The 46417-nt window shown below is 68.9% G+C and carries 31 protein-coding genes and 2 pseudogenes; 20 read left to right on the plus strand and 13 right to left on the minus strand.

The window, feature by feature from the left end; all coding sequences use genetic code 11:
• Together H7I41_RS16555 and H7I41_RS16560 are read left to right on the plus strand one after the other, a co-directional pair.
• A pseudogene (locus tag H7I41_RS16555) lies at positions 1-11088 on the plus strand (amino acid adenylation domain-containing protein); the annotation flags it as partial.
• Between the two features lie 72 nt (positions 11089-11160).
• Positions 11161-11925: pseudogene (locus tag H7I41_RS16560) on the plus strand (thioesterase domain-containing protein); the annotation flags it as partial.
• Positions 11926-11931: 6 nt separating this feature from the next.
• Here H7I41_RS16560 and H7I41_RS16565 read toward each other — a convergent pair.
• Positions 11932-12651, minus strand: coding sequence for a methyltransferase family protein (locus H7I41_RS16565; RefSeq protein ID WP_264013691.1), 720 nt, complete (start codon positions 12649-12651; stop codon positions 11932-11934).
• A gap of 570 nt (positions 12652-13221) precedes the next feature.
• Between H7I41_RS16565 and H7I41_RS16570 the strand changes: the two genes are divergently transcribed.
• Complete coding sequence (locus H7I41_RS16570) at positions 13222-15405, plus strand: acyltransferase family protein (RefSeq protein WP_264013692.1); 2184 nt, start codon at positions 13222-13224, stop codon at positions 15403-15405.
• Positions 15406-15412: 7 nt separating this feature from the next.
• On the opposite strand, the gene H7I41_RS16575 is transcribed toward H7I41_RS16570, so the two are convergent.
• Both H7I41_RS16575 and pks2 read right to left on the minus strand, forming a co-directional pair.
• On the minus strand, positions 15413-16234 hold the full coding sequence (locus H7I41_RS16575; protein WP_264013693.1) for a GAP family protein: 822 nt from the start codon (positions 16232-16234) through the stop codon (positions 15413-15415).
• A gap of 121 nt (positions 16235-16355) precedes the next feature.
• Positions 16356-22700, minus strand: a complete 6345-nt coding sequence (gene pks2 / locus H7I41_RS16580) for a sulfolipid-1 biosynthesis phthioceranic/hydroxyphthioceranic acid synthase (RefSeq protein WP_264013694.1) — start codon at positions 22698-22700, stop codon at positions 16356-16358.
• A 690-nt stretch (positions 22701-23390) separates the two neighbouring features.
• On the opposite strand from pks2, the gene htpG reads away from it, so the two are divergent.
• Both htpG and H7I41_RS16590 read left to right on the plus strand, forming a co-directional pair.
• On the plus strand, positions 23391-25325 hold the full coding sequence (gene htpG, locus H7I41_RS16585; RefSeq protein ID WP_264013695.1) for a molecular chaperone HtpG: 1935 nt from the start codon (positions 23391-23393) through the stop codon (positions 25323-25325).
• Between the two features lie 91 nt (positions 25326-25416).
• Entirely contained in the window at positions 25417-27156 is a 1740-nt protein-coding gene (locus H7I41_RS16590; protein WP_264013696.1) for an AMP-binding protein, read from the plus strand.
• A gap of 13 nt (positions 27157-27169) precedes the next feature.
• On the opposite strand, the gene H7I41_RS16595 is transcribed toward H7I41_RS16590, so the two are convergent.
• On the minus strand, positions 27170-28105 hold the full coding sequence (locus H7I41_RS16595; RefSeq protein WP_264013697.1) for a manganese catalase family protein: 936 nt from the start codon (positions 28103-28105) through the stop codon (positions 27170-27172).
• A 163-nt stretch (positions 28106-28268) separates the two neighbouring features.
• Here H7I41_RS16595 and H7I41_RS16600 point away from each other — a divergent pair, with 163 nt between their 5' ends.
• Positions 28269-28391 carry a hypothetical protein gene (locus H7I41_RS16600; RefSeq protein WP_264013698.1) on the plus strand — a complete coding sequence of 41 codons (123 nt, stop codon included), beginning with the start codon at positions 28269-28271 and terminating at the stop codon, positions 28389-28391.
• Positions 28392-28453: 62 nt separating this feature from the next.
• Here H7I41_RS16600 and H7I41_RS16605 read toward each other — a convergent pair whose 3' ends face one another.
• Positions 28454-28717: a hypothetical protein gene (locus tag H7I41_RS16605; RefSeq protein ID WP_264013699.1), complete on the minus strand. Its 264-nt coding sequence runs from the start codon at positions 28715-28717 to the stop codon at positions 28454-28456.
• A gap of 116 nt (positions 28718-28833) precedes the next feature.
• Between H7I41_RS16605 and H7I41_RS16610 the strand changes: the two genes are divergently transcribed.
• The 11 genes from H7I41_RS16610 (at position 28834) to H7I41_RS16660 (ending at position 36389) form a co-directional block, all read left to right on the plus strand.
• Positions 28834-30180 carry a lipase family protein gene (locus tag H7I41_RS16610; RefSeq protein WP_264013700.1) on the plus strand — a complete coding sequence of 449 codons (1347 nt, stop codon included), beginning with the start codon at positions 28834-28836 and terminating at the stop codon, positions 30178-30180.
• Between the two features lie 89 nt (positions 30181-30269).
• A complete protein-coding gene (locus tag H7I41_RS16615; RefSeq protein WP_264013701.1) occupies positions 30270-30449 on the plus strand; it encodes a hypothetical protein in 180 nt (59 codons plus the stop codon).
• A gap of 65 nt (positions 30450-30514) precedes the next feature.
• Positions 30515-31096: a TetR/AcrR family transcriptional regulator gene (locus H7I41_RS16620; protein WP_264013702.1), complete on the plus strand. Its 582-nt coding sequence runs from the start codon at positions 30515-30517 to the stop codon at positions 31094-31096.
• A 5-nt stretch (positions 31097-31101) separates the two neighbouring features.
• Positions 31102-31935: an enoyl-CoA hydratase/isomerase family protein gene (locus H7I41_RS16625; RefSeq protein ID WP_264013703.1), complete on the plus strand. Its 834-nt coding sequence runs from the start codon at positions 31102-31104 to the stop codon at positions 31933-31935.
• Between the two features lie 117 nt (positions 31936-32052).
• A complete protein-coding gene (locus H7I41_RS16630) occupies positions 32053-32502 on the plus strand; it encodes a VOC family protein (RefSeq protein ID WP_264013704.1) in 450 nt (149 codons plus the stop codon).
• Between the two features lie 25 nt (positions 32503-32527).
• Entirely contained in the window at positions 32528-33058 is a 531-nt protein-coding gene (locus H7I41_RS16635) for a nuclear transport factor 2 family protein (protein ID WP_264013722.1), read from the plus strand.
• Between the two features lies 1 nt (position 33059).
• A complete protein-coding gene (locus tag H7I41_RS16640; RefSeq protein WP_264013705.1) occupies positions 33060-33992 on the plus strand; it encodes an NAD-dependent epimerase/dehydratase family protein in 933 nt (310 codons plus the stop codon).
• Positions 33989-34315 carry a putative quinol monooxygenase gene (locus H7I41_RS16645; protein WP_264013706.1) on the plus strand — a complete coding sequence of 109 codons (327 nt, stop codon included), beginning with the start codon at positions 33989-33991 and terminating at the stop codon, positions 34313-34315. Before H7I41_RS16640 ends, H7I41_RS16645 begins: the two co-directional genes overlap by 4 nt.
• Positions 34312-34707, plus strand: a complete 396-nt coding sequence (locus tag H7I41_RS16650; RefSeq protein ID WP_264013708.1) for a nuclear transport factor 2 family protein — start codon at positions 34312-34314, stop codon at positions 34705-34707. The genes H7I41_RS16645 and H7I41_RS16650 overlap by 4 nt, the downstream gene beginning before the upstream one ends.
• Positions 34708-34806: 99 nt before the next feature.
• The gene (locus H7I41_RS16655) at positions 34807-35214 is read left to right on the plus strand and encodes a YciI family protein (RefSeq protein WP_264013709.1); all 408 of its coding nucleotides are present in this window, start codon (positions 34807-34809) and stop codon (positions 35212-35214) included.
• An 11-nt stretch (positions 35215-35225) separates the two neighbouring features.
• Positions 35226-36389 carry an RNA polymerase sigma factor gene (locus H7I41_RS16660; protein ID WP_264013723.1) on the plus strand — a complete coding sequence of 388 codons (1164 nt, stop codon included), beginning with the start codon at positions 35226-35228 and terminating at the stop codon, positions 36387-36389.
• On the opposite strand, the gene H7I41_RS16665 is transcribed toward H7I41_RS16660, so the two are convergent.
• Positions 36328-36663 (minus strand): hypothetical protein, encoded by a 336-nt coding sequence (locus H7I41_RS16665; RefSeq protein ID WP_264013710.1) that lies wholly within the window; start codon positions 36661-36663, stop codon positions 36328-36330. The genes H7I41_RS16660 and H7I41_RS16665 overlap by 62 nt on opposite strands.
• Before the next feature lie 175 nt (positions 36664-36838).
• On the opposite strand from H7I41_RS16665, the gene H7I41_RS16670 reads away from it, so the two are divergent.
• Positions 36839-37483 carry a dihydrofolate reductase family protein gene (locus H7I41_RS16670; protein ID WP_264013711.1) on the plus strand — a complete coding sequence of 215 codons (645 nt, stop codon included), beginning with the start codon at positions 36839-36841 and terminating at the stop codon, positions 37481-37483.
• A 7-nt stretch (positions 37484-37490) separates the two neighbouring features.
• On the opposite strand, the gene H7I41_RS16675 is transcribed toward H7I41_RS16670, so the two are convergent.
• A complete protein-coding gene (locus tag H7I41_RS16675; RefSeq protein ID WP_264013712.1) occupies positions 37491-37652 on the minus strand; it encodes a hypothetical protein in 162 nt (53 codons plus the stop codon).
• A 113-nt stretch (positions 37653-37765) separates the two neighbouring features.
• Here H7I41_RS16675 and H7I41_RS16680 point away from each other — a divergent pair, with 113 nt between their 5' ends.
• Both H7I41_RS16680 and H7I41_RS16685 read left to right on the plus strand, forming a co-directional pair.
• Entirely contained in the window at positions 37766-38737 is a 972-nt protein-coding gene (locus H7I41_RS16680) for a methylenetetrahydrofolate reductase (protein ID WP_372503758.1), read from the plus strand.
• A complete protein-coding gene (locus H7I41_RS16685) occupies positions 38734-39489 on the plus strand; it encodes a class I SAM-dependent methyltransferase (RefSeq protein WP_264013714.1) in 756 nt (251 codons plus the stop codon). The genes H7I41_RS16680 and H7I41_RS16685 overlap by 4 nt, the downstream gene beginning before the upstream one ends.
• Positions 39490-39499: 10 nt before the next feature.
• On the opposite strand, the gene H7I41_RS16690 is transcribed toward H7I41_RS16685, so the two are convergent.
• The 6 genes from H7I41_RS16690 to H7I41_RS16715 form a co-directional block, all read right to left on the minus strand.
• Positions 39500-40975, minus strand: coding sequence for an amidase (locus H7I41_RS16690; protein ID WP_264013715.1), 1476 nt, complete (start codon positions 40973-40975; stop codon positions 39500-39502).
• 166 nt (positions 40976-41141) lie between these two features.
• Positions 41142-42386: a fatty acid desaturase family protein gene (locus H7I41_RS16695; RefSeq protein WP_264013716.1), complete on the minus strand. Its 1245-nt coding sequence runs from the start codon at positions 42384-42386 to the stop codon at positions 41142-41144.
• Between the two features lie 172 nt (positions 42387-42558).
• Positions 42559-43623: a DUF7064 domain-containing protein gene (locus H7I41_RS16700; RefSeq protein ID WP_264013717.1), complete on the minus strand. Its 1065-nt coding sequence runs from the start codon at positions 43621-43623 to the stop codon at positions 42559-42561.
• Positions 43620-44762, minus strand: coding sequence for a sulfotransferase family protein (locus tag H7I41_RS16705; RefSeq protein WP_264013718.1), 1143 nt, complete (start codon positions 44760-44762; stop codon positions 43620-43622). The genes H7I41_RS16700 and H7I41_RS16705 overlap by 4 nt, the downstream gene beginning before the upstream one ends.
• Before the next feature lie 21 nt (positions 44763-44783).
• A complete protein-coding gene (locus H7I41_RS16710; protein ID WP_264013719.1) occupies positions 44784-45974 on the minus strand; it encodes a metallophosphoesterase in 1191 nt (396 codons plus the stop codon).
• Between the two features lie 31 nt (positions 45975-46005).
• Positions 46006-46417: zinc-binding dehydrogenase (locus tag H7I41_RS16715; RefSeq protein WP_264013720.1), on the minus strand; the 412-nt coding region annotated here is incomplete at its 5' end.

Genomic DNA, 46417 nt, shown 5'->3' on the forward strand with positions numbered 1-46417 from the left:
TTGACCGTCAACGGCAAGCTGGACAAGCGTGCACTGCCTGAGCCTGAGTACGGCGACAGCGGTGGTTACCGGGCACCTTCTGATGCGGTCGAGGAGGTGCTGGCCGGCATCTACAGTCAGGTCCTGGGCCTGCAACGCGTCGGAGTCGACGACTCCTTCTTCGAACTCGGCGGCGATTCGCTGTCGGCGATGCAGGTCGTCGCCGCGGCGAACAAGTCGCTCAACGCCGCGATCTCGGTCCGCGACCTGTTCGAGGCGCCCACGGTCGCAGCGCTGGTGAGCCGCCTGGGTGACGGCGGCGGGCGTGCGCCGTTGGTGCCCTGTGAGCGTCCTGCGTTCGTGCCGTTGTCTTTTGCGCAGAACCGCCTGTGGTTCATCGACCAGCTGCAGGGACCGTCGCCGGTCTACAACATGGTGATCGCGCTGCGGCTGACGGGCCGCGTCGACACGGACGCGCTGCGGATGGCGCTGTCCGACGTGGTGATCCGGCACGAGTCGTTGCGCACGGTGTTCGTCGCAGATGACGGAATCCCGCGGCAGCAGGTGCTCCCGGCCGACGCCGCCGACTTCGGCTGGCAGATCGTCGACGCGGCCGGCTGGCCGGTTCACCGCCTGGAAGAAGCGGTCGGCGACGCGGCGCGGCACACCATCGATCTGGCTGTGGACACCCCACTGCGGGCGACCCTTTTCCATGTCGGCGACGACGAGCATGTGTTGGTGGGGGTGGTCCACCACATCGCCGCCGACGGGTCGTCGATTGCGCCGCTGGTGCGCAACCTGGGCGAGGCCTATCTGGCACGCCTGCAGGGACAGGCGCCGGGGTGGCCGGCGCTGCCCGTGCAGTATGTCGACTACACGCTGTGGCAACGGGCGCGGCTGGGGCACCTGGACGACCCGGACAGCCCGATTGCCGCGCAGGTGGCGTACTGGGAGAGCGCGCTGGCCGGATTGCCGGAGCGCGTGGAGTTGCCGACCGATCGGCCCTACCCGGCGAAGGCCGATTACCGGGGCGCGAGCGTGACGGTGGACTGGCCGGCAGACCTGCAGCAGCGGGTGCGCGACGTGGCCCGCGAGCACGACGCCACCAGCTTCATGGTGATGCAGGCCGCACTGGCGGTGCTCCTCGGTAGACTGAGCGCGAGTTCCGATGTGGCCGTTGGCTTCCCGATCGCCGGGCGCAACGATCCCGCTCTCGAGGAGTTGGTCGGGTTCTTCGTCAACACGCTGGTTCTGCGGGTCGACCTCGCGGAGAATCCGACGATCAGCGAATTGCTGGATCAGGTCCGTCGACGCAGCCTCGCTGCATTCGAGCATCAGGACGTGCCGTTCGAGGTCCTGGTGGATCGACTCAATCCGACTCGATCCATGACGCACCATCCACTCGTGCAGGTTCTGTTCGCCTGGCAGAACTTCGCCGGCCGCGATGATGACGGTCTGGACGTCAAGCTGGGAGACGCCACAGTCAGTCAGTTGCCGATCGGCACCCAGACCGCACGGATGGATCTGACCTTCTCGCTCGCCGAACGCTGGACCGACGGTGGTGAGGCCGCGGGAATCGGTGGGGCAGTGGAGTTCCGGACCGACGTGTTCGACGCGTCGACCATCGAGACCCTGATCGGACGGTTGGAGCGGGTGCTGACGGCGATGACCGCCGATCAGCATCAGCACGTGTCCGACATCGTCGTTCTGGGCACCGATGAGCACGTCCGCATCGACGAGTTCGGCAATGTTCCCGTGCTGGCGCTGCCCGCGCCGCCGCTGAAGTCGATTCCCGCTCTGTTCGCCGAGCAGGTCGCCCGTACGCCCGCCGCGGTGGCGTTGTCGTTCGGCGACCGGTCGATGACATACCGGGAACTGGACGAGACCGCCGATCGCCTGGCGCACCTCCTCATCGACCAGGGGGCCGCGCCCGGTGAGTGCGTCGCGGTGCTCTTCAACCGCTCGATCGATGCGATCGTCGCGATTCTCGCCGTGCTCAAGTCCGGGGCGGCATATCTGCCGATCGACCCCGCTCATCCCGACGCGCGTATCGGCCTCGTCCTCGGAGATGCCGCACCTGTCGCGGCGATCAGCACCGCCGGTCTGGCCGATCGGCTGCAGGGCCTCGGCGTCAACGTCATCGATTCCGCGGATCCTCGGCTGGACACCCGAGCCCGGGCAGCGTTACCGCTTCCCGCAGCCGAGGATGTCGCCTACATCATCTACACCTCGGGCACGACCGGTGTCCCGAAGGGCGTGGCGGTGACCCATGGGAACGTGACCCAGCTGCTGGAGTCGGTGGACCTCGATCTGCCGTCCGAGGGTGTGTGGACGCAGTGGCACTCGCTCGCGTTCGACGTCTCGGTCTGGGAGATGTTCGGCGCCTTGCTCAGTGGCGGGCGGCTGGTCGTGGTCTCGGAGTCGGTGGCGCGCTCTCCCGGTGAGATGCATGCGCTGTTGGTCGCCGAACACGTCACCGTCCTGAACCAGACTCCCTCGGCTGCAGCGGTTCTGTCGCCCGAGGGGCTGGACTCGGTTGCCCTGGTGGTCGCTGGAGAGGCATGTCCTGCTGAGCTGGTCGACCAGTGGGCACCCGGGCGGTTGATGATCAACGGCTACGGCCCGACCGAGACCTGGTACACGTCGTTCACCGCGCCGCTGACCGCCGGATCGGATGTCGTGCCGATCGGATCACCGGTGCCCAACGCGGCTTTCATGGTGCTCGACGATCACCTGCAGCGGGTGCCGATCGGTGTCATCGGTGAGTTGTACGTGGCCGGACACGGCGTCGCCCAGGGGTATGTCGGCCGGGGGCCGCTGACGGCGTCCCGGTTCGTGGCGTGCCCGTCCGGCAGGGCGGGGGCACGCATGTACCGGACCGGGGACCTGGTGCGCTGGGGCCCCGACGGACAGTTGCAGTACCTGGGACGCGCCGACGAACAGGTCAAGATCCGCGGCTACCGCATCGAGCTCGGTGACATCCGCACCGCGCTGTCCGGGCTCGACAGAGTGGCTCAGGCGGCGGTGATCGCGCGCGAGGACCGTCCCGGCGACAAGCGGCTCGTCGGCTACCTCACAGGGGACGCGGACCCCGCCGAGGTCCGCGCCGCGCTCGCCGAGCGACTGCCTGCCTACATGGTGCCTGCGGCGATCGTCGTGATGGACGAGCTGCCGCTGACGTCCAACGGCAAACTCGACCGGCGCCGGCTGCCCGAACCGGAGTACCAGGAAGGCGAACACCACCGCGATCCGGTCGACGCCGTACAGGATCTGGTGGCGGGCATCTACGCCCAGGTGCTTGGCGCCCATCGGGTGGGGATCGACGATTCCTTCTTCGAACTGGGAGGTGACTCGCTGTCGGCGATGCGGGTCATCGCCGCCGTGAACAAGTCGCTGAACGCCGAACTGGCGGTGCGCGACCTGTTCGAGGCGCCGTCGGTGGGCCAGCTGGCGTCCCGCGTCGTCGGCACCGGCGACACCCTCGAGCCACTTGCCGTCGCCGAGTCGCGTCCGGCGGAGGTGCCACTGTCCTTCGCGCAGAACCGGTTGTGGTTCCTGGACCAGCTGCAGGGCCCGTCGCCGATCTACAACATGGTGGTGGCGTTGCAGCTCGGCGGTCGCCTCGATGTGGAGGCGCTGCGTGCGGCGCTGGCCGACGTGGTGGCTCGCCATGAGAGCCTGCGCACACTGTTCCCGGCGCGGGACGGTGTGCCCCACCAACTGGTCATTCCCGCCGAGGACGCGGACTTCGGCTGGCAGATCGTGGACGCCGAGGGCTGGAGCACTGAGCGGCTGCGCGAGGCGATCGGCGGCTCGGCTCGATACACGTTTGATCTGGCGGGTCAGATTCCGCTGCGCGCAACGCTTTTCCGACTCACCGACAGCGAACACGTGCTCGTGGGTGTGGTGCACCACATCGCCGCCGACGGTGTGTCCGTCAACCCGTTGGTGGCGGATCTGGGGATCGCGTACCAGGCCCGGCGGGACGGCAGGGCGCCCGAGCGGGCGCCCCTGCCGGTGCAGTATGTCGACTACACGCTGTGGCAGCGCGCACAGCTCGGCGACCTGAACGACACCGGCAGTCCGATCGCTGCTCAGCTGGAGTACTGGGAGGACGCTCTGGCGGGGATGCCGGAGCGGTTGCAGCTGCCCACGGACAGGCCGTACCCCTTGGTGGCGGACCAGCAGGGCGCCAACGTGATGGTGGAGTGGCCGGCGGACGTGCAGCAGCGACTGCGTGATGTGGCTCGCCGGCACAATGCCACCAGCTTCATGGTCATGCAGGCCGCACTCTCGGTGCTGTTGTCCCGGCTGAGTGCGAACACCGATGTCGCGGTGGGCTTCCCGATCGCCGGGCGACGCGACCCGGCCCTCGACGAACTCGTGGGCTTCTTCGTGAACACCCTCGTGCTCCGGGTCGATCTGGACGACGACCCCACCGTCGGGGATCTGCTCGGTCAGGTGCGCGCGCGCAGCCTTGCCGCCTACGAGCACCAGGACGTGCCGTTCGAGGTGCTCGTCGACCGGCTCAACCCGGCGCGATCCATGGCCCACCATCCTCTCGTCCAGGTGTCGCTGGCATGGCAGAACTTCGCAGGCAACGGTGATGCGCTCCAGAAACTGACACTCGGTGATCTCGAGGTGTCTCAGGTGCCGGCGGAAACCCTGACCGCGCGAATGGACCTGTCCTTCAACCTGTCCGAGCGCTGGGGCGAAGCAGGGGAGTACGCAGGCATCGGCGGTTCGGTCGAATTCCGGACCGATGTGTTCGATGCGGCCAGGGTCGAGGAACTGCTCGAGCGCCTGCAGCGTGTGCTCATCGCGATGGCTGCTGATCCGGCGCAACGGGTTTCGGCGATCGACGTCATGGGTGACGCCGAGCACGACCGATTGAACGCGATCGGCAATCGGGCGGTGCTGGTGGAACCGGCGGCGGTGTCCGCATCGGTTCCCGAGGTGTTCGCCGGAAACGTCGCACGCATCCCGGACGCGGTGGCACTGGTCTGCGAGGGCAGGTCACTGACCTATCGCCAGCTCGACGAGGCCGCCAACCGGATGGCGCACCTGCTGATCGGCCGCGGGGTGGGCCCAGGGCGGATCGCGGCGCTCCTGCTCGACCGCTCCGCAGAGGCGGTGGTGGCGATCCTGGCGGTCTTCAAGGCCGGAGCGGCCTACCTGCCGATCGACCCTTCGGTTCCGTCCTCGCGCCTCGAGTTCATCCTCACTGACGCCGCACCCGCTGCGGTCCTCACCACGGCGGACCACAGGTCGCGGATCGAAGGATTCGACGTGCCCGTCATCGACGTCGACGAGCCCTCCGTCGCAACCCATCCCAGCTCGGCGTTGCCGATGCCGAGCGCCGACGATCTCGCCTACATCATCTACACCTCCGGCACCACCGGTGCCCCCAAGGGCGTCGCGATCACCCACCGCAACGTCACCCAGCTGCTCAGCTCCCTGGACGCCGGTCTGCCGCAGCCCGGCGTGTGGGCGCTGTGCCATTCACTGTCATTCGACTTCTCGGTGTGGCAGATGTGGGCCCCGCTGCTGGGCGGTGGGCGGCTGGTCGTGGTGCCCGAGGCGGTGACCTCGTCGCCGGACGACTTCCACGCCACTCTGGTGGCCGAGCAGGTGAACGTCCTGACGCAGACCCCGTCGGCGGTCGGCATGCTGTCGACGGAAGGTCTGGAGTCGGCGGCGCTGGTCGTCGGTGGCGAGGCGTGCCCGCCGGAGGTCGTCGACACCTGGGCTCCGGGGCGCGTGATGGTCAACGCCTACGGCCCGACCGAGACGACGATGTGTGTGGCGATCAGTGCGCCGCTGGCGGCAGGGTCGGGCGTGGTCCCGATCGGTTCGCCCGTGCCGGACGCGGCGTTGTTCGTCCTGGATCCCTGGATGCGGCCGGTGCCCGAGGGCGTGGTCGGTGAGCTCTACGTCGCGGGCGGCGGCGTCGGCGTGGGATATGTCGGCCGTAGGGGATTGACCGCATCGCGTTTCGTGGCCTGCCCGTTCGGTAAGCCGGGAGCGCGGATGTACCGCACCGGTGACCTGGTGAGCTGGGGCACCGACGGCCAGTTGCTGTACATGGGCCGCGCCGATGAGCAGATCAAGATTCGTGGTTTCCGCATCGAACTCGGCGAGATCCAAGCCGCTCTGGCCGCCATCGACGGCGTCGAACACGCCGCCGTCATCGCCCGCGAGGACCGTCCCGGTGACAAGCGCCTCGTCGGGTACATCACCGGCGACGCCGATCCGGCACAGACGCGGAACGCACTGACCGAGCGGTTGCCCGCCTACATGGTGCCCACCGCGGTGGTGGCGCTGGAGGCGCTGCCGCTGACGTCGAACGGCAAGCTCGACATCCGCAAGCTGCCGGCCCCGGACTACGCGGCCGGCGCGCAGTACCGGGCTCCCGAGAACGCGGTCGAGGACGTCCTCGCCGGGATCTATGCCGACGTGCTCGGCGTCGAATCCGTCGGTGTCGACGACTCGTTCTTCGACCTCGGCGGCGACAGCATCATGTCGATGCAGGTGGTGGCCCGTGCTCGGGCCGTCGGACTGAAGTGCCGGGCGCGAGACGTCTTCGTGGAGCAGACAGTCGCACGGCTCGCCCGCGTCGTCGGCGTCGCCGACGGGTCGGCGGCCATCCTCGACGAGGGTGTGGGGACCGTGGTGGCGACCCCGATCATCCGGTGGCTCGAAGAGGTCGGCCGCGGTGTCGACCAGTTCAACCAGACCGTCGTCGCGCAGGCGCCCCAAGGGGTCTCGGACGCCGACGTGTTCACCGTCGTGCAGGCGTTGCTGGACCGGCACCCGATGCTGCGACTGAAGGTGGTCGACGGTGGACGTGCACACGGCTGGCGGCTCACCGTCCCCGAGGCCGGTGCGGTCCGCGCCGAGGACTGCCTGTTCGCGGTCGAGGCCGTTTCCGACGAGGTGATGGTCGCGGCGCGGATGCGGCTGAATCCGGCGAACGGAGTGATGCTCAGCGCGGTGTGGGAGCGCTCCACGAGCCGCCTGGCGCTGGTCATCCACCACCTCGCCGTCGACGGTGTGTCGTGGCGGATCCTGATGGAAGACCTCAACATCGTGTGGGCGCAGCGCCACAGTGGGCAGCCCGTGATGCTGCCGGCCCCAACCACTTCGTTCGCGCGGTGGTCGTCGCTGCTGGCCGAGCACGCGCGGTCACCGCAGGTGGTCGAGCAGGCCGACAGCTGGCGGCGGATCCTGACCGCGCCCGCGGCGACGGCGCAGGCAGATGTCGAAGCGGACACACTGGCGAGCGCAGGCCACCTGGTGATGTCACTCGACAGCGACACCACCCGGATGCTGTTGGGCGAGGTGCCCGCGGCGTTCCACGCCGGCGTCCAGGACATCCTGCTGGTCGCCTTCGTGATGGCGCTGTCGGAATACCTCGGCGGACGGGGAACCGCGGTCGGCGTCGACGTCGAGGGTCACGGGCGCGACGACGACCTGGCCTCGGACGTGGATCTGTCCCGCACCGTCGGCTGGTTCACCACGAAATACCCTGTCGCGCTCACCGTCGGCGAACTGCAGTGGTCCGAGGTGACGTCAGGCGGCGCGGCGCTCGGGTCGATCATCAAGGACGCCAAGGAAGAACTGCGCAGGATGCCTGACGGCCTGACCTACGGGCTGCTGCGCTACCTCAACCCCGATGTCGATCTCGACGGCGCGGAACCCACGGTCAGCTTCAACTACCTCGGACGCCTCGGATCGTCGGCGCCCAGCGGAGAGGACGCAGCGGCGTTCTGGCAGATCAGCCAGGACGGCATGGCGTCGATCGCCGCCGCCGCCGCGGTGCCGATGCCCCTGCCGCACACGGTCGCCCTCAACGCCGGCACCCTCGAGACCGACAGCGGCCCGGTCCTGCACGCGGACTGGATCTACGCCCCGTCCGTGCTCGACAGCGGTCAGGTCGGCACGCTCAGCCGGCTGTGGTTCGAGGCCCTTTCGGGAATCTGCGCGCACGTGCGCAGTGGCGGAGGCGGCCTGACGCCGTCCGACATCGTGCCCGCCCGGCTGAGTCAACGCCAGATCGACGAGCTCAGCTCAGAAGCCCGGATCGCGGACATCCTGCCGCTGCCTCCGCTGCAGCAGGGACTGCTCTTCCACGCCCGGGCCGCCGACGGGCCGGACGACGACGTCTACGCGGTCCAGTTGGTCTTCACCCTGGCCGGCGCGCTGGACACCGGGCGCCTGCGTGACGCGGTGGCGGCCGCGGTCCGCCGGCATCCCCACCTGGCCGCGCGCTTCTGCGACGGATTCGACGAACCCGTGCAGGTGATTCCGGCCGAGCCGCAGGTCCCCTGGCGCCTCGTCGAATTGCACGCCGCCGACGAAGCGGAGATCGACGAGATCTGTGCCGCCGAACGCGCCGCGGTCGGCGACCTGGCGGACGAGCCGGCCTTCCGGGCCGCGCTGATCCGCACCGCCACAGACGAATACCGGTTCGTGCTGACGAATCACCACATCCTGATGGACGGGTGGTCGCTGCCGATCCTGATGCGGGAGATCTTCGCCGGCTACTTCGGGCAGCGGTTGCCCGCCGCCCCGCCGTACCGCAGGTTCGTCACCTGGCTGGCCGAACAGGACCGCCACGCCGCCGAGGCGGCGTGGCGCGAGATGCTCTCGGGCTTCGACACGCCGACCCTGGTCAGCTCGGCCACTCGCCTCGACGCCGCGGAACGAAGGGTCTCGCGGTTCGTGCTGCCGGAGGACATCACCCACGCGATCACCGGACTGGCGCGCTCGCACCACACGACGATCAGCACCGTGCTGCAGGCCGCCTGGGCGCAGATGCTGATGTGGCTGACCGGTCAGGACGACGTGGTCTTCGGCGTCACCGTCTCCGGCCGGCCCGCCGAACTCGCCGGCGCCGAGTCGATGGTCGGTCTACTCATCAACACCGTCCCGGTGCGCGCCCGCATGAGCACTGCGACCACGACGGCCGAGCTGCTCGAGCAATTGCAGCGCGACCACAATGACACGCTCGATCATCACCACGTCGCACTGAGCGACATCCACCGCGTGACGGGTCACGAGGTGCTGTTCGACACCCTCTTCGTCTTCGAGAACTTCCCGATGGACTCCTCGGCGGCGATGAGCACCGAGGACTTCGCGATCACCGACGTCGTCACCCGGGAGTACACGCACTATCCGCTCACGGTGCAGACGAGCCCGGGCGACCAGCTCGGCGTGCGGATGGAGTTCGACACCGGCGTGTTCGATGCGACGGCGGTCGAGGCGTTGGCGGCGCGGTTCGAGCGGGTGCTGGCCGCGATGACCGCCGACCCGACGATGCGCTTGTCGTCGGTCGACCTGCTGGCCGCCGAAGAGCGGGCGCGGATCGACGAGATCGGTAACCGCGCGGCGGCGGTCCAGCCCCCCGCGCCGGGACGGTCGCTGCCCGAGTTGTTCACCGAACAGGTGGCGCGCACACCGGATGCGGTCGCGGTGCGCAGCGGTGAGCGGTCAATGACGTACCGGGAACTCGGCGATGCGGCCACGCGGTTGGCGCAGGTGCTCTCGGCTCGCGGGGCCCGCGCGGGAGAGCGCGTCGCGGTGTTGCTCCCGCGTTCGGCCGACGCGGTGGTGGCGATCCTGGCGGTGCTCGAGTCGGGGGCGGCGTACGTGCCGATCGATCCGTCGCAGCCCGACGCCCGGTTGGCGATGATCCTCGCCGATTCGGCTCCGGTGGCGGTCATCGCCACGGCGGCGGCACGGGCCCGGCTGGCCGGTCACCATGTGGACGTCGTCGACGTCGACGACCCGGCAGTCGCCGCGGCACCGGTCGCCGTGCTGCCGGCCCCTGCGCCCGACGACATCGCCTACCAGATCTACACCTCGGGTACCACCGGTGTACCGAAAGGTGTTGCGGTCACGCACCGCAACGCGGTCCAGTTGCTCGAGTCGCTGCCTGTCGACCTGCCGCGTGCCGGCACCTGGACGCAGTGGCATTCGTACGCGTTCGACGTCTCGGTGTGGGACATCTTCGCTCCCTTGCTGGGCGGAGGTCGGCTGTTGGTGGTGCCCGAGGCCGTCGCGGCGTCGCCGGAGGACTTCCACGCACTGCTGGTCGACGAGCAGGTCGACGTGCTGAGTCAGACACCGTCGGCGTTGGGGATGCTGTCACCGGACGGCCTGGATTCCCTTTCGTTGGTGGTCGCCGGTGAGGCGTGCCCGTCAGAGCTGGTGGATCGTTGGGCGCCCGGACGGGTGATGGTCAACGCCTACGGCCCCACCGAGGCAACCGTCTACGCCGCGACGAGCCGGGCGCTCACGGCGGGCTCGGGTGTGGTCCCGATCGGGTCGCCGGTGCCCGGCGCGGCGTTGTTCGTGCTGGACCGGTGGATGCGGCCGGTGGCTGCCGGAGTGATCGGTGAGTTGTACATCGCCGGAACGCAATTGGCGGTCGGATATCTTCGCCGCGCGGGTCTTACGGCGTCCCGGTTCGTGGCATGCCCGTGGGGGGCGCCGGGGTCGCGGATGTACCGGACCGGGGACCTGGTCCGGTGGGGCGCCGATGGGCAGCTCCAATACCTCGGGCGCGCCGACGAGCAGGTGAAGATCCGCGGTTACCGCGTCGAACTGGGGGATGTCCAGGCCGCACTGGCCGGCCTGCCGGGCGTGAGCCAGGCCGCGGTGGTGGTACGAGAGGACCGCCCGGGAGACAGGCGGCTGGTCGGTTACGTGACCGGCACCGCCGATTCGGCGACGGCGCGCGCGCAACTGGCCGAACGGCTGCCGGCCTACATGGTGCCCGCGGCGGTGGTGGCGCTGCAGGCGCTGCCGTTGACCGTCAACGGCAAACTCGACGCCCGCATGCTGCCCGCGCCGGAGTACCAGGACCGCGGTCGGTACCGCGCCCCGGGGAACCCGACCGAGACGGCCCTGGCCGAGATCTACACGCAGGTACTCGGTGTCGAGGCAGTCAGCGTCGACGATTCCTTCTTCGAGCTGGGTGGTGACTCGCTGTCGGCGATGCGTCTGGTGGCGGCGGTCAACAAGGAGTTCGACACCCACATCGTCGTGCGGACCCTCTTCGAGGCGCCGACCGTGGCGCAGTTGAGTCAGCGGTTGGCGGGCGACGAGCACGAGCACGAAGCAGAGGTGGTGCCCGTCGACATCTTCAAGGACGGCAGCGGCACGCCGTTGTGCTGCATCCATGACGGTTTCGGGCTCAGCTGGTCCTACCGGAGCCTCGCGACGTACCACGACGGACCGGTCATCGGCATCAACCAGGTGCCGTCGGCCGGCGAGGCCGAGCCGGACTCGATTGCCGGCATGGCGGTGCTCTACGCGGACAGGATCCAGGCGTTGTACCCGTCGGGGCCCTACCAGCTCCTGGGCTGGTCGATCGGTGGCGTCATCGCGCACGAGGTCGCCATCGAGCTCCGGCGGCGAGGGGCAGTGGTGGAACGGCTGATCCTGCTCGACCCGGCCCTCACCCCGGTCGCGGCGTTCCCGACGCGCCGATCGCTGGACAAGAGCCGGATCTTCGAGAAGATCGTCGCCGCGAGCAAGTCCGAGGTTCCCGTGCGGTCCAGGCAGCTGGTGTTCCAGCGCGCGGCGGAGCTCATGGACGAGGGCGACGGCGGGCAGCGCGAGCTCCCGCTGCCGCTCGAGGGCATGCTCGGACTCATGGCACGGTCACTCGACGCCAACACCAGACGGCTCAGGAGGCATCGGCCCGGTGTCTTCGACGGCGACGCGGTCGTCTTCGTGGCTGTGCAACGCGAAGGTCTCGGCAAGATGTTGCCGGGCTTCCAGGCGAAGATGGCGAATGAAGGCCAGATGCGACGTTGGCGCCGCAACGTGGCCGGCGACATCAGCTCGGTGCCGGTGGAGTGCACCCACCACACCATGCTCACCGAGGAATCGCTGAAGCTGTACGGCGAACAGTTGAGGGAGGCGCTCGACAGCTAGGGGCCGCTAGGTGTCGAGCGCGAAGGGCGCCCGGCCGTGTTCCCTGTGCTCCCTGCGCAGGGGCAGCAGGCGGCACGGCACCTTCTGCATGTACGCGAGGTAACCGTCCAGTTCGTGCTCGAGGAGTTGCTCCTCGTCCCTGATACGGATCTCGACGGCGACGACGCACGGGATGAGGAACACGAGACCCCAGAACGACCCCAGGGTGAGGGGGATGCCGAGGATCGTGATCAGGTAGCCGGTGTACATGGGATGCCGGACCAGGCCGTAGACGCCCGTGGCGACGACCTTTTGACTGTCCTCGATGTGCACGGTGGTGGCCGCATACGTGTTCTGGAACATCACCAGCGTGACGAGGGCGGAGCCGAGTGCCACGAGTACGGCGCCGACCAGCGATATCTCGGTGGCGAGCGACGACCAGCCGAAGCGATGGTCGAGCGCGGAGAACACCAACATGGCGAACAGCGACGGCCAGAAGACGGCCATCGCCACCTTCTGCGCCGGCCTGGTCTCCGCGGCCGGACCGCCGCGCATCCGTCGTTCGAGCGCTTCCGGGTCCTTGACCAGGAGATAGACGCTGGGCAGCCAACCGGAGAACCCGAACAACACGAGCAACAGGACCCACGCTTGCCAGTAGTCGACGGTTCCTGCCGAAAGGAAGAGCAGACCTCCGAGCAGACAGGGCTGCGCAACACCTGCCACCAGCAGTTTCACAACAGATTTCACTATTCCTCCTCAGGCGGCGGGCAAGGCCGCCGGTTTCACAACGCTGTGACTCCCGTTCCCCCTGATGCATCTGTTGCTAGCCCACCGCGTCCCCTTCATTCCCAGCGATGAGAGCCTGTTTCTTCTCGCGAGATAATTTTGCCAAAGTTTACGTAGCGTGCGTTGTGCGGTGGCGTATTCGGCGAAAGTCGTGTCGCCTGTGGCCGAGGTGTCGGTCTCATCCGGTCGCGACCGGTGTCCATCTACACTCTCGGGGCGCCCCCGAGTCCTCATCCGCCGTGAGATTGCGGGGCTCGCAAAGCGCCGTGGCCGCGTCGGGCCTGTGTCCCCTCGGGGCGCCGTCAGGTATGACGACACTCGGCCCCGGTTCCTGTAGATGCACGTCGGGACGCTGAAGCTGATCATGGTCTTGCTTGCTGAGGAAAGTTTCGAAGCAGCTCATGGTGGCGAAATCGCGTCGACAAACGTAGCTGTGCGGTACCTTCTTCTCACATTCGATGATCGAGGAGACCACGGAACTCGAATCGAATCGGCTGAACCGGGGGGTGCGGCTTGAGTGGATCGGTCCGCGTGGGCTCCACGCGAGGAGCGCACCGGCTGCGCCCGGCAAACATCGGGTTCCGACCGGACATCGAAGGTCTACGAGCGGTCGCGGTGCTGGCCGTCGTTCTCTTCCACGCCCATGTGCCCGGCGTGGGCGGCGGATACATCGGAGTCGACGTCTTCTTCGTCATCTCGGGATTCCTGATCACCCGACTGCTCTGGCGAGAGGTGAGCACCTCCGGCACCGTGCGGCTGCGGCGGTTCTACGGCGCGCGAGCCCGACGGTTGCTGCCGGCGTCGGCCACGGTGGGAATCGTGATCGCGGTGGCCTCGGCGCTGTTGCTGCCGCCGTTGCAGGCGAAAAGCGTCATGGTCGACGCTGTCGCGAGTGCGCTGTACGTCGGCAACTATCAGTTCCTGCTGCAAGGCGTCGACTACCTCGCCGCGAACCTGCCGGTGTCCCCGTTCCAGCACTACTGGTCTCTCAGTGTGGAGGAGCAGTTCTACTTCGTGTGGCCGGCGCTGATGATCCTCGCGGCATGGCTCGTTCGTCGTGCACGACGACGCAAAGCCGCCGTCGAGGCGCCGTCGGCGAGGCCCTACATCGCACTTCTCGCTGTGGTCGCCATCGCATCGTTCGCCCTGTGCTGGGCGGTCAGCCATCTGTTGCCCGCGGTCGCATTCTTCTCGCTGCCGACGCGAGCCTGGCAGTTGGCCCTCGGCGGCCTGGTCGCGCTGACGGCCGGGCGCTGGAGCGCACTGCCGCCCGTGGTTGCGTCGTTGTTGGGATGGACGGGCCTGGCCGTCGTCGTCTTCGCGTGCACGGCGTTGAGCACATCCACCCTGTATCCGGGAACCGCTGCGCTGTTACCGACACTGGGCGCAGCGCTCGTGATCGGCGCCGGATGTGCCGTGCCGACGCAGGGTTGCGGCCGGGTGTTGGCGTCGTCGCCGATGAGGGCGATCGGACGCCTGTCCTACTCCTGGTACCTGTGGCACTGGCCCGTACTGCTGCTCGCGCCGCTGCTCACCGGCCGGCCCCTCGGACTGTCGGGCACCGTCGCCGCGGTGCTCGTCTCAGCGGGGCTGGCGGTGCTGACACTGGTGACGATCGAGAACCCGATCCGGTACTCCACCCGCCTGCGCGGCTCTCCCGGCGGGAGTCTCGCGCTCGGCGGCGCCGCCACCGCAACGGCGGTCGGCGTCGCGATCGCGCTGCTCGTGGTCATTCCCGCCCCCGTCGGGAGTGGCGCCCCGGTCGGCGCGCTGACCGTCCAGGTGACACCTCTGGCCCCCGACGACACTCCGGACGGCCACGAGGCTGCGGTCCGCGCGGCGTTCGCCCAGGTGCAGGGCGCCGTCTCCGAAGCCGTGGAACGGAAGGACGTCCCCTCCAATCTCGACCCGCCACTGGCCGAGGCGGCAGCCGAGGGCAGGGACATCTACCTGGACGGCTGCATGCGCACGTTCCTCGAAGCCGGACAGCCGGACTGCGTCTGGGGCGACCCGGCGTCGACCACGACGGTGGCCCTGGTCGGAGACTCGAACGCCGTCATGTGGGCACCGGCGTTCCAGCGGCTGGCCGAACAGCGCCGCTGGCGGCTGACCGTCATGGGCAAGGCGAGCTGCCCACTGATGACACTTCCGATCTCCGCCACGTACCTGCAGCGCGTGTACACCGTGTGCGAGCAGTGGCGCGAGCACGTCATCGGACGGCTGAACGCAGAGCGCCCGCAACTCGTGGTGGTGGGCATGTGGCGGCGTTACGGCGCCGTCCACGAGTACGGCGGCGGCCACGGCTGGCTGTCGGCATACGAGTCGTACAGTCCGCAGTGGATCGAGGGGCTGGGTGACCTCGTGCGGCAGGTGCACGGCATGGGTTCGAAAATCCTTGTCCTCGGCCCGATTCCGGACCCCCGCACCCTGGTGCCGACTTGCCTGTCGGGTCATCTCGACGACGCGACGGCGTGCGCGCCCGCGACATCGGCGGCGGTGAATCAGTCCGGCATCGCGCGGGAGTCGGCATCCACACAGATCAACGGCGGCGACTACGCCGACCTCACCGAGCTCTTCTGCACCGAGAGCAGGTGCCCGGTCATCGTGGGCAACACCCTGGTGTACTTCGACGCCACCCACGTGACCGCGGAGTACGCCGGATCCCTCGCACCGGTGATGGGTGCGTTGGCAGACCGCGCACTGGCCGGGAGCTGAGCGCGGATCAGCCGAGGATCTGTGCGCCGGTCGCCAGCATGAGGACTCCGATGATCCCGAAGATGGTCACGATCAGGGGGCGCCAGTGCGCGCGCGTCCAGTCGTGCAGCCAGCGCAGGAAGACCTCGGTCTTCGTCGGGGTGACCACGTAACTCAGCAGCATGATCTCGATGACGGTGAGCGTCCCGAGCACGTACGCGGTTCCCGCGATCAGTTGGGTGCTGAGCGCGACTCCCGCACCGAGGATCGCCGTTATCACGATCAACATCCCGTCGGCCGGCGGCCCGGTACCCAGACCCATCACCAGGGCCACCCACAGGGAGTCACCTTCCCAGAGCCTGCGGACGCGCGCGACCAGCCGCTGCCACCAGGACTCGCGCTCCGCTGAAGCGACCCTGGTGCGACGTGTCAGCGTGGACACCGAGGAATCGTCGGATTCAAGAGCCAGAGGAGAGGTGCTGAAACTCTGGACCGAACCCTCCGCCCGGTGCCGTGCTCTCGGCGGACGGGCGCGCTTGCGCATCAGAGGGCGCAACGCGATGAACAGTGCGACGGTGAGTGCGAGCGCGCCCACCACCAACTGTATGTAGCGGACGGTGCTGTTCGGCCCCGGCGCGGCCAGTACGTCCACCTCGGCCTTCAAGGCGGGCGTCAGGTTGACCACCAACAGGGGGAGGAGCAGGGCCGGGAGGCCGATGATCAGGCAACCCACCCAGAAGACGATCAGGTTCTGCAGAGGGCGGGGGCGGGAGATCATCAGCAGGACCACCCCGAGACGCACCGGGTTGATCGCGGTCACGAGCGCCGCGAACAGCACTAGGCTCCACATGCAGCGACTCCGACTCTGCTACCGGCTGTTGGCACCAAGGACCTTCCGTCGTCTGATCGAGTGCTGCGGATGGACCGGCGGCGTACACCCGCGCCGGCTGGACGCGAGTGTCGCCGTCCGATCACGCGGCAGCCACCGGCACCAGCTCGTCGTGCAACATTCCCGCCAGGTCCCGGACGGTCGTGGTCATGTCCTTGGGACTCACCCGTACCCCCGTCTCGCTCTCGATGCGGGTGCGCAGTTCGAGGGCGCCCAGCGAGTCCATGCCGTACTCCGCAAGCGGACGGTCGGGGTCGACGCTGCGACGCAGGATGAGACTGACCTGGTCGGAGATCAGCCGCCGCAGCCGGACCGGCCACTCGTCGACCGGCAGCTCATCGAGCTCGGCGCGGAACTTGCTGGTGCCCGAACCGTTCTGCCCGGTCGAGCGGAACGCTTCGGCGAAGGGGCTGTGTGCGGCGAACGCCTCCAGCCACGGTGCGCCCATGATCGGCGCGTATCCCGTGTAGGTGCGGTCGTGGCGCAACAACGCCTCGAACGCGTAGGCGCCCTCCTCGGGTGCGATGGCCACTCCGGCGCCCTCCGCCAGCGCGGTGCCCTGCCCGATCTCGCCCCATGCGCCCCAGGCGATCGAGATGGCAGGGAGGCCCTGCGCGCGCCGCCACCGGGTGAACGCGTCCAGCCAGCTGTTGGCCGCGGCGTAGGCGCCCTGCCCGGGCGAGCCCACCAGGGCGGCGGCCGAGGAGAACGAGCAGAACCAGTCCACTGGCTGGTCGAGGGTCGCGGCGTGAGTGTTCCACGCGCCCTGCACCTTTGCGGACCAGTCATGCTCGAGGAGCTCGTCGGTGATGTTGGCCAGCGTGGCGTCCTCGATCACCGCCGCCGCATGCAGGACGCCGCGCACCGGGAGCCCGCCGGCGGTGGCCGTGTCCACCAACCGCTGCGCCGTCCCCGGGTCGGCGATGTCGCCGGACTCGACCACCACATCGGCGCCGCCCGCGCGCATCCGCTCGATCGCCGCGGTTGCATCGGGTGTGGGCGCCGACCGCGACGACAGCACGATCCGCCCGCAACCGGCGGCGGCCATCCTCTCCGCGAGGTACAGGCCGAGCCCGCCGAGGCCCCCGGTGATGACGTACGCACCGTCGCTGCGGAACACCGGTACCTGAGCCGCCGGAACCACCACGCGGCTGCGCCCGATGTGAGGGATCTCGAGCACGAGCTTGCCGGTGTGCTGCGCGCCGCTCATCACCCGGATCGCCGTCGCCGTCTCGGCGAGCGGGTAGCGAGTGCATTCCGGCATCGGCAGGGATCCGTCCGCGGTGAGCTGATACACCGTCTTCAGCAGCTCCCGGATCCGACCGGGATGGCTCACCGACATCAGTGCCAGGTCGACCGCGTAGAACGAGAGGTTGCGGCGGAACGGGAACAGTCCCAGCCGGGTGTCGCCGTAGATGTCACGCTTGCCGATCTCGACGAAGCGGCCGCCGAAGGCCAGCAGTTCGAGTCCTGCGCGCTGCGCGGCCCCCGGGACGGAATTGAGGACGATGTCGACGCCGTATCCATCGGTGTCGCGACGGATCTCCTCGGCGAAGTCGGTGCTGCGGGAATCGTAGACATGCGCAATCCCCCTGTCCCGCAGCAGTTGTCGTCGCTGTTCGCTTCCCGCGGTCGCGTAGATCTCTGCGCCGGCAGCGCGGGCGATGGCGATCGCCGCCTGACCCACTCCGCCGGTGCCCGAGTGGATCAGCACCTTGTCACCGGCCATGATCCGCGCCATGTCGTTGAGCCCGTACCAGGCGGTGGCGGTCGCGATGGTCAATGCGGCGGCCTGCACGTCACCCAGCCCGACCGGCAGCGTCACCGCCAGATTGGCGTCGCAGGTGATGTAGGTGCCCCAGCAGCCGTTGGCCGACAGCCCGCCGACATGGTCGCCGACCTTCATGTCGGTCACTCCCGGTCCGACCGCGGTGACCACGCCGGCGAAGTCGATGCCCAGCTGCGGCAGCTTCCCGTCGAAGGCGGGGTAGCGGCCGAACGCCACGAGCACGTCGGCGAAGTTGATGCTGGACGCGTTGACCGCGACCTCGATCTGGCCCGGTCCCGGCGGGACCCGGTCACACGTCACCAGTTCCGCCGACTCGAGGTCGCCCGGAGTCCGGATCTGCAGGCGCAACCCGACGCCCTCGAGGTCGGTGGTGGCCGTCTTGCGCTCCTCGGGGAGCAACGGGCTGGGAGTCAACCGCGCGACGTACCACTGGCCGTTCCGCCAAGCCGTCTCGTCTTCTTCGGTGCCGCTGAGCAGTTGCTGCGCGAGGTGCTCGGCGTCGGCCGTCTCGTCGACGTCGATCTGCGTTGCGCGAAGGTGCGGGTGTTCGGTGCCGATGACCCTCATCAGGCCGCGCACGCCGGCCTGCTCCAGGTTGAGCTGGTCGTCGGCCAGCACCGCCTGCGCGGCGCGGGTGACGACGTAGAGGCGGGGTGGCTCCCCTGGCGCCTCGGGCAACTCGCGCGCGATCCGCACCAGGTGCTGCACGTGGTCGCGGCCCAGCTGCGGAGCCCTGTCCCCGGACTGGCCGTCGTTCGGTCCCGTGAGGATCACCACCCCGTTGAGTCCGCCGCTGCGCAGGTGGTTCTTCAGCTCATCGGCGCTGTCGCCGAAGCTGCCCTGCTGGGGCCAGGCCATCGTGGTGCATTCGGCGCCCCGGGTCTTGAGCACGTCGGTCAGCGTGGTGGCCACCACGTCCGCGGTCGGACTGGTGCTGATGAGCAGCCAGGTGCCGCCGTCGGCGTACTCCCCGACCTCGGGCAGCTCCCGGTGTCGCCATTCGACGGTCAGGAGTCGCTCGGCGAGCAGCCGTTCCGGCCGGTCGTGCTCGGAAGCGCCGGTACCCAGCTCCAGGCCCTGCACCGCGAGGATGACGGCGCCGTGCTCGTCGAGGATGTCGATGTCCGCCTCGACTCCGGAGGTGTCGGCCTTCGTCACCCGGGTGTAGCAGAAATGGGCTTTGCGGGCGGTGCCGTAGGCGCGAAGCCAGCGAATCCCCAGGGGCAGCCCCAGCGCCCCCTCGCCGAGGGCGCGAACCAGCGGATGAGCCTCGACGGACTGGAAGCAGGCGTCCAGCAGAGCCGGGTGCACCCCGTAGGCGTCCTGTTGCGAGCGGATCTGGCGGGGTAGCGCAACCTCTGCCAACACGGTGTCGGACGCCTCGTCGCCGGTGTGCACGACGACAAGACCCGAGAAGGCCTCGCCGTACTGCATCCCGCGCTCGTCCATCCGCCGGCGCACGTCGTCGCCGTCCTCCAGTGCCGGATGAGCGGCCAGCAGCGCGGCGACGTCGTGCGCAGCGGGGTGCCCGTTCTGTGCGACCTGCAGGACCGCGGAGGCCTGTCGTGACTGCTCGCCCGCCTGGTTGGTCTCGACGGTGAACTCGGCGGTTCCTGGCGAGGACACCGATGCCGCCGCACCGATCGTGGTCTCCTCGTCCAGCAGCAGCGCCTGCTCGAAGCGCATGTCCCGGACCTCGGCTTCGTCACCGAGGACCGTGCGCGCCGCCGCCAGGGCCATCTCGCAATACGCCGCGCCGGGGAGCACAGCCACATTGCGGACCTGGTGATCGCCGAGCCAGGGCTGCGCGGCGGTGCCGACCTCGCCCTGCCACACGTGGCGCTCGGGTTCCTCCTGCAGACGGACGTGCTCGCCGAGCAGCGGATGCACGGAGACGGTGCGGGCGCCGTGTGTCGAGGACTCCTGCACGCGCCCGGTCAGCCAGTGCTGGCGGTGGGTCCATGTCGGCAGCGGCGCGTCCACCAGCCGGCCGGCCGGGCAGAGCACGGAGAAGTCGACTGCCGCCCCCGCGCTGTGCATGTCCGCCATGAATCCCACCAGCCCGTGCGGCATCGCTTGTTCGCGGCGCATCCCGGCCAGCGCCGCGAGCGGGACATCCACGCTCTCGGCGATCTGATTGAGGGCGCGGACCAGGAGGGGATGCGGCGAGAGCTCGGCGAAGACGCGGAAACCGTCCTCGAGAGCAGCCTGCACCGCCGTGGCGAACCGCACCATGCGACGGCAGTTGTCGGCCCAGTAGCGGGCGTCGAACGCCGGCTGGTCGCGGGGATCGAAGGAGGTGGCCGAGTAGAAGGGGATCTCGGGAGTCATCGGCGTCAGATCTCCGAGGGCGTCCTTGAGCTCACCGAGGATCGGGTCGACCTGAGGCGAGTGGAACGCGACATCGGTCGGGACCTCGCGGGCCATCACGTCGCGCTCCTCCCAGGCAGCGACGAGTTCGTGCACCTTCTCGGCGGCGCCCGCGATGACCGTGGACTGCGGCGATGACACCACGGCCACCACGACGTCCTTGATCCCGCGCGCCATCAGTTCGGAAAGCACCTGCTGGGCCGGCAATTCGACCGATGCCGTGGCGCCGGCGCCGGCGACCTTGCCCATCAGCCGGGAACGACGGCAGACGACGCGCGCACCGTCCTCCAGTGAGAGTGCACCGGCGACGACCGCTGCCGCCGCCTCGCCGAGCGAGTGCCCGATCACCGCGGCCGGGCGTACGCCGTGTGCCTTCAGGGTGGCGGCCATGGCGACCTGCATCGTGAACAGCGTCGGTTGCACCTGGTGCTGGCCGGTGACGGTCTGCAGCGCCGACATCGCCTCGGTCACCGAGAATCCCGACTCCTCGGCGATGACGGACTCGACTTGCGCGACGGTCGCGGCGAACACCGGTTCGGTCGCCAGCAACTGCGCACCCATCCCCGCCCACTGCGAACCCTGACCGGAGAACACCCAGACCGGCCCTCGATCGTCGCGTCCGACCGCGGCCGGATACGGGGCGTCACCGTCTGCGATCGCGCGTAGTTCCTCGGCGAGTCCGGGCTTGGTGTTCGCGATGACCGCGGTCCGGACCGGCCGGTGCGCGCGGCGGCGCGCCAGTGTGTAGGCCAGATCGGGTAGCTCGACGTCGTCATGGGCGGTCACCCAGTCGGCGAGTCGGCCTGCGGTGCGGCGCAACTCGTCCGCCGATGTGGAGGAGAGCGCGAACAGCAGCGGCGCCGTTGCCGATGAGTCGGAGCCCCCGTGCTGTGCTGTGTCGGCCCCGGTTTCGGGGGCCTGCTCGAGGATGGCGTGAACGTTGGTGCCCGAGACTCCGTACGCCGACACGGCCGCCCGCCGGGGTGCTCCGCCATTGGTCGGCCACGGCGTGTTCGCTTGCGGGACGAACAGTTTGGTCTCGATCTCCGCCATCTGGTCCGGCAGCCGGTTGAAGTGGAGATTCTGTGGGACGACGCCACCCTGCAGCGAGAGCACCGCCTTCACCAAGCCGAGTGCGCCGGACGCCGACTGGGTGTGGCCGAAGTTCGTCTTCGAGGACGCCAGTGCGCACGGACCGTCGATGCCGTAAACCTCGGCCAGGCTGGCGTATTCGATGGGATCACCGGTCGGGGTGCCGGTACCGTGTGCCTCGACCATGCCGACACTGCTCGAGTCGACCCCGGCGGCGGACAACGCATCTCGGTAAGCGGTGACCTGAGCGGTCCGTGACGGTGTCGCGATGTTGACCGTGCGGCCGTCCTGGTTGGCGGAGGTGCCGCGGATCACGGCGAGGATCCGGTCACCGTCTCGCTGCGCCTCCGAGAGCCGTTTGAGCATCACGACGGCGCAGCCCTCACCGGCCACGAAGCCGTCGGCCTCCACGTCGAACGTGTGGCACCGACCGGTGGGGGAGAGCATTCCCTCTGCCGATCCGGCCGCCCACTTGCGGGGGTCCAGCGCCAGTGCGACGCCACCGGCAAGGGCGAGGTCGGTCTCGCCCTCGTGCAGGCTGCGGCAGGCCAGATGCACGGCCGCCAGGCCCGAGGAGCACGCGGTGTCCACCGTGAGGGCGGGACCGTGCAGGCCGAGGGCGTAGGCGATCCGGCCCGATGCCAGGCTCGGATTGTTGGCGATGAAGCCGTACGGCTTCTCGACGGCGCCGGCCTCAGCGGCCACCAGCTGATAGTCGTTGTGGGTCAGTCCCACGTACACACCGGTCAGTGAGTCGGCCACAGCCTCGCGGTCGAGTCCGGCATGTTCCATCGCCTCCCAGGAGGTTTCGAGCAGCAGCCGGTGCTGCGGGTCGCTGACGGTCGCTTCGCGCTCGCCCATCCCGAAGAACTCGGAATCGAAGCCTGCGACATTGTCGAGGAATGCACCCCATTTCGACACAGAGCGACCCGGCACCCCGGGCTCAGGGTCGTAGAAGTCGTCGGCATCCCAACGGTCGGACGGGATCTCCGTGACGAGGTCGTCACCACGCAGCAACGCCTCCCACAGCCGCTCGGGGGAATCGATGCCACCTGGGAGTCGGCACGCCATCCCGATCACAGCCACCGGGGTGACCGGACCTCTGCCGCCTTGGCGCGCCGATACGGGCGAATCCGCTTCCGGCAGGAAATCTTGCCCGGTCTCGGGTGTAGTCATTCTTCCCCTTGCAAACGTTGCCGCGGTCCAGCCGGAGGCCGAGCCGAATCCCCAGTGCTACTAACGGCACAGTAGCCGCCGTGGAATCGCCGGAGTTCTTCGCGGGCGGGTCCGGTGTGCGTCAGCAAGCAGTAGATCAGCAACGTTAATTGCGCGCACGTCGAGTTGTCTCGCGATCGGCGCAATCCACGGCCGAGGCGGCGGTGGGAACGATCTTGAATTTCCCGGTACTGGTACCGGCGTCTCGATCGACGTTCGCTGTCCGGCGAGCTTAATCGGTGTCCCCGGGGCGTGGCCCTGATTCGGTCATTCGCGACGTGACGTCGTGGGGGTACGGGCGCACGGACCGCCCGAAACGCCGTGCAGCAGCACCTACGCGGACATCGCGGAGGCGACGCGCGGCACGCCGTGGACGCAGGATCCGTGCCCGGCCAAGGTCGTCCGGCGGTGCCGGGCCCGATGTCGCCGCTTCGGGCAGAATTGTTTGCCTTACATGCCGATGAACGGCGTTGTCCCTCCAAGAGGCTGATAGAAGCGGGCTCTACGGCATTGCAGAAATTGCCCATTTCCGCGCAGTTGCACGCACCCGCCGAGCAAACCGGCCAACCGGCCATGCCGTGCGCCGCCGACAGACGGGCTCGGTATCATCTTTCGGGCAATCCGCAAATATCGAGGGCCGGACGGAATGACATGACCGCACACGTCGAGCAGTTGGAGTTCCAGGCAGAAGCGCGCCAACTGCTGGATCTGATGATCCACTCGGTGTACTCGAACAAGGACTCCTTCCTCCGCGAGTTGATCTCGAACTCCTCCGATGCGCTGGACAAGCTGCGTCTGGAATCGTTGCGGAACAAGGACCTGGACGTCGACACCTCTGACCTCCACATCGAGCTCGAGGTGAATAAGGAGCAACGCCTGCTGACCGTCAGGGACAACGGCATCGGTATGACGCGTGCCGAGGTCGTCGATCTGATCGGCACCCTCGCGAAGTCGGGTACGGCGGAGGTCCGCCGGAAACTGCGTGAGGCCAAGAACGCCGCCGCATCCGAGGAGCTCATCGGCCAGTTCGGCATCGGTTTCTACTCGACGTTCATGGTGGCCGACGAGGTCGTGCTGCTCACCCGCAAGGCCGGCGAGGGCGCCGCAACCCGTTGGGTGTCCAGCGGTGACGGCACCTACACCGTCGAATCCGTCGACGATGCCCCGCAGGGCACGTCGGTGACGCTGCACCTGAAGCCCGAGGACGCAGAGGACGAGCTGCACGACTACACCTCGGAGTGGAAGATCCGGGAGCTGGTGAAGAAGTACTCCGACTTCATCGCCTGGCCCATCCGGATGCAGGTCGAGCGCCGTTCCCCCGCCCCGGAGGAGGGCGCAGAGGAACAGGCCACGGTCGAGACGCAGACCCTCAACTCGATGAAGGCGCTGTGGACGAAGTCGAAAGACGAGGTCCCCGAGGAGGAATACAAAGAGTTCTACAAGCACGTCGCGCACGCCTGGGACGACCCGCTCGAGGTCATAGCGATGAAGGCGGAGGGCACCTTCGAGTACCAGGCGCTGCTGTTCATTCCCTCGCACGCACCGTTCGACCTGTTCACCAGGGATGCCAGGACCGGTGTGCAGCTGTACGTCAAGCGCGTCTTCGTCATGGCCGACTGTGACCAGCTGATCCCCGGCTACCTGCGCTTCGTCAAGGGTGTGGTCGATGCAGAGGATATGTCTCTCAACGTGTCCCGCGAGATCCTGCAGCAGGACCGGCAGCTCACCGCGATCCGTCGACGGCTGACCAAGAAGGTCCTCTCGACGATCAAGACGGTGCAGGCGGAGCGGCCGCAGGACTACGCCACCCTCTGGACGCAGTTCGGCGCGGTCCTCAAAGAGGGCCTGATGTCGGACGTCGACAACCAGGACACGCTGTTGCGCATCTCGTCGTTCGCCTCCACGCACAGCGACGACGAACTCACGACGTTGGCGTCGTACGTCGAGCGCATGAAGGACGGTCAGAAGCAGATCTTCTACGCCACCGGGCAATCACGGGAGCAACTGCTGAAGTCGCCGCATCTCGAGGCGTTCAAGGCCAAGGGTTACGAGGTGCTGCTGCTCACCGACCCCGTCGACGAGGTGTGGGTCGGATCGGTGCCCGAGTTCGACGGCAAACCGCTGCAATCGGTCGCCAAGGGCGAGGTCGACCTCGACTCCGACGACGAAAAGGCCGCGCACGAAGAGGAGCGCGAGGAGCAGCAACGGGACTTCGCCGACCTGCTGACCTGGCTCAAGGAGACGCTGGCCGAACACGTCAAGGAGGTGCGGTTGTCGACGCGCCTCACCGAGTCGCCCGCCTGCCTGATCACCGACACGTTCGGCATCACGCCGGCGCTCGCGCGAATGTACAAGGCTTCCGGACAGGCGATACCCGTCGGGAAGCGCATCCTCGAACTCAATCCGAAGCACGCACTGGTCACCGGCCTCCAGCAGGCGCACCAGAGCCGCGGCGCCGACGACCCTTCCCTCGGCGAGACCGCCGAACTGCTCTACGGCACTGCGCTTCTCGCCGAAGGCGACGTGCCCGACGACCCGGCGAGATTCGCCGGACTACTCGCGAACCGGCTGTCCCGCACGGTCTAGAACCCGTCACACCGCGAAAGAGGTGGTGCCAAGTGAGCCAGCAAACGTCATTTCGGCGCGTTCGGAAGAGTCGTCACGGTAGGTTGTGCACGTGACCGAGACCTCGATCCCCGGCGTGCTGCTCGAGCGTGCGAGCTTGCAGCCCAATGACACAGCGTTCACCTTCGTCGATTACGACAAGGACTGGAACGGCGTCGCGGAGAGCCTGACGTGGTCGCAGCTCTACCGGCGCACAGTGAATGTCGCCAACCGCCTCGAGGAATGCGGATCCGAGGGGGATCGTGCCGTCATCCTCGCGCCGCAGGGAATGGATTACGTCGTCGCCTTCCTCGGCGCACTGCAGGCCGGCCAGATCGCGGTCCCGCTCTCGGTGCCCATGGGCGGTGCCACCGACGAGCGGGTGAGCTCGGTGATGACCGATGCGTCGCCTGCCGTGGTGATCACCACCTCGGCGGTCTCGGGCGTCGTCGGGGAGTACGTCGTGCCAGGTGCGGACGGGGCCGCGCCGGCCGTGGTCGAGATCGACTCGTTGGACCTCGACGGATCGATGGGTTCCGGCGCAGGCCGGGAGGAATTCCCGGACAACGCATTCCTTCAGTACACGTCCGGTTCCACCCGCACGCCCGCGGGCGTCGTGATGTCGCACAGCAACATCCTCGAGAACTTCCGGCAGTGGGCCGCCGGGTACTTCTACGCCTTCGGAAACACCGCGCCGCCCGGAACCACCGTGGTGTCGTGGCTGCCGTTCTATCACGACATGGGTCTCTACCTCGGCGTGTGCGCACCTGTCCTCTTGGGCGTTCCCGCCGTCCTGACCAGCCCGGTGTCATTCCTGCAGAGGCCCGCTCGTTGGATGCAGTTGGCGGCGGGCAACACCAAGGCCTACACCGCGGGCCCGAACTTCGCCTTCGAGGTGGCGGCGCGCAAGACCTCGGATGAGGACATGGCCGGCCTCGACCTCTCGGACGTGCTGGTCATCGCGACCGGTGCGGAGCGGGTACACCCGGCCACCCTGGAGCGGTTCACCCAGCGGTTCACGTCCCTTGGTCTGGACCCAGCGGTGATCCGGCCCTCCTACGGGCTGGCCGAGGCGACCGTGTACGTGGCGACCGACACCACCCCCGCGCCGCCGTCGATCGTGCGCTTCGAATCGGAGAATCTGACGGCGGGCAAGGCCGAGCGAAGCGCGGACCAAGCTGGCACGCCGCTGGTCAGTTACGGGGCTCCGGCGTCGCCGATGGTGCGCATCGTCGATCCAGACACCGGCACCGAGTGCCCGGCCGGCACCGTCGGTGAGATCTGGGTGCACGGCGACAACGTCGCGAAGGGCTACTGGCAGAAGCCGGAGGAGACCGCCAAGACGTTCGGCGCATCCATCGTTACCCCGTCGGCGGGTACGCCGGAGGGCCCGTGGCTGCGCACCGGTGACTCGGGCTTCCTGTCCGACGGCGAGATGTTCATCATCGGCCGCATCAAGGATCTCTTGATCGTCTACGGCCGCAACCATTCCCCTGACGACATCGAGGCCACGGTGCAGGAGATCTCGCGGGGCCGCTGCGCGGCGATCGCGGTCCCGGACAGTCAGACCGAGAAGCTCGTGGTGATCGTGGAGGTGAAGCGAAAGGGCGCCACCGACGAGGAGGTCGCCGATCACCTCAACCGGCTCAAGGGCGAGGTGGCGTCGGCGATTTCGAACACGCACGGACTCAGCGTCGCCGACCTGGTGCTGGTGGGCCCCGGTGCCATTCCGATCACCACGAGCGGCAAGGTCCGGCGGGCGTCGTGTGTCGAGCAGTACCGACACGGTCAGTTCGCCCGCGCGGACGCTTAGCCGCCCGTAGCCGTCAGGACTTCTCGATCGAGTCGATCTCCACCTCGGCGGTCGCCTGGATCAGGGCCAGCAGTTCCTTGTCCAGGCCCGGCGCGAACTCCTCGCGGCGTTCCGGTGCGATGGTCATCGGGAAGCCCTCGGGCATCACGGCGGTGCTCAGTTCGGTGCCGTCGTTCGAGGGCGAGGCGCCACGGTAGAGCTTCGCCGCCTGGCTCGCGTCGTCGGCGTCGAAGGTGAACTGGACGCTCTGCAGGCCCTTGTCGAGCAGCTTCTTCACCTCGGGGAACTGCTCGGCATTGGTCTTCGGGATGGGCAGCACGGCACCCCAGTTGACACCGAGACTCTCCAGCGCCTTGGCGAAGGCGTTCTCGTGCGCCTGGTCGCGCACGATGAGATACGAGATCGTCGAACGCGCCGTCTTGTTGGCCGTCATCTCGTAGATGCGGCACTTCTGCAGCCGCCCGGTCGACTCGAGCATCAGGTTGTAGAGCAGGTCGAGCACCAGATTGCCGCTGTTGTAGACATAGGACCCCAGCCAGGGGTTGCCTGCCGCGTCGACGGGCATCGCGCCCTGGGCGCCGACAAGGTAGTGGTGGATGTTGCTGTGGTCCAGTGCGATCTTCAGCGGCGTCGCGCCCTTGGCGCCCGGCTTGTCCACCGGATCGGTCGGCTTGCCCTGGTATTCCGGTGAGCCGTCGAGCAGCCGCGAGATGGTGGTGCCGATCAGCTCCACATGGCTGATCTCCTCGGTGCCCACCCCCTGCAGCAGGTCCTTGTAGGGCTTGGCCGTCACGTCGCCGCGGAAGTTCATGCTCTGGAACAGGTACTGCATCATCGTGCGCATCTCGCCGAACTGGCCGCCGAGGCCCTCCTGCAGCGCGTTCGCCGCAGCGGGATCAGGCTCGTCGACGGCGATCTCGTTGATCAGTTGCTGGGTGTGTAGGTACATCTGTCTCTCCCTGTGGTCGCCACCGCCCGTGGAGTTGGGCAGCGCGTAGAGGACTACCCAATCCCTGGCGTCGAACCCGGATGCGCCCCACCAATCTTGAGATTGCCCGCGGACCCCACCGGGTACTGCTGCACGGACCGACCATCGACAAGGAGCGCAGCGAATGACGTCTCAGGAACCCACCACACCCGCGACCGAGGCCGCCGATGACGAGGTGCTCGCACCGGCCACGCCCGGCGCCGAGGCACTTCCGGCGGACGATTCCGGAGATTCCGCGCAGAAGTAGCCGCGGTACAACGCAAGAACGGGTCGCTGTGTGAACAGCGACCCGTTCTGATCTGCGCCTGGTCAGGCCTGCTTGGAGTACCGGATGAGGAAGGCGGCGGACACCACCGCCGCACCGACGCCCACCGCGACCCAGATCACCGCGGAGAAGATCAGCGACGCCGCCGAGAATCCGACACCGGAGAGCACCGACGCCGAGTACAACAGCCAGAACACGCGGTAGAGCGACCACAGCGCGGTCATTCCGGCGAAGATGCCGAGCACCAGGCTGGGAGTGCGCTCCACGCGGTCGACCTGTTCCTGGACGCGGGTGGGGATGATGTTCATCGTTGCTTCCTTTCGTCGTGCGCGCCGCTGCGGCGTCGCCATGACGGGAAGTGAAGTCGCCCTGAGCGGCTACCGATCACAAACTGCCGCCCACCCTGAGGGGATACCGTGTGACGATGGATCAGCGCCCGGGGTTTGCCGACGACGGAGCCGAGTGGTCCGCGCCGCACGAGGAACTCCGTGCCGGGGCACGCCCGGTCCTGCCGGGTGACGACCCGTTCTACCAACCGCCGCCGGGATTCGAGCGGACCGCTCCCGGCACGGTGCTGCGGTCCCGCGACGTGCAGTTGGCGTTCCTCGGCGTGATCCCGCAGCGCTTCACCGCCACCCAACTGCTGTACCGGACCACCGACCTGGACGACGCGGCGTCGACCACCGTCACCACCGTGCTGACGCCATCGGAGCGGACACCCGACATGGTCTGCCCGATTGTGTCCTACCAGTGCGCCATCGACGCCGTCACCGGCCGCTGTTTCCCGTCCTATGCCCTGCAACGGCGGGCCAAGGCCGCCGGCTCGCTGGCGCAGTTCGAGCTGTTGCTCATCGTCGCCGCACTCGCCGAGGGCTGGGCGGTCTCGGTGCCCGACCACGGCGGGCCGCACGGCGTGTTCGGCGCTCCCTTCGAACCCGGCTACTGCGTGCTCGACGGTCTGCGTGCGGCGCTGAACTTCGAACCCCTCGGTCTCTCCGCATCGGCGCCGATCGGCCTGTGGGGATACTCCGGCGGCGGGCTGGCCGCCGCGTGGGCCGCCGAGATGTACGACGGCTACGCGCCGGAACTCAACATCGTCGGCGCCGTACTCGGTTCACCGGTCGGCGATCTAGGGAGCACCTATCACCGACTCAACGGCAAGTTCTTCTCCGGCCTGCCGACGATGGTGGTGGTCGCCCTGATGCACAGCTATCCCGAGTTCAAGCGTGTCATCGAGAAGCACGCCAGCGCCGAAGGCAGGGCGCTGATCGAGAAACTCACGAAGATGACGACCGCTCAGGCTGTGGTGCGGATGAGGAAGCAGGACATGGCCGGCATGCTCGACCATCCGCTCGAGGAGATCCTCGAGATGCCGGAAGTGCAGCACGTCTTCGACAACATCAGACTCGGCATCGCCGCCCCCACCATGCCCGTGCTGATCGTGCAGGCGGTGCACGACCGCATCATCTCGGTCGACGACATCGACCGGCTGGCAGCCACTTACGCCGCCGGCGGCACGAACGTCACCTATCACCGCGACAAGTTCTGCGAGCACATCCTGCTGCACCCGTTGTCCGCCCCGATGGCGCTCCGGTGGCTGCGCGACCGCTTCGACGCCAGGCCGGTCGACGAGAACCGCCTGCGTACGACGTGGCCGACGGTGTTCAACCCGTCGACTTACCGCGGACTGGGCAGGCTCGCCGTGGTGAGCGCGAAGGTGATCACCGGGCGGGGCGTCGAGCGTCGCCCGCTGTCGGCGACCGACCGCTGAGCGCGCGTCCGCTCGTGCTTGAAAACTAAAATTCTGCACCCTGTGTCAAAAGACATTCCGAGTCAAGATCAGCCAGTAATTTCCTGGGCATGGTGGGCGTCACCGGTGGGACGTGTCCGCGATGTGGCGCGGCACTGGTCGAGATCGAATCGCGGGCTGCGTGGAGATGTCCGCCGCGTGAGGGGGCGGATCACTTCTACATGCGATGGGACGGCGGCGGCGAGTCCTACGCCGTCATCGATCCGGACAACGTCTACAAACCTTTTTGAACGATCCGCGCGGTCGAGCGCGATGTCTTGACAGAGGATTACTCGGTAACACTAGAGTGATCCTCGTGCCGACGCGTGGTGGTGGTGACGCCAGGAACCGGTTGCTGACCACGGCCCGCCGCCGCTTCGCCGCCGACGGGGCGTTGTCGCCGACCCTCGACGAGGTGCGCCGCGAGGCCGAGGTCAGTGTCGGCGCCCTCTACCACCACTTCCCGGACAAGCGGGCGCTGGCTGCGGCGGTGTTCGCGCAGCTGATCCGCGAGTACCAGGACGGGTTCCTCGAGGCGATCGTCAAGCAACCGACCGCCGAGGGCGGCATCCGGGCGGGCGTCGTCCACCACCTCCGATGGGTCGTCGCCCATCGTGCCGAAGCCGCACTGCTGCTTGGGGATCGGCTCGACAGCGCCGAACTGCAGGACGCCAACCGCCGGTTCTTCTCCGCCGTCGGTGACTGGTGGCGGCCCCACCACGCCTACGGAGCGCTCGGCCCGATGCAGCCCGGGATCACCTCAGCGCTGTGGCTCGGGCCTGCGCAGGAGTACAGCAGGTACTGGCTGGCAGGCACCGCCGCGAAGATCTCCAGCCGAACCGTCGAGACGTTCGCCGCGGCCGCATGGGCGGCGCTGCGACAGCACGCCGAGGAGTGAACTCCATGTCAGAAGACTCGCTGTACCGCAAGATCCTCGCCGAGGGCGACGCCCCCTCGGCCCCGGCCCGGGTGCACGTCGACCGGCGCGGTGACCGCGCGGTGATCACCCTCGACGAACCGGACCGCCTCAACGTGCTGTCGGCACCGCTGGTCCGCCAGCTGCGGCGCGCACTGGTGGCGCTGGCCGACGACGTCGACGTCCGCACCGTCGTGCTGACAGGCGCCGACCCCGGCTTCAGTGCAGGCGGCGATCTCAAGATGATGCGCACCGCGATCGACCACCTCGACGCCGACGAGGGAACCACCGACATCTGGCGATGGATCCGGCGCGAGTTCGGCGGTGTCGCACGGACCATCGCGGGATCGGACACCATCTTCGTCGCGGCGCTCAACGGGCCTGCCGCGGGCGTCGGGCTGGCCTGGGCCCTGACATGCGACGTCGTCATCGCCAGCGAGCGGGCGGTGCTGGTGCCTGCCTTCGGGCGGCTGGGACTGATCCCGGAGGTGGGCACCAGCTGGGCGCTCACCCGCCGGCTCGGCTACCAGGGGGCGCTGGCCTTCTTCCTGCGCGGCGAACACATCGACGCGCAGACCGCACGCGAGCTCGGGTTGGTGCAGGAGGTGGTCGAGCACGACCAGCTGCTGCAGGCGGCCGACGACTGGTGCACCCGCGTCGCGCAACTGCCCGCCCACGCGGTGGCCATGACCAAGTCACTGCTGCGAGGCGCCGCCGACACGAGCTGGCATCAGTCGTTGGCGTTCGAGGAGTTCGCCGAGCCGAACTGTTTCTCCACCGCGGCATTCGCCGGCAGCGTCGGCGCCATGCTCGGACGCTGAGTCACCCGGAGCGCATCACATCGGTGCGACGAAACGCCCACCATGACGCTGAGCGGGCGCTTAGCATGGCGAGGGCCCCGTCGCTCCGACCGGCTCTCTTCGCACGGGAGGTTCGCCTTGCCGAATCAGCTCCACCACGTCGTCATGCGCAGCCATGCCGCAGGCACCTTCATCCGCTTCCTGACCGACGTCGTCGGAATGGAGATACAGGGCACCTTCCACGTTCCCGGCGAGGTACTGCAGGCCACGTTGGGCTGGCCACCCTCCGACGGCGCCGAGGTGACAATGCTCGGCGGCGGCGACGCCGGGCTGATCGAGGTCCTCGACGTCCCCGCACACCTCCGCGAGGTGGCGCCGGAGGGGCTGGCCGCGCTGTCGTTCCTGACCGACGACTACCGCAGCGTGCAGGACAGGGCCCGCACGATGGCCGACGACGTCACGGTCCTCTTCGGCGACGTGCCCGGCGTCGACCTGTTCTTCTGCACCATGGGCGGCGTGCCGATGGAGTTCATGGGCAGCTACGACGCCGACAGCGCGACGGTGGCGGCGAGCGGCGGAGCGCAGTGAGTCGACGTGCGGATCGGTGGTCACGGTGGACGATGCCGCGGCACTGACGGACATCGAGGCGATCAAGCTGCTGAAGGCCCGGTACTGCCGCTACCTCGACGCCAAGGACTGGGTCGCGTGGCGGAGCCTGCTGGGTGACGAGTTCACCAGCGAGATCGCGGGCGCGGGAGGCAGGCAGACCGTGGGTGCGGACGATTTCGTCGCCTACACCCGCAGAACCATCGGGAAGCCGTCGCAGCCGACCGTTCACCATGTCCACGCCCCGGAGATCACGCTGACATCCGCGACGACCGCCCACGGTGTGTGGGCACTCAACGACGTCGTGCGCCTCATCCCGATGGTGACCCTGCACGGCTACGGCCACTACCACGAGACCTACGAGAAGCGCGACAACCGCTGGCGCATCACGTCTTCCCGCTTGACCCGGCTGCGCGAAGACGTCGCGATCCCGGTACTGCCGGCCGCGCTCGCCACCCGGCTACGCGTCGCCGCGGCGAAGCTGGCGCGCCGCACCTCTCGCACCGCACCGAGTTCTCCGACCAACGAAGAAGGTTGACATGCACAAGATCTCGGGACGCCGCGTCCTCGTCACCGGAGCCAGCGGGGTGGTGGCCTTCCCCGTCGCCGTCGAGCTCGCCAAGAACAACGAGGTGTACGCGGTGTCCCGGTTCTCCGATCCGGAGCAGAGTCGGAGCCTCGAACAGGCGGGCGCCCGCCCGATCCCGTTCGACCTCGCGAATCCGGATCTGTCGGCGCTGCCCGAAGCGGTCGACGTCGTGATCAACTACGCGGTGCTGCCGCCGACCCACCCGGACGCCTATGAGGTCAACGCGGGCGCCACCGGACGCCTGGCTCGGCGCTACCGCGACTGCGAGGCCTTCGTCCACGGCAGCACCGGATCGCTGTACGCCTATCAGGGCGAGCGTCCGCTGCGGGAGGACGACGCCTACGGGCTGCACGCGTCGGCGGAGAACTACGCCGCGAGCAAGATCGCGGCCGAATTCCTGGTGAGGCATCTGAGCACGGATTACCGACTGCCCGCGACCATCGTCCGCATCTTCTCCTTCTACGGTCCGCGCGGTGGCGGGGTCACCCAGCGGATCGACCAGATCATGCGCGGACAGCCGGTCAGCGTCTATCCCGGCGTCCGTAACGTGCACACGCCGCTGTACGAGGACGACTACGTCGAGAAGACCATCGCCGCTGCGGGAATCGCCGAGATCGGGGCCAACGTCGTCAACATCGGTGGCACCGAACCGGTGACGACGCAGGAGTACTGCCGGATGGCCGGCGAGATCCTCGGCAGGGAGCCCGTCTTCACGGAGAACAGCAAGGCGTGGCCGATCTGGGCCGACACCACGAAGATGGTCGAACTCCTCGGCCCCAACAAGGTCTCGGTGCGCGAAGGTGTCCGACGCACGATCGACGCGGCGCAGAACCGGCTGAACACCTCCCATCACGTCATCGGCGAGCCGGCGCCCACCCGGTGATCACGTTCATCGTGCACCTGCGGGTGCCGCCCGAGAACGCCGCCGCGTTCGAGAACCTGATGACCGACGTCGCCGCCATGTCCAACGACCGCGAGCCGGGAGTCACGTACTACGGCTTCGCCAAGAGCGTCGACGAGCCCGACACCTACGTGGCCGTCGAGGTGTACCGGGATCAGGCGGCCGTCGCCGCGCACGGTGCGGTCGAGTGGGTGACGAACTCGATACCGGAGATGTTGCGCCTCATCGAGGGCATGCCGCGGATCGTGCAGTACGTCAGTCCCGGGACCGAACCCGTCGTCACGCAGTTCGAGGAGCTGACGTGACCGGTACCAGCCTGGCTGTCGTCAGCCGGTTCGGCACCGCACTGAACCAGAACAGGCTGGACGAAGCCTGCGCGCTGTTGCACGAGGAGCTCGTGGTCCACGAGGCGGGCGGCCTGCCCTACAGCGGGGACTACCACGGCCCGAGGGGTTTCGTGGACCTCCTGACGGCGATGACCGAGAAACTGGAACTGACCCCGGGACCGATCAACCGTGCGCCCCTGGGCGACGACACCGTCGTGTCCCGGTTCCGGCTGCGGTTCACGGCGCGCGTGTCCGGCCGATTCACCGAGATGAACCTGGTGGAGATCTACACGGTCTCGGACGGTCTGATCATCGCGCTGGACGTCTACTACAAGGACCCGTCGGCCGTGACGGCCCTGCTCGCGATGTAGCCGGCGGGATAGACGCCGGCGCGATGTCGAGAACGGTCCGACGGCTCCGTCCCAGGGGTGAGCGACCGACTAGGGTCGCCACGTCGAAGGGAGAAACTCATGGCCAAGTACCTGTTCCTCAAGCATTACCGGGGTGCGCCCGCGTCGGTGAACGACGTGCCGATGGACCAGTGGACGCCCGCCGAGATCGACGCGCACATGCAGTACATGCAGGACTTCGCCGACCGGCTCAAGGACAGCGGCGAGTTCGTCGACAGCCAGGCGCTGGCAGCCGACGGCGCCTGGGTCCGCTCCGACGGCGAGGGAAAGCCGCCGGTGACCGACGGGCCGTTCGCCGAGACGAAGGACCTGATCGCGGGCTTCATGATCATCGACGTCGACTCCTACGAGCGTGCGGTCGAACTGGCCGGCGAGCTCTCCGCGGCGCCCGGTGCGGGAGGCCGGCCGATCCACGAGTGGCTCGAGGTGCGGCCGTTCATGTCCGCCGCCCCCGGCTCCGCCGACTAGTCGTGCGGACGGTGGACGAGGCGCGGCTGCGGGATCTGATCCCCCAGGTCCTGGCCGTCCTCGTGCACCGCGGCGCGGACTTCGCGACCGCCGAGGACGCCGTCCAGGAAGCGCTGATCAAGGGCATCGAGACGTGGGCGGACCGACCACCCGAGGACCCCAAGGGCTGGCTGATCACCACCGCGTGGCGCCGCTTCCTCGACCTCGCCCGATCCGACGTGGCCCGGCGCGACCGGGAGACCCGGGTCTCTGAGGAGCCGCCACCCGGGCCGGCCGAAACCGCCGACGACACGCTGGCGCTCTACTTCCTGTGCGCGCACCCGAGCCTGACCGCCGCGTCCGCCGTCGCGCTCACGCTGCGCGCCGTCGGCGGCCTGACCACCCGCCAGATCGCCCAGGCCTACCTCGTGCCGGAAGCGACGATGGCCCAGCGCATCAGCCGCGCGAAACGCACCGTCGCCGACGTCCGGCTCGGCCGCCCCGGCGACCTGCGCACCGTGCTGCGGGTGCTCTACCTGGTGTTCAACGAGGGCTACAGCGGCGACGTGGATCTTGCGGCGGAGGCGATCCGGCTGGCCCGGCAGCTGGCCGGCTCCACCGAGGACCCAGAGGTCGCCGGACTGCTCGCACTCTTCCTGCTCCACCACGCCCGGCGTGCCGCCAGGACCCGGGCCGACGGCAGCCTGGTGCCGCTCGCCGATCAGGATCGCGGCCTGTGGCGGCGCGACCTGATCGCCGAGGGGGTGGCCGTGCTGCAGGCCGCCCTGGCGCGAGACCGACTGGGGGAGTACCGGGCCCAGGCCGCGATCGCGGCCCTGCACGCCGACGCGCCCACCGCCGGCGAAACCGACTGGCCGCAGATCGTCGAGTGGTACGACGAGCTCGTCGCGCTCACCGACAGCCCCGTGGTGCGGCTCAATCGCGCTGTCGCCGTGGGAGAGGCGGACGGACCGCACGCGGGGCTCGCCGCGCTCGCCGACCTGGACCCGGGCCTGCCGCGACACACCGCGGCGAGCGCCTACCTGCACGAGAAGGCGGGTGACCTGTCCACGGCGGCTGACCTCTACGTGGTGGCGGCCGATCGGGCACAGAACATCGCCGAGCGCAACCACCTCACGCTCTGCGCCGCCGCGCTCCGGCAACGCATCGCTGCCGAGGATCGCCAAGGGCGGTGAGCACCCGGCCCGCAACCCGGTCGGCACTGCGGAGGACACCGGCCCGCCGCGCCGCGACGACGTGGCGGGTGACGACGCCGAGCGCCTGACGGCCGCGGCCCCCGCGCGCCACCATCGCGGTGGCTGTCGCGCCACACAGGAATCCGAGCACGAAGAACCCGCGAGCGCGCCGCCTGTTCCGTCTGGCTGCCACCACGCCGACGAGCGTGCGCGTGGTGGCGAGCACCGCGAGCGCGACCAGCAGCCACACCAGCGCCGGTCCCACCGCCTGCATGGCGCCACCTTCCGCCGCCCGTGCGCGGGCCGCCCGGCCGATTGAACACGGATTCTGTCGGCGGCGGCAGAGCCGGCGCCGCATCGTGACCCAAACGACTGCCAAGCGTTAACCGATGAGTGTCGCCGGCCGCCGAGGTCTACCGTGCATCCGTCCGGCAATCCGAGGAGAACGCGTGACCCAGCTGCTCAAAGTCCAGAACTTCACCGTCTCCAGCGACGGCTTCGGGGCGGGAGAGAACCAGAGCTTCGAGCGCCCGTTCGGCGACGCCGACCCCGGTGCCATGATGTTCTGGGCAGGCGCGACGGCGAGCTGGCCCAACCGCACGGACCCCGGCGGCAGTCGCGGCCTCGACGACTACTTCACCCGGGACTTCGCCCACAACATCGGCGCCGAGATCATGGGCCGCAACAAGTTCGGGCCGCAGCGCGGACCGTGGCGCGACCACGAGTGGCAGGGCTGGTGGGGCGACGAGCCGCCGTTCCACACCCCGGTGTTCGTCATGACCCATCACGTGCGGCCGTCGTTCGCACTGTCCGACACCACGTTCCACTTCGTCGACGACGAGCCGGCCGCGGTGCTCGAGAAGGCCAGGGAAGCGGCCCAGGGCAGAGACGTCCGGCTCGGTGGCGGGGCGACCACCATCCGGCAGTTCCTCGACGCCGGGCTCGTCGACACCCTGCACGTGGCGGTTGCCCAGGTGCAAATCGGCGCCGGAACCCGGCTGTGGAGCTCACCCGACGAGCTCGACGACCGGTTCCACCATGACATCGTGCCCAGCCCGAGCGGCGTCACGCACCACCTGTTCTGGCGGCGGTGAGCCCGACTCAGTCGTCGTCACCGACGATCTGACGCTCGTGCTCGGTGCGGCGCGCCAACTCGTCGTCGTCGAGATGCTTGGGCGTCTTCGCGTGCTCCTTGCGATCAGGATGCACCTCTTCGGAGGGGATCATCACGTCGGAGAGGTCAGTCTGGTCGTCAGCAGCCATGCCGCTGTAGTTACCCTTCGGCGCGGTCGGTAATCATCGCCGGGAGGCTTGCCCGCGCGGCAGGCCGGGTACATGGCTGCGAACGACCGAACAGGCGGGGGGTGATGTCGTCGATGGAACCGGACTGTCCCAAGCGGATGGAATTCGGGCCCTGCGGCGGTGTGCGTCCCGACGGTCAGTGCGAGATGCGGCCGGGTCCGTGCGCGTTCGACGATGTGGTGCCGTGGTCCGGACCGCTGCCCAGTGCGCGGCCGGCCCGCCCCCCGCTGGTGCTCACCGACTTCAGCGCCGTCCCGTTCGACGAGGCCGACATCGCCGTGACGGCGGGGATTCTCGCGCCGTCATCCGACGCCGTTCTGGTCGGCGAGCATCAGAACAAGCCCGATTTCCCGCCGACGCTGATGGGCCGGCTGCTGCTCGACGCCGGGGTGACGCCGTGGATCACCCTGTCGTGCCGGGACCGCAACCGCGTGGTGCTGGAGCAGGAGTTGCGCGGGCTGTGCGCCATCGGCGTGCCCACCGTGATGTGTGTGACCGGCGACGGCCGCGGCTACGACGTGCGGCCCGAGGTCACCCAGACCTTCGATCTCGACGGCCCGCGGCTGGTCGCGCTGGCGGCAGCGGCGGGCGCCGTCGCGGCGGTACCGGAGACACCGACCGCACCGCCGATCGCCGCGCGGCCGCTGCGGCTGGTGCAGAAGCAGCGGGCCGGCGCCAGCATCGCGGTGCTCAACCACGTGCCTTTTCCTTCCGACGTATCCGCCTTCATGGCGTCGGCCCGAGCGGCAGGACTGTCCATTCCGGTGGTCGCCGCGGTCGCGGTGTTCACCGACAGCATGTCCGCGTCCGTGCTGCAGAGCCTGCCCGGACTCGACCTCGATCAGGACGTCGTCGCAGAGGTGCTCGGCGCGGCGGATCCGGTGGCGGCCGGGATCGACGCGGCCGTCGCGGAGGCCAGGGCGCTGCTGGCCGTCGACGGCGTCGAGGGCGTGAACATCTCGGGCCTGGCGTCGGCCGCAGGCGGCCACACCGGCGCCGAGATCAAGGCCGAGGTCGGCCGCCGAATCCGGGAGGAGTTGTCGTGAGCGAGGCGATGGAGGCCGAATTCGACACCGTCGCCGAGTGGACGGCGCAGGTGGCGGTGAAGCTGGGAGCGGAGTACCACGTTCCGGCGGGCTGCCGGGGCAGCGGGAGCCCCGCGGCGCTGGACTGGCTCTGCGAACACATGCGCCTGGCGGCGGGGGACCTGCTGGTGGACTGCGGAGCGGGCGTCGGTGGCCCCGCCGCTTATGCGGCGCAGACACACTCGGTCAGACCCGTGCTGATCGAACCCGAAGCGGGGGCGTGCCGCGCGGCGCGCAGGCTGTTCGACCATCCGGTGCTGCGCGCGCTCGGATCGGCGATGCCGGTGGCCGACGGGAGCGTCGACTCCGCCTGGTCGCTCGGCGTGCTCTGCACGACTCCGGATCAGCTCGCACTGCTGCGCGAACTGCGGCGGGTGGTGCGGCCAGGGGGGCGGATCGGACTGCTCGCCTTCGTCGCCCACGGCGCCATCGCGAACGACCAGCTCCCCGACAACCACTTCCCCGCGCCCGACGCACTGCGCGACCTGGTGGCCGATGCGGAACTCGAGGTCGAGCACCGGCTGAGCACCGCCGACCTGCCCGCCATCCCCAGTGACTGGGACGAGCGTGTCGACGCGGTGACCGATGCGCTCACCGAGCGACACGGGCACGAGCGGGCCTGGCAGCTGGCCGAACGGCAGAGCGCGACGATCGGGCGGCTACTCGGCGACGGGACGCTGACCGGCGAGCTGCTGGTGCTGCGTCACGCGTGACCGCGCACGGTCAGACCGGGGCGAGCCGGTCGGCCCACGGCATCGCCCGCTCGAGTTGGGCGGCCAACTGGATGAGCGTGGACTCGCCGGCGAGCGGCGCGACGAACTGCACGCCGAGCGGCAGGCCGTCTGCGGTCCAGTGCAGCGGCAGCGTGATCGCGGGCCTGCCGGTGAGATTCGCCAGCTGCGTGTACGGCACCCAGCCGAGGTTCTTGTCCACCATGTCGTCGACGATCCCGGTGAGACCCAGCAGCCGCGCGGTGCGCGTCCTGATCAGGACGTCGGCCCCCTTCTGCACCGCCACCGGGAGGTCGAACTCGCCGATCTTCGGCGGCGGGGTCGCCAGGGACGGTGTGAGCAGCAGGTCATAGGACTCGAAGTACGTCGTCAGCCTGCGGGTGTGGTCGTGGCGCCGCTGCACGGCCGCGACGTAGTCGACACTGCTCGTCGCCCGGCCGAGCGCGGCCAGGATCAGCGTGTCCCGCTCGAACTTGTCGTCACCGGCGCCCGTCCGCCGCTTGGCGTCGTCGAGCTCCCACGCGGTGTAGACGAACCACGTGAGCAGGAAGTCGCGCGCGAGCTCGGCATCGTCGAACGGCGCCTGCGGCAACTCTTCGACGTGGTGGCCGAGCTCGGTCAGGCTCTTCACCGTCGCCTCGACAGCGGCGAAGGCCTCCCGGTGCGGTGCCGGGTTGATCGCCGACGGCACCCGCACCCCGATGCGCAGGGCCCCGGGCTCCGCGTCCACGCACGACGCGAACGACATGGCGGGCACGCCGGGAACGAAGGGCCCGCCCGGCTCACCGCCGGCGATGACGTCGAGCATCGCCGCCGTGTCGCGCACGGTGCGGGACACGACGCCCTGCACGGCAGCGCCGTGCATGGACTCGCCCGTCGCCGGCCCCGACGGCGTCAGCCCGCGGCCCGGTTTGAGTCCCACCAGTCCGCAGCACGCCGCCGGGATGCGGATCGAGCCACCGCCGTCGTTCGCGCCCGCGCAGGGCACTATTCCGGCGGCGACCGCGGCGGCCGACCCGCCCGATGAACCGCCGGGCGTGCGCTGCAGGTCCCACGGATTGCGGGCCGGACCCCAGGCGACGGGTTCGGTGATTCCTTTCGCCCCGAACTCCGGGGTGTTGGTCTTGCCGAAGATGACCAGGCCGGCGTCGATCCAGCGCTGCACGATCGTCGCGTGCTCGGTGGCGTTCGTCGACAGCCACGCCCGGGAACCGGCCGAGGTGGGCAGGCCCGCGTAGTCCTGCGCCAGGTCCTTGATGAGGAACGGAACGCCGGCGAACGGCCCGCTCAGCTCTTCGGCCGTCCTGGCGTCGGCGGGAACGTCGCGCACGATCGCGTTGATCCGCGGATTCACCGCGGCCGCCCGGTCGCGCGCGAGGCTCAGTAGCTCCGCAGGGGTCACGTCGCCGTCGGCGACGAGCTTCGCGAGCGAGGTGGCGTCATGGGTGCGGTATTCGTCGAAGTCCACCGACTGACCGTATGTCGCGGGGCCGGTGCCCGGGGCGAGTACGTCCTGCCGGCGCAAGAAGGGCTTGAGCAAGTCGCGTGCGGCCGCCATCGCGAACACACCCGGAGCGTCCAAGAAGGGCGGCAAGAAGGGCGGCAAGAAGTCGGGCGGTGAGAAGTCGTCGTAGTCACGATGCCGCAGCGACGGCAACCCCGGAGTCGTAAAACCTACTCTGCGAACGGAATCCGCGACGTCGCCGTCGACCGGCAGGCCGGACCGCACCCGCTGAGGCCTCGATCGGCGACACGGCGCGCCGAAACTCCTGATGCGCAGGTGGTTTCACCTTGTCGTGGTCGGTCCGTGCAGGCCTGTCCGGGAGTGCGAGCACGTGAATGGTGCGCAGCGTCTGGAGGTATTGGTGCAGCAATGACCCGGTGGTGTAGGGCAGGCCGAAGCGCTCGCACAGCGCCCGCACGCGCGTGGCGATCGCGGCGTATCTGTTACTGGGCAGATCCGGGAAGAGGTGGTGCTCGATCTGGTAGCAGAGGTTCCCGCTGGCGAACGCCATCAGGGGACCGGCATCGAAGTTCGCCGAACCCAGCATCTGGCGGAGGTACCACTGCGGTTTGGTCTCGTCGTCCAGCACCGCGGCGGTGAACTTCTCCGCGCCGTCGGGGAAGTGCCCGCAGAAGATCACGACGTAGGCCCACAGGTTGCGGAGGATGTTCGCGACGACGTTCGCCCCGAGGGTGCGGCGCCACCGGGACAAACTCAAGGCCGGGAACACCACGTAGTCCTTGACCATCTGCCGGGTGACTTTCCGCCGCGCGGCGCGCGAGAGGGCGGTCTTCTCGGACTGTGTCGCGGCGCGGTCCTGCGCGGCGTGCAGGTCGTGCTGGGCGACGCCCCACTCGAACCCCAGGGCCAGAATGAGATTCCGCAGCGGCTGCAGCAGATGGCGGCGTTCCCACGGCTGGTCGCGAGTCATCCGTATCACGCCGTAGCCCAGGTCCTCGTCCACGTCGAGGACGTTGGTGAAGACGTGGTGGATGTAGTTGTGGGAATAGCGCCATTGCGACGACGGGCCCGCCATGTCCCATTCCCACGTGTTGGAGTGGATTTCGGGGTCGTTCATCCAGTCCCACTGGCCGTGGCCGATGTTGTGGCTGATCTCCATGTTCTCGACGCTCTTCGCGAAAGCCAGCGCTGCGACCCCGGCAGCCCAGCCCTTCTTGGAACGGGTCGCCGCGATGAGCAGGCGTCCACCGATCTCAAGGGTGCGCTGGAAGGCGATGGTGCGGTGGATGTAGGCGGCGTCGCGGGCGCCGAGAGACTCTTCGACCTCGAGGCGGATCGCGTCGAGCTCGGCTCCGAGCTCCGCCATGTCGGATTCGGTCAGGTGCGCGTACTGCGCGACGTCGGTGATGGCCATGAGGCGTCCTAGGTGTGGGGCAGCGGACCGTGACACGGCCAACCACGAACGAAGTGGATCAAACGGTTCCCGCTGCCTGAGAACCCGCGACAGTGGGCGCGACTGACTTGTGAGCGTCGCGGCGCACACGCCTGTTGCTCCAGGGATACCCGCACAGCGGACGAGAAAACCTTCAGGCCCGGTCGATCTGCTCGAGTGGGTTCGAGCGCTCCAGCATGCCGTAGGTCTGCTCACCGTCCCATCGGTAACGGACGCCTGCCTGCTGCAGCGCCGGGAAGTTCGGGTTCTCCTTCTTCATCTCGCGCACCGAGTAGGTGTCGTCGTCATGGCTGATGTCGTGCGTCGAGTAGACCGTCTCGCCCTCGATGTGCACGCTGCCTGCGGCGGTCTCCAGTGTCAGCGACACGTCCTCTCCGACCGTCTGCAATTTCGTCAGCCACGGCACCTCGACGGCGCGGGCGGGGATCAACTCGCCGTCACCGGTGAAGAGGTACCCCTCGTTGAAGGTCGGCTCGCCGTCCGGCCGCGGCGGATAGGCGATATAGCCGAACGCCTTCCCGCTGGGGAACACCGCAGACTGCCAGGCGTGGCCGCGGAACTCGGCGAGCCTCCGCACGCCCTGGCGACGTATTCGCAGGCCGCTTCCTGTGAACTCCCGTGTCTCACCGGCGATGCTGACCGTACCGCTGGCCCGGTAGAGCTGCTCGTAGCGAGGACCGCCCATCACCGCACCCTCCGCGGAGTGCTTGATGCGGTCGCCTGCGTCACGTTGCAGGGCGCCTTGGATCCACGGAGGCACCGCCATTTCCGCCTCGACGCGGAAGGCGACGTCGACGAGCGGGCCGTTGGATCGCCCCGCCACCAGGTCGGCCGACGACGTCTGCACGGCCTTGCCGTCGTAGGTCATCGTCCAGGTGCCGAACGGCGTCACGCAGCGGAAGGCGAGCCCGTCCGCGCCCAGAACGCTCGCCCTGCCGTCCGGGCCCTGCGGGGACAGGGAAGGGCCGCTGCCGCGCAGCCGGTACACGCGACCGTCGGGGAAGGCGATGTTGACCTGGGTTTCGTGGTTGTCCCAGTTCGCGCCGACCGCCTCCACGCCGATGCGGGGCAGTCCCAGCTCGCCGTGGTCATCGACGGTCCAGAAGCTGACCGAGTCCCGCATCTCCGGATCGTCGGGGCGCCGGGGCAGCAGGTACTCGCGGGCGGGGTCGATGCCGCCGGTCAGATCGATCGTCATGGCTGATCCTGCCGTGTGGTGGTCCAGTGGTGGGCGCGTGCGACGTAGGCGGCGAAGCGGGGGCGCACCGCGTCCGCGTCGATGCCGAATGCGGCAGCATCAGCGTGCGAGCTCGGCTCGCGCTCTGCCGCAGCGACGGTCCACCAGCTCTGCATGCGATCGGTGAACTCGGCGCTGACCGGACTGCCCAGCCAGGCGTACAGGCCGGTCACCTGGCGAACCGGGTCGGCCTGCATCGCCCGGAAGTCGATGTCGTAGAACCGGCTGTCGGCGCCGTCCGCGCGGAACTGCAGTGCGCGGTCCATTCCGAGCGACCAGTGCTCGACATTCAGTCTGCCGATGTACCGGCGGTCGACGTCATCGGTGAACGACGCGATGATGTCGGCATACAGATCGGCGACCGACAGCAGGACGTCGGCCGGATCCCGGTGAGTCATCACGTATCTCGCGTCGGGGAAGGCGGCGTCGACCGCGTCGAGCCACAGTACGTGCGACGGGCACTTCAATCGCCAGGGCCGAGCCGGCTCGCCCCACTGCAGGAGCTTGAGCACCCGCCGTTCGTAGGCCAGCGTGGGTCGCAGGTCGGCCTGGTGGACGAGCCAGTCCGAGTAGCTGGGCACCTGGGCGAAGGACTGGAAGATGTGCGACCGGAAGTCCAGCGCCATCAACTCGTGGCATTCCATCGGGCCGTGGGTGTCGGTCGGGACGTGGTAGCGGGTCCCGATCATCTCCCCCTTGTCCGGCGGGATCCTGGGGTCGGCCCCCGTGACCGTCGACGGCGGTGGGCAGGGCTGCGTGGACTCCCACTTGCGCAGGTAGCGCACACCGGGGTCCTGCGCCAGCAGCGACGAGAGCGCCGTCGAGCCGGTGCGCGGCAGTCCGATCCCGATCAGGGGTGCGGTGATCGGTGCGTCGTCGATCTCGGGATGACGGCGATACCAGTCCTCGACCTGCAGCCGCTGGGCGAGGTATCCGATGATGCGGCCGTAGAGGAACGCCTCCCCGGCCGCGTTGAGCCGCGCTTCCTCTGCCATCGACGACAGCAGGACCTCGAGACCCTCTTCGAACGACAGGTCCCCGAAGTCGTCGAGACCGGTGCGCTCGGCGGCCGCGTTCTCAATCTCGTCGACGCTGACCATCGTCCTGTGTCCTTCCCCCCGTCACGCCCTGCGCAGCGTCAACAGCGTGATCTCGCTCGGTGCGAACACCCGGAACGGCGGACCCCAGAAGCCGGTGCCGCGACTCGTGTACAGCTGCGTGCGCTCGCCGTGCCTGCTCAATCCCTGCACCACCGGCTGGTCCAGCCGGACCAGGAAATTGAACGGCCAGATCTGGCCGCCGTGGGTGTGGCCCGAGATCTGCAGATCCACGCCTGCACCCACCGCGTGCGGCACCTGCTTCGGCTGGTGCGCCAGCAGCAGGACCGGCAGCGCGCGGTCCGCGCCTTCGAGCGCGGCCTGCAGGTTCGCGCCGTGCCCGTGCACACCGGAGCCCGCCGCGGTGGCGTCGTCCACCCCGGCGACGACGAGCCGGTCACCGCCGCGATCGACCACGATGTGCCGGTTGTGCAGCGCCGCCCAGCCGATCGACTCCATGTAGTCGAGCCAGCCCTGGGCCTCGCTGAAGTACTCGTGATTGCCTGTGACGTAGACCCGCGCTGAGACCGCCCGCACCGATGCGAGCGGGCTCGCCTGCGCCTCGCGCACCGCCACGGTTCCGTCGGCGATGTCGCCGACGTGACACACCACGTCGGCGTCCAGGTCGTTGACCCGGTCCACCACCGCCGCCGACCAGCGCGCCCGGTCGATCGGCCCGTAGTGGGTGTCGGTGATCATCGCGACCCGCAGACCGTCCAGTCCGGCGCCCAGGCCGGCGATCCCGACGTCGACGGTGCGCACCCGGGGCACCCGCATCGCCTCGAAGTGGCCCCACACCAGCAGCACCACCACCACGGCCACCACCGCCGCGGCGACCACCCGCGAGCGCACCGGATCCTCGACACCGGCGATCACCAGTGCGAGCTCCAACAGGTGGCCGAGCACCGACCAGACGAACAGCACCCACGCGGCGCCGAGCAGTGCGTCGCCGGCGGCGGCCGCCCGGTCGAGGTGCCTGCGGCCGTGCCCGTACATCATCAGCAACGGCAGCCCGGCGAAGGCCGCCGCGAACACCAGCGTGCCGGCCACCACCACGGCGGTCGGCCACGCCGCTCCGGCCGCCAGAAGCGTCCACCAGGGCACGCCGAACAGGAGCAGCATGACGGCCAGCACGATCGCGTGGCGGCGCCATCTGCGCCGGGACCGGCGCGGGGGATCGTCGTTCTCGACCACGTCGGCCGGAGTGTCGCTCACTCAGTCGACGGTACCCACGCTCCCGCGCTGCTCACGTCCTCAGCAGCACCTTGACCACGTCGCCCGAGCGGGCGGCCACTGCCCGGTAGCCGTCGGAGGCCGAGTCCAGCGGCAGCTCGGTGGTGAAGATCCCGTCCACCCGAAGCCGGCCGGCCTGCAGCAGCGGGATCAACTGCGGCCAGGTCTGCTGCACCGGCGCGGTGGTCATCCGCAGCGTGACGCTGCGCAGCAGGGCCATCGTCGCCGGGAAGGGGAACGGCGCAAGGTCGTGCACGCCGACCACCGACACGGTGCCGCCGGCGCGGACCGCGGTCAGCGCGTCGGCCATCGTGGTGTCGTTGCCGACAGCGTCGATGACGGCGTCGACGCCGCGGCCGCCGGAGTGCTCCATCGCCGCGGCGGTCGCCGACGGCGCCACCGGGGTCGCCCCCATGGCCGCGGCG

It is taken from the genome of [Mycobacterium] manitobense (genome assembly GCF_025821665.1).
Lineage (GTDB): Bacteria > Actinomycetota > Actinomycetes > Mycobacteriales > Mycobacteriaceae > Mycobacterium > Mycobacterium arseniciresistens.

Bases quoted from the DNA above. Each gene is read 5' to 3' on its own strand.
- H7I41_RS16575 (WP_264013693.1), bottom strand. From the start codon at position 16,234: ATGTGGAGCCTAGTGCTGTTCGCGGCGCTCGTGACCGCGATCAACCCG.
- pks2 (WP_264013694.1), bottom strand. From the start codon at position 22,700: ATGACTACACCCGAGACCGGGCAAGATTTCCTGCCGGAAGCGGATTCG.
- htpG (WP_264013695.1), top strand. From the start codon at position 23,391: ATGACCGCACACGTCGAGCAGTTGGAGTTCCAGGCAGAAGCGCGCCAA.
- H7I41_RS16595 (WP_264013697.1), bottom strand. From the start codon at position 28,105: ATGTACCTACACACCCAGCAACTGATCAACGAGATCGCCGTCGACGAG.
- H7I41_RS16600 (WP_264013698.1), top strand. From the start codon at position 28,269: ATGACGTCTCAGGAACCCACCACACCCGCGACCGAGGCCGCCGATGAC.
- H7I41_RS16605 (WP_264013699.1), bottom strand. From the start codon at position 28,717: ATGAACATCATCCCCACCCGCGTCCAGGAACAGGTCGACCGCGTGGAG.
- H7I41_RS16610 (WP_264013700.1), top strand. From the start codon at position 28,834: ATGGATCAGCGCCCGGGGTTTGCCGACGACGGAGCCGAGTGGTCCGCG.
- H7I41_RS16615 (WP_264013701.1), top strand. From the start codon at position 30,270: ATGGTGGGCGTCACCGGTGGGACGTGTCCGCGATGTGGCGCGGCACTG.
- H7I41_RS16625 (WP_264013703.1), top strand. From the start codon at position 31,102: ATGTCAGAAGACTCGCTGTACCGCAAGATCCTCGCCGAGGGCGACGCC.
- H7I41_RS16640 (WP_264013705.1), top strand. From the start codon at position 33,060: ATGCACAAGATCTCGGGACGCCGCGTCCTCGTCACCGGAGCCAGCGGG.
- H7I41_RS16655 (WP_264013709.1), top strand. From the start codon at position 34,807: ATGGCCAAGTACCTGTTCCTCAAGCATTACCGGGGTGCGCCCGCGTCG.
- H7I41_RS16665 (WP_264013710.1), bottom strand. From the start codon at position 36,663: ATGCAGGCGGTGGGACCGGCGCTGGTGTGGCTGCTGGTCGCGCTCGCG.
- H7I41_RS16675 (WP_264013712.1), bottom strand. From the start codon at position 37,652: ATGGCTGCTGACGACCAGACTGACCTCTCCGACGTGATGATCCCCTCC.
- H7I41_RS16680 (WP_372503758.1), top strand. From the start codon at position 37,766: ATGGAACCGGACTGTCCCAAGCGGATGGAATTCGGGCCCTGCGGCGGT.
- H7I41_RS16695 (WP_264013716.1), bottom strand. From the start codon at position 42,386: ATGGCCATCACCGACGTCGCGCAGTACGCGCACCTGACCGAATCCGAC.
- H7I41_RS16700 (WP_264013717.1), bottom strand. From the start codon at position 43,623: ATGACGATCGATCTGACCGGCGGCATCGACCCCGCCCGCGAGTACCTG.
- H7I41_RS16705 (WP_264013718.1), bottom strand. From the start codon at position 44,762: ATGGTCAGCGTCGACGAGATTGAGAACGCGGCCGCCGAGCGCACCGGT.